The 44,554-nt window shown below is 63.1% G+C and carries 41 protein-coding genes (1 of these 41 cut by a window edge); 25 read left to right on the forward strand and 16 right to left on the reverse strand.

Features of this window, described 5'->3' with window-relative positions:
* The 6 genes from J6524_RS33205 to J6524_RS33230 all read left to right on the forward strand — a co-directional run.
* Nucleotides 1-1,925: the 3' portion of an indolepyruvate ferredoxin oxidoreductase family protein gene (locus J6524_RS33205; RefSeq protein WP_225678112.1), read on the forward strand. Its footprint begins 1,549 nt before the window's first position; the window shows 1,925 of its 3,474 coding nt (coding positions 1,550-3,474); the start codon falls outside the window, past its left edge; its stop codon occupies nt 1,923-1,925.
* A 142-nt stretch (nt 1,926-2,067) separates the two neighbouring features.
* Nucleotides 2,068-2,502, forward strand: coding sequence for a hypothetical protein (locus J6524_RS33210; protein ID WP_225678113.1), 435 nt, complete (start codon nt 2,068-2,070; stop codon nt 2,500-2,502).
* A gap of 184 nt (nt 2,503-2,686) precedes the next feature.
* Nucleotides 2,687-4,267 carry an alkaline phosphatase D family protein gene (locus tag J6524_RS33215; protein ID WP_225678114.1) on the forward strand — a complete coding sequence of 527 codons (1,581 nt, stop codon included), beginning with the start codon at nt 2,687-2,689 and terminating at the stop codon, nt 4,265-4,267.
* A gap of 192 nt (nt 4,268-4,459) precedes the next feature.
* Nucleotides 4,460-5,497: a Gfo/Idh/MocA family protein gene (locus tag J6524_RS33220; protein ID WP_225678115.1), complete on the forward strand. Its 1,038-nt coding sequence runs from the start codon at nt 4,460-4,462 to the stop codon at nt 5,495-5,497.
* A gap of 29 nt (nt 5,498-5,526) precedes the next feature.
* Nucleotides 5,527-6,510 (forward strand): Bug family tripartite tricarboxylate transporter substrate binding protein, encoded by a 984-nt coding sequence (locus J6524_RS33225; RefSeq protein ID WP_225678116.1) that lies wholly within the window; start codon nt 5,527-5,529, stop codon nt 6,508-6,510.
* A 507-nt stretch (nt 6,511-7,017) separates the two neighbouring features.
* Nucleotides 7,018-8,190, forward strand: a complete 1,173-nt coding sequence (locus J6524_RS33230) for a thiolase family protein (protein ID WP_225678117.1) — start codon at nt 7,018-7,020, stop codon at nt 8,188-8,190.
* 69 nt (nt 8,191-8,259) lie between these two features.
* On the opposite strand, the gene J6524_RS33235 is transcribed toward J6524_RS33230, so the two are convergent.
* Nucleotides 8,260-8,487, reverse strand: coding sequence for a hypothetical protein (locus tag J6524_RS33235; RefSeq protein WP_225678118.1), 228 nt, complete (start codon nt 8,485-8,487; stop codon nt 8,260-8,262).
* Between the two features lie 303 nt (nt 8,488-8,790).
* Between J6524_RS33235 and J6524_RS33240 the strand changes: the two genes are divergently transcribed.
* Nucleotides 8,791-10,071, forward strand: coding sequence for an amidohydrolase family protein (locus tag J6524_RS33240; protein WP_225678119.1), 1,281 nt, complete (start codon nt 8,791-8,793; stop codon nt 10,069-10,071).
* An 18-nt stretch (nt 10,072-10,089) separates the two neighbouring features.
* On the opposite strand, the gene J6524_RS33245 is transcribed toward J6524_RS33240, so the two are convergent.
* Nucleotides 10,090-11,787 (reverse strand): FAD-dependent oxidoreductase, encoded by a 1,698-nt coding sequence (locus tag J6524_RS33245; RefSeq protein ID WP_376712110.1) that lies wholly within the window; start codon nt 11,785-11,787, stop codon nt 10,090-10,092.
* 35 nt (nt 11,788-11,822) lie between these two features.
* Here J6524_RS33245 and J6524_RS33250 point away from each other — a divergent pair, with 35 nt between their 5' ends.
* The gene (locus J6524_RS33250; RefSeq protein ID WP_225678121.1) at nt 11,823-12,812 is read left to right on the forward strand and encodes a Bug family tripartite tricarboxylate transporter substrate binding protein; all 990 of its coding nucleotides are present in this window, start codon (nt 11,823-11,825) and stop codon (nt 12,810-12,812) included.
* Nucleotides 12,813-12,898: 86 nt separating this feature from the next.
* Here J6524_RS33250 and J6524_RS33255 read toward each other — a convergent pair whose 3' ends face one another.
* The 3 genes from J6524_RS33255 to J6524_RS33265 are packed head-to-tail and all read right to left on the reverse strand — an operon-like array spanning nt 12,899 to nt 15,262.
* Complete coding sequence (locus J6524_RS33255) at nt 12,899-13,777, reverse strand: DMT family transporter (protein ID WP_225678122.1); 879 nt, start codon at nt 13,775-13,777, stop codon at nt 12,899-12,901.
* A gap of 39 nt (nt 13,778-13,816) precedes the next feature.
* On the reverse strand, nt 13,817-15,061 hold the full coding sequence (locus J6524_RS33260) for an aminotransferase-like domain-containing protein (RefSeq protein ID WP_225678123.1): 1,245 nt from the start codon (nt 15,059-15,061) through the stop codon (nt 13,817-13,819).
* A 57-nt stretch (nt 15,062-15,118) separates the two neighbouring features.
* The gene (locus tag J6524_RS33265; RefSeq protein WP_225678124.1) at nt 15,119-15,262 is read right to left on the reverse strand and encodes a hypothetical protein; all 144 of its coding nucleotides are present in this window, start codon (nt 15,260-15,262) and stop codon (nt 15,119-15,121) included.
* Between the two features lie 106 nt (nt 15,263-15,368).
* Here J6524_RS33265 and J6524_RS33270 point away from each other — a divergent pair, with 106 nt between their 5' ends.
* The 4 genes from J6524_RS33270 (at nt 15,369) to J6524_RS33285 (ending at nt 20,913) form a co-directional block, all read left to right on the forward strand.
* Nucleotides 15,369-17,096 carry a cation:proton antiporter gene (locus J6524_RS33270; RefSeq protein ID WP_225678125.1) on the forward strand — a complete coding sequence of 576 codons (1,728 nt, stop codon included), beginning with the start codon at nt 15,369-15,371 and terminating at the stop codon, nt 17,094-17,096.
* 242 nt (nt 17,097-17,338) lie between these two features.
* On the forward strand, nt 17,339-18,412 hold the full coding sequence (ribB, locus tag J6524_RS33275) for a 3,4-dihydroxy-2-butanone-4-phosphate synthase (protein ID WP_225678126.1): 1,074 nt from the start codon (nt 17,339-17,341) through the stop codon (nt 18,410-18,412).
* 195 nt (nt 18,413-18,607) lie between these two features.
* Complete coding sequence (locus tag J6524_RS33280) at nt 18,608-19,822, forward strand: acyl-CoA dehydrogenase (protein ID WP_225678127.1); 1,215 nt, start codon at nt 18,608-18,610, stop codon at nt 19,820-19,822.
* Nucleotides 19,823-19,995: 173 nt separating this feature from the next.
* Nucleotides 19,996-20,913 carry an MBL fold metallo-hydrolase gene (locus tag J6524_RS33285; RefSeq protein WP_225678128.1) on the forward strand — a complete coding sequence of 306 codons (918 nt, stop codon included), beginning with the start codon at nt 19,996-19,998 and terminating at the stop codon, nt 20,911-20,913.
* Nucleotides 20,914-20,987: 74 nt separating this feature from the next.
* On the opposite strand, the gene J6524_RS33290 is transcribed toward J6524_RS33285, so the two are convergent.
* A complete protein-coding gene (locus tag J6524_RS33290; RefSeq protein ID WP_225678129.1) occupies nt 20,988-21,839 on the reverse strand; it encodes a DUF1499 domain-containing protein in 852 nt (283 codons plus the stop codon).
* Between the two features lie 458 nt (nt 21,840-22,297).
* On the opposite strand from J6524_RS33290, the gene J6524_RS33295 reads away from it, so the two are divergent.
* Complete coding sequence (locus J6524_RS33295) at nt 22,298-23,527, forward strand: SEL1-like repeat protein (RefSeq protein WP_225678130.1); 1,230 nt, start codon at nt 22,298-22,300, stop codon at nt 23,525-23,527.
* 97 nt (nt 23,528-23,624) lie between these two features.
* Here J6524_RS33295 and J6524_RS33300 read toward each other — a convergent pair whose 3' ends face one another.
* On the reverse strand, nt 23,625-24,521 hold the full coding sequence (locus J6524_RS33300; RefSeq protein ID WP_225678131.1) for a LysR family transcriptional regulator: 897 nt from the start codon (nt 24,519-24,521) through the stop codon (nt 23,625-23,627).
* 93 nt (nt 24,522-24,614) lie between these two features.
* Between J6524_RS33300 and J6524_RS33305 the strand changes: the two genes are divergently transcribed.
* Nucleotides 24,615-24,851 carry a hypothetical protein gene (locus J6524_RS33305; protein ID WP_225678132.1) on the forward strand — a complete coding sequence of 79 codons (237 nt, stop codon included), beginning with the start codon at nt 24,615-24,617 and terminating at the stop codon, nt 24,849-24,851.
* Between the two features lie 146 nt (nt 24,852-24,997).
* Here J6524_RS33305 and J6524_RS33310 read toward each other — a convergent pair whose 3' ends face one another.
* Nucleotides 24,998-26,626 carry a fatty-acid--CoA ligase gene (locus J6524_RS33310; protein ID WP_225678133.1) on the reverse strand — a complete coding sequence of 543 codons (1,629 nt, stop codon included), beginning with the start codon at nt 26,624-26,626 and terminating at the stop codon, nt 24,998-25,000.
* Between the two features lie 83 nt (nt 26,627-26,709).
* Between J6524_RS33310 and J6524_RS33315 the strand changes: the two genes are divergently transcribed.
* A complete protein-coding gene (locus tag J6524_RS33315; RefSeq protein WP_225678134.1) occupies nt 26,710-27,846 on the forward strand; it encodes an extensin family protein in 1,137 nt (378 codons plus the stop codon).
* Between the two features lie 28 nt (nt 27,847-27,874).
* Here the strand turns inward: J6524_RS33315 and J6524_RS33320 are convergent, their stop codons facing one another.
* Entirely contained in the window at nt 27,875-28,561 is a 687-nt protein-coding gene (locus tag J6524_RS33320) for a L,D-transpeptidase (RefSeq protein WP_225678135.1), read from the reverse strand.
* 400 nt (nt 28,562-28,961) lie between these two features.
* Here J6524_RS33320 and J6524_RS33325 point away from each other — a divergent pair, with 400 nt between their 5' ends.
* Together J6524_RS33325 and J6524_RS33330 are read left to right on the forward strand one after the other, a co-directional pair.
* Nucleotides 28,962-29,939 (forward strand): magnesium transporter CorA family protein, encoded by a 978-nt coding sequence (locus J6524_RS33325; protein ID WP_225678136.1) that lies wholly within the window; start codon nt 28,962-28,964, stop codon nt 29,937-29,939.
* A 128-nt stretch (nt 29,940-30,067) separates the two neighbouring features.
* A complete protein-coding gene (locus J6524_RS33330; protein ID WP_225678137.1) occupies nt 30,068-30,286 on the forward strand; it encodes a hypothetical protein in 219 nt (72 codons plus the stop codon).
* 131 nt (nt 30,287-30,417) lie between these two features.
* On the opposite strand, the gene J6524_RS33335 is transcribed toward J6524_RS33330, so the two are convergent.
* Together J6524_RS33335 and pdxH are read right to left on the reverse strand one after the other, a co-directional pair.
* Entirely contained in the window at nt 30,418-31,170 is a 753-nt protein-coding gene (locus J6524_RS33335; RefSeq protein ID WP_225678138.1) for an SDR family NAD(P)-dependent oxidoreductase, read from the reverse strand.
* A gap of 42 nt (nt 31,171-31,212) precedes the next feature.
* A complete protein-coding gene (gene pdxH, locus J6524_RS33340) occupies nt 31,213-31,854 on the reverse strand; it encodes a pyridoxamine 5'-phosphate oxidase (RefSeq protein ID WP_225678139.1) in 642 nt (213 codons plus the stop codon).
* A gap of 14 nt (nt 31,855-31,868) precedes the next feature.
* On the opposite strand from pdxH, the gene J6524_RS33345 reads away from it, so the two are divergent.
* Both J6524_RS33345 and J6524_RS33350 read left to right on the forward strand, forming a co-directional pair.
* Nucleotides 31,869-32,381, forward strand: coding sequence for an RT0821/Lpp0805 family surface protein (locus J6524_RS33345; RefSeq protein WP_249789742.1), 513 nt, complete (start codon nt 31,869-31,871; stop codon nt 32,379-32,381).
* A gap of 110 nt (nt 32,382-32,491) precedes the next feature.
* Nucleotides 32,492-33,445 carry a DnaJ C-terminal domain-containing protein gene (locus J6524_RS33350; protein ID WP_225678140.1) on the forward strand — a complete coding sequence of 318 codons (954 nt, stop codon included), beginning with the start codon at nt 32,492-32,494 and terminating at the stop codon, nt 33,443-33,445.
* A 295-nt stretch (nt 33,446-33,740) separates the two neighbouring features.
* Here J6524_RS33350 and J6524_RS33355 read toward each other — a convergent pair whose 3' ends face one another.
* Together J6524_RS33355 and J6524_RS33360 are read right to left on the reverse strand one after the other, a co-directional pair.
* Nucleotides 33,741-34,511 carry an anti-sigma factor family protein gene (locus J6524_RS33355; protein WP_225678141.1) on the reverse strand — a complete coding sequence of 257 codons (771 nt, stop codon included), beginning with the start codon at nt 34,509-34,511 and terminating at the stop codon, nt 33,741-33,743.
* A gap of 67 nt (nt 34,512-34,578) precedes the next feature.
* Entirely contained in the window at nt 34,579-35,067 is a 489-nt protein-coding gene (locus J6524_RS33360; RefSeq protein WP_225678157.1) for an RNA polymerase sigma factor, read from the reverse strand.
* A gap of 183 nt (nt 35,068-35,250) precedes the next feature.
* Between J6524_RS33360 and fabI the strand changes: the two genes are divergently transcribed.
* From fabI to aroC, 3 genes are all read left to right on the forward strand, one after another.
* Nucleotides 35,251-36,081: an enoyl-ACP reductase FabI gene (gene fabI / locus J6524_RS33365; protein ID WP_225678142.1), complete on the forward strand. Its 831-nt coding sequence runs from the start codon at nt 35,251-35,253 to the stop codon at nt 36,079-36,081.
* Between the two features lie 12 nt (nt 36,082-36,093).
* Nucleotides 36,094-36,693 (forward strand): histidine phosphatase family protein, encoded by a 600-nt coding sequence (locus J6524_RS33370; protein ID WP_225678143.1) that lies wholly within the window; start codon nt 36,094-36,096, stop codon nt 36,691-36,693.
* A 180-nt stretch (nt 36,694-36,873) separates the two neighbouring features.
* Nucleotides 36,874-37,962: a chorismate synthase gene (gene aroC / locus J6524_RS33375; protein WP_225678144.1), complete on the forward strand. Its 1,089-nt coding sequence runs from the start codon at nt 36,874-36,876 to the stop codon at nt 37,960-37,962.
* 13 nt (nt 37,963-37,975) lie between these two features.
* Here the strand turns inward: aroC and J6524_RS33380 are convergent, their stop codons facing one another.
* Nucleotides 37,976-39,670, reverse strand: a complete 1,695-nt coding sequence (locus tag J6524_RS33380) for a GMC family oxidoreductase (protein WP_225678145.1) — start codon at nt 39,668-39,670, stop codon at nt 37,976-37,978.
* A gap of 118 nt (nt 39,671-39,788) precedes the next feature.
* Between J6524_RS33380 and J6524_RS33385 the strand changes: the two genes are divergently transcribed.
* A complete protein-coding gene (locus J6524_RS33385) occupies nt 39,789-40,982 on the forward strand; it encodes an adenylate/guanylate cyclase domain-containing protein (RefSeq protein WP_225678146.1) in 1,194 nt (397 codons plus the stop codon).
* Between the two features lie 282 nt (nt 40,983-41,264).
* Here J6524_RS33385 and J6524_RS37765 read toward each other — a convergent pair whose 3' ends face one another.
* Both J6524_RS37765 and J6524_RS33395 read right to left on the reverse strand, forming a co-directional pair.
* Nucleotides 41,265-42,533, reverse strand: a complete 1,269-nt coding sequence (locus J6524_RS37765; protein WP_225678147.1) for a tetratricopeptide repeat protein — start codon at nt 42,531-42,533, stop codon at nt 41,265-41,267.
* The gene (locus J6524_RS33395) at nt 42,458-43,042 is read right to left on the reverse strand and encodes an adenylate/guanylate cyclase domain-containing protein (RefSeq protein ID WP_225678148.1); all 585 of its coding nucleotides are present in this window, start codon (nt 43,040-43,042) and stop codon (nt 42,458-42,460) included. The genes J6524_RS37765 and J6524_RS33395 overlap by 76 nt, the downstream gene beginning before the upstream one ends.
* 378 nt (nt 43,043-43,420) lie before the next feature.
* Between J6524_RS33395 and J6524_RS33400 the strand changes: the two genes are divergently transcribed.
* Nucleotides 43,421-44,155: a class I SAM-dependent methyltransferase gene (locus J6524_RS33400; protein WP_249789743.1), complete on the forward strand. Its 735-nt coding sequence runs from the start codon at nt 43,421-43,423 to the stop codon at nt 44,153-44,155.
* 177 nt (nt 44,156-44,332) lie between these two features.
* A partial coding sequence (locus J6524_RS33405) for a transposase (RefSeq protein WP_512699565.1) occupies nt 44,333-44,554 on the forward strand: 222 nt, incomplete at its 3' end.

Consider the following 44,554-nt stretch of genomic DNA (forward strand, 5'->3'; position numbering starts at 1 on the left):
CTGGCGTCAGCATCACCTACAAGATCCTCTACAACGACGCGGTGGCGATGACCGGCGGTCAGCCGGCCGAGGGCGGCCTCACGGTGTCGCAGATTGCGCATCAGGTCGCGGCGGAAGGCGCCAAGCGCCTCGCCATTGTTTCCGACGATCCCGACAAATACCCGGCGAATTATTTCCCCCCACGGGCGACCATCCATCACCGCCGCGAGCTCGACGCGGTGCAGAGGCAGCTACGCGAGGTCAAAGGTCTCACGGTGCTGATCTACGATCAGACCTGCGCGGCGGAAAAGCGCCGTCGCCGCAAGCGCGGGCTCTATCCCGATCCGCCGAAGCGCATCTTTATCAACGAGCGCGTCTGCGAGGGCTGCGGCGACTGCTCGCAGGTCTCGAACTGCGTCTCTGTGCAGCCGCTGGAAACCGAGTTCGGCCGCAAGCGGCGGATCGACCAGTCGAACTGCAACAAGGACTTTTCCTGCATCGAGGGCTTTTGCCCAAGCTTTGTCACCGTGCACGGCGGCAGGCTCCGCAAGGCCGACCGCGCCGCCGCCGATCCGTCGGCGCTGTTTGCCGACCTGCCGACCCCGGTCACACCGGCGCTCGACGGCGCCTACAACATCCTCATCACCGGCATCGGCGGCACCGGCGTCATTACCATCGGCGCGCTGCTCGGCATGGCCGCCCATGTCGACGGCAAGGCGTGCACGACGCTCGACTTCACCGGACTGTCGCAGAAGAACGGCGCGGTCATGAGCCATGTCCGCATCGCGCCTGCTGCCGACGATCTCTCGACCGTGCGCATCGCGCCAGGCGGCGCCAATCTCATCCTCGGCTGCGATATCGTGGTCGCCACCAGCATTCCGGCGCTGAGCCGGGCTGAGCGCGGCCTGACGCGGGCGATCGTCAATGCCGACCTGTTGCCGACCGCGAGCTTCGTCATCAATCCCGACATCGATTTCGAGGCTGATACGATGCGGGATTCGCTCAACGAAGCCGTAAGTGCCTCCGATCTCGATATCCTCGATGCGACGGGGCTTGCCACCGCGCTGATGGGCGACAGCATCGCCACCAACGCCTTCATGCTCGGCTTCGCGTTCCAGCGCGGCGCGATCCCGCTGTCGCTGGAGGCGATCATGAAGGCGATCGATCTCAACGGCGCGGCCATCGAGATGAACAAACTCGCGTTTTCCTGGGGCCGGCTCGCGGCCCACGACCTGCAGCGCGTCGTCAGCGCGGCGCGCTTTAAGAGTTCTGGCGCGGCGCCAACCAAGCGGACGCTCGATGAGAGCATCGCCTTCCGCGCCAAATTCCTGGCCGACTACCAGGACGAGGCCTATTCCAAGCGCTACCTCACTGAGGTCGAGCGCGTCCGTGCGGCGGAAGCCAAGGCTGCGCCGGGCTCGCATGAATTGACCGAGGCCTTCGCTAAGGGCCTGTTCAAGCTGATGGCCTATAAGGATGAATATGAAGTCGCCCGGCTTTATTCCGACGGCGAGTTCGCGAGGGCGCTGAGAGAACAGTTTGACGGTCAGCCTGGCGTGAAGGTCAGCCTGGCGCCGCCCCTGCTGGCGAGGCGCGACGAGGTAACGGGGCATTTACAGAAGCGCGAGTTCGGTCCCTGGATCTTCCGCGCCTTCGATATCCTGACGCGCTTCAAGTTCCTGCGCGGCACCGCCTTCGACCCGTTCGGCTATACGGCCGAGCGGCGGATGGAGCGGGCGCTGGCGAGCGAATATTCCGCGATGATCTTCCGCCAGCTCGACAGGGCGAAGGCGCATGACTGGCTGCGCCTGGTCGCGCTGGCGAAATCCGCGGAACTCGTTCGCGGCTATGGCCACATAAAAGAAGCTAATGTCGCGAAATACCGCGCCGAATGTGCGCGGCTGGAAGCGGCGATCGGCCAGCCGGTGGCGCAGGCCGCCGAGTAGGGTTGTTCATCCGGCGCGTGAACTTTTTTCCGGCCGAGATCACGCACCGGCAACCCTGAGCGTGGAACCCGCTGGAATTGTGCTGGCGGCTTCCTAGATGACGGCTGTTCTTCAGTTTTTGGTTGATTTCAGGAGGCCAGCAATGGTCCTGAAAAGCGCTGTTGCAGCGGCACTTTGCGCGGGGCTCCTGATGTCGGGTAGCGCCGCGCTGGCTGACGAGTATCGTGCAGGTGAGCTGTTCAGCCTTGATCCTTCCAGTGCTCTGCTCTCGCCGAAGCGGCTCGGTCCGGAGACGCATTTCACCCCTGTCAGGATCGAGGCGAGAACCGACCGCAAGCCGGTGAAGACTGAGCGCGTGGTTGCGCCCAAGACTACTGAGCGCAAGGCTCGCGTTGTGCAGGAACGTGTGGAGAAGCCACGCAGTGTGGAGAAGCCACGCACCGTGGAGAAGCCGCGTGCTGCGGCCCGCGCCAAACTGGCCCGTCGTCACTCTAATCCGCTCGACGCGCAGGCGCGCGACACGCGGATCCAGACCTGGCCGTGCAACTCCGGCGGCATCTGCGACTGGCAGCAGTAAAGAACCGTAGGGTGGGTTAGCCGAAGGCGTAACCCACCAAGATGTTTCCACGAGGATATCAAAGTGGTGGGTTACGCTTCGCTAACCCACCCTACAGTTCACGTCATCCACCTGTCGTAAAACCTTCGGCCAGCATTCAAATTGCTCGGGCACACCTTCGTCGTGATTCGACGAGGGTGCTTCGATGCCGATTGCGATTCGCGCCGGGCAAAGCCTGAACCGGCGTCAATGGTTGGTCCGCTCTGCCGCAACATGTGCCGTCGCCGGTCTCGGCAGCATCACGAGACCCTACCTCAGCCGCGCCGCGGATCGGCCGCTCATCACGAGCGGCATTCAATCGGGCGATGTTTCGGCCAACTCTGCGGTGATCTGGGCACGCGCCGACCGCGCCGCCCGGATGCAGGTCGAGTGTTCGACGGTCGAGAATTTCAAGAGCATCGTTGGAAAGGCTAGCGCCAACGCACTGCCGGACAGCGACTTTACGTCAAAGGTGCTGATCGAGGGCCTGCCACCGGGGCAGGACATCTTCTATCGCGTGCGGTTTGAAGACATTGACGGGCAGGGGTTCGCTGGCGAGACGCAGGTCGGGCACTTCCGCACCGCGCCCGTGACGCGAAGCTCGGTCTCGTTTGCCTGGTCGGGCGATACGACGGGGCAGGGCTGGGGCATCGACGAAAGTCGTGGCGGCATGCGGACTTACCGCACCATGCTCGACAACCGTCCGGACTTCTTCATCCACTCTGGTGACCACATTTATGCGGACTGCCCGGTGGAGCGGGAGTTGAAGCTGCCCGATGGCGGGATCTGGCGAAACATCGTCACCGAAGAAAAGTCCGTCGTCGCGCAGACCCTCGCGCAATTCCGCGGCAACTACAAATACAACTGGCTCGACCAGAATTTTCGCGCCTTCCACGCTGCCGTCCCGCTGTTCGCGCAATGGGACGATCACGAGGTTACCAACGACTGGGCGCCGACCGGCACGGCCGACGAGGCCGGCTATGCCGAGGACGGCTCTTCGCTCCTGGTGGCCCGGGCGCGCCGCGCATTCCACGAGTTCATGCCGATGCGCGCGGTGCCGGCGCAGGAGGATGGCCGCATCTACCGCAAGATCGCCTACGGCCCGCTGCTCGACGTGTTCATGATCGATATGCGCAGCTACCGCGATTCCACCTTCAACAAGGGCGACGACCAGGGCGAGGCCTGCGTCCTCGGCGCGACGCAACTGGCCTGGCTGAAACGCGAACTGGTCGCATCCGACGCCACCTGGAAGGTGATCGCCGCCGACATGCCGATTGGCTTGATCAGCGAGGACGCCATCGCCCTCGGCGACGGCCCGCCTGAACGGCGCGAGCACGAGATTGCCAACTTGCTGTCGTTCATGAAGCGGGCCGGCATCCGCAATATTGTGTGGCTGACCGCGGACATGCACTACACTGCTGCGCACCATTACGACCCGAACCGCGCCGTCTTTCAGGATTTCGAGCCGTTCTGGGAATTCGTCTCCGGCCCGCTGCATGCCGGCACCTGGGCGCCGGCGCCGCTCGACAATACGTTCGGGCCGAAAGCGATGTTCCAGAAAGGCTGCAGCGGCGAGAATCTCGCCCCCTGCTACGGTATGCAGTTCTTCGGCCGCGTCGACATCGACGGCAAGACCGAAGTGATGACGGTGACTCTGAAGGATGTCGACAACCGCGACCTCTGGTCGGTCGACATCGAGCCGCGCCCGGATGCCCGGCCCGGCCAGATCATGGCGCAGCACATCTGACACCTTCGATCGAAAGACCGCCGGCGCAGAATCTCCGGCGAACCTTCCATGCTCGCGCCTCACAGTTTGGATAGGCTTCGCGGCCTTGCCGAGAGGTGTCGGCAAAAACAGCCTCAAGTTGCGTATTGTTCTTGAAGGAGGCGGTCCGGTGGCGCACAATTCGCCTGTCCCTTCCGACCGGAGCACCGGGCAATGGCTGGCGAGAGCAAGGTAATGAGTGCCGATCCGCTCCGCGTGGCCTGCATCGGGATGGGATGGTGGTCAGACGTCCTGGCCGATGCCATTCGGCGCTCGGGCAAGCTCGAGATCCGCAGCTGCTACAGCCGCTCCGATGAAAAGCGCAAAAATTTCGCAGCAAAATATCGCTGCCGTCCGGCCGCGAGCTTCGAGGCGATACTGGCCGATGCCGAGATCGAGGCAATCATCAACACGACGCCGAACGATGTGCATCTGGCGACAACCTGTGCTGCCGCGGCCGCGGGCAAGCACGTCTTTCTCGACAAGCCGATCGCCAACACCGTCTCGGACGGCCGCGCCATTACCGAGGCCTGCCGCAAGGCCGGCGTGATCCTCGCGCTCGGCTACCAGCGGCGGCGCGAGAGCCATTTCCGACATATCAGGCAGCAGATCGACGCCGGCCGGTTCGGCAAGCTCGTCAACGCCGAGGCGAACATCAGCCGCGATCGTCTCGGCAAGATCGATCTCACATCCTGGCGCTACCAGGCCGCGGGCATGCCGGGCGGCGTGATGCTGCAGATCGGCATCCACTATATCGACGTGCTCGCCTACCTGATCGGGCCGATCCATGCGGTGCGCGCGCAGTCGGTCCAGCTGGTCTTGCCCGGCGATAATCCAGATGTCGCGAGCCTGATCTTGCAGCATGAGAACGGCGCGCTGTCGACGCTGAACGCAAGCTACGCCTCGGCGTCCGAGTACTACCTGATGAATGTCTACGGCAAGGACATGACGGCGTTCTACGATCTGCACAATGGGCTGCGGCTGCTCAAACGCGGCGAAAGCCGGCCCGAAGCGGTGCCCTGCACAAGCAACGATACGCTGGTCGAACAGCTTGAGGAGTTCGCCGAGGCGGCGCGCGGGCAGGGCCAGCACGAAGTCGGCGGCGAGGAGGCGACGCGATCGCTCGCGGTGGTGCGCGCCGGCATTCTCTCGGCCCGCGCGGGACGTTCGGTCGAGGTTGCGGAAATATTGAACGGCGACGGAAGTTTGTAGTCGTGCGGCAGCATGGACAGGAGCGCGCTATGAAACCTTGCACTTGTGTCTGGAAGGCTTGCCTCGTTGCGATGCTGTTCGTTGGCATCGCAGGCTCGGCGCGCGCGCAGGATTATCCCTCCCGAGCCATCACGGTGGTGGTGCCGTTTCCTCCCGGAGGCGCCAGCGACGTAGTTGCGCGCATCGTCACCAACCAGATGTCGAAGATCCTCGGGCAATCCATCGTGATCGAGAACGTCAGTGGCGCCGGCGGCACGGTCGGCAGCGCGCGTGTCGCGTCCGCCGCGCCCGACGGCTATACCCTGCTTGCCGCGGCGATGGGCTCGCATGTCGCAGCGCCAGTGCTCACGCCGAACCTCAAATACGATCCAGTTACCGACTTCGTACCGATCGGCATCACCGCTCATTCCCCCGCAGTCGTTATCGCGCGGAAGGATTTCCCGGCAAAGGACCTGAAGGAATTTGTCGCAGCACTGCGGCAACGCGGGGATGCGGTCAAGCAGGCGCATGGCGGTGTCGGCGCCTCCTCGCACATGGCCTGCCTTCTGTTCACGGCGGAAATCGGCGCGAAGCCGGCGCTCGTCGCCTATCGTGGTTCAGGCCCCGCATTGAATGATCTGGTCGGGGGGCACGTCGACTTCATGTGCGAACAGTCGGTCAGTGTCGCGGAGTCGGCACTCGCCGGTTCGGTCAAGCCCTTCGCCGTCGCGGCTGCGAAACGGCTCGAAACGTTGCCGAATGTTCCGACCGCCAGAGAGGCCGGCATAAACTACGAGATGAGCGTCTGGGCAGGATTGTTTGCGCCGAAGGGTGTTTCGCACGAAATCATCGGCAGGCTTTCCAACGCGCTCGATCAGGCGCTTGATGAGGCCGTCGTGCGCGAGCGGATTGCCCAGCTCGGCGGTTCCATACCGGCAAAGGACGAACGCAACCCGGCTGCGTTCGATCGGTTTGTACGATCCGAGATCGCGCGCTGGGCGCCCATTCTTGCTGCGACCGGAACAGGGAAATGAGGCGTGCAACGCGGGTGCAAAGGTGCGGACCGGACGAAACGCGCAAGCCTCGTGTTGCGGACCTCCGGGCAGGGAGCCAGATGAAATTGGCTCAGGGCGTTACCGCGAGATAGCCGCCGACAACGATCAGCACCGAGAGCGCAATAATCACTCCGAGCACCGCGGTGATGATCGCGGGCAGTTCATGAGTGTCCAGCTATTGTCGCAACGCCCTTACCATCGCACTCCCGAACCGGTTCTGGTTGGCTATCCCTTGCACGCCAGCGATCTCAATAGCGGTCAATTTCGCTTAGTGAAATAGCCGGGCCTTTCGTCGCGCGCTGGCGCATTGGCTTCCTGCAGGCCGAGGGTTACCTGCGGCCTTGCCCAATGACAGGCGTTGTGCAAAGCCCGCCCTTGAGCCGGCTTTTGCGGATCATTCTTTTCCGTCGGCCGGAATTCGGGTTTTCGCTACACACGGGCGCGGCTCCAGTCCATACTGGAGCGCATCACAGGGAGGTCTTTCAAATGCGTGAAGCTGTCATCGTTTCCTATGCACGTACGGGGCTGGCGAAGGCCGGCCGCGGCGGATTCAACATCACACCGCCGATGACCCTGGCGGCCCACGCGATCAAGCACGCCGTCGACCGTGCCGGCGTCGACAAGGAATATGTCGAGGACTGCTACCTCGGCAATTGCGCGCATGGCGCGCCCAATATCGGCCGTCAGGCCGCGCTGCTCGCAGGCCTGCCGAAGTCGACGGCCGGCGTCTCCGTGAACCGCTTCTGCTCGTCGGGCCTGCAGACCATTGCGATGGCCGCCAACTCGATCCGCTCTGATGGCGCCGATTGCATCGTGGCCGGCGGCGTCGAAAGCATCTCGATCCCCGGCGGCGGCTCGCCGAAGGAATCAATCGATCCCGACCTGCTCAAGACCGCGCCCGACATCTTCATGGCGATGATCGACACCGCCGACATCGTCGCTGAGCGCTACAAGGTCAGCCGCGAATACCAGGATGAATATTCGCTGGAGTCGCAGCGCCGCATGGCGGCCGCCCAGCAGGCCAACAAGTTCAAGGACGAAATCGTCCCGATGAAGACCAAGATGAAGGTGGTCGACAAGCAGACCAAGGCGGAGTCGATCGTCGACTATGTCGTCGATCGCGACGAATGCAACCGGCCCGACACCACCATGGAAGGCCTTTCCAAGCTCGAGCCCGTAAAGGGGCCCGGCAAATACGTCACCGCCGGCAACGCCAGCCAGCTCTCGGACGGCGCGGCGGCCGTGGTGCTGATGGAAGCCAAGGATGCCGAGAAGCGCGGCCTCAACCCGATGGGCCGCTTCGTCGCCTGGGCGTCGGCGGGCTGCGAGCCGGACGAGATGGGCATCGGCCCGATCTACGCCGTGCCGAAGCTGCTCAAGCGTCATGGCCTGAAGATCGACGACATCGATCTCTGGGAGCTCAACGAAGCCTTCGCCAGCCAGTGCCTCTATTCCCGCGACAAGCTCGGCATCGATCCCGAGAAGTACAATGTCAATGGCGGCTCGATCGCGATCGGCCATCCCTTCGGCATGACCGGTGCGCGTCTCACTGGCCACCTCCTGCAGGAAGGCCGCCGGCGCAAAGCCAAGTGGGGCGTCGTCACGATGTGCATCGGCGGCGGCCAGGGCGGCGCAGGTCTGTTCGAAATCTACAGCTGAGCCTTCGAAGCCAGCGTGCAATAAAGAAAATGGCTCCGCGAGGAGCCATTTTCATTTCAGGCGTCGGCCTCAGTAGCGATACTTCTTGATGACCACAGTCCTGTCGCGATGGCCATGCCGCCATCCGCGATGCCAGCCGCGGTCGCGCCGGAATTCAGCACGTGCGCCGTAGTGGGGATGGTGGTGATGGTGATGATAGCCGCGCTTCTTGATCACGACAGTCTCGGCGCTTGCAATCGACGGCGCCGCGATCGCGAGCGCGCCAAGTGCAGCGACGATGTATGCAAGTCTCTTCATTCCAATTCTCCTCCAATCAAGCTGACATAAAACATCACGTCCGATGGAACGTTCCCGAGGAACTTGAAGAGAATTCTGAACGCTTGTTCAGGTGCGCGCGTCGCGCGCTTCCACCATCGAACTTTTGAGTGAGAACTCGCCGCCAGCAAATCGGTCAGGCCGCTTGGCACAGGCGGCGTCGGTCTGCCCACTCGAAGATCGTCGGCGGCATTTCCGCTCCTGCGTGGGCGATGCACGCCCTGCTTGCAGAACGCCCGCGCCGGGAGCATCATCCCGCAAAATAATATCAGGGGGAGCGCTGCGATGACCGGGTTTTCACGCCGTGATTTTCTGGGCCTGACGGGGACGGCCGCCATTGCTGCCATATCCGGCCGCGCCAACGCCGCGATGGCGCCGAACGACAAGTTCGACCTCGTGATCAAGGGCGGCGACGTGCTCGATCCCAGTCAATCACTCAAAGGCAAGCGCGATATCGGCATTCGCTGGGGCGTCATCGAGGCGGTGGAGAATGAAATTCCGGCCGCGCGTGCCGCGAAAACCATCGACGCCTCGGGCAAATTGGTCACGCCGGGACTGATCGATCTGCACTCTCACGTCTATCCCTATGGCTCGGCGATCGGCATTCCCGCCGACGAATTGGTGCAGGTGCAGGCCACCACAACGGTGGTGTCGGCGGGCGATGCCGGCGTCAATAATCTCGCCGCGCTGCGGCGCTACATCGTGGCGCAGTCGCGGGCGCGGATTTATGCCTTCGTCCACATCGCCAATAACGGCCTGTCCGGATTCCCGATTCCCGAGCTCTACAACATCGACTATGCGCAGCTGGATGCCTGCGCGATGGCGCTGGCCGAAAATCCGGACTTCCTGCTCGGCGTGAAGGTCCGGATGTCGGAGAACGTTATCGCCAAGCATGGTCTCGAGCCGCTGAAGCGTTCGATCAAGGCCTGCGAAATGTGCGGCTGGCCGGCCAAGCTGATGGTGCATATCGGCGGCGTCGAGACCAAGGAGCTGATGTCGGAAATTCTCAACCTGATGCGGCCCGGCGACGTGCTCACCCATGCCTATTCCGGGGCACCCAACATCGGCGGCGTCTTCACCAACATCGTGCAGGACGGCAAGCTGTTGCCGGCGGCGCTATCAGCCAAGCAGCGCGGCGTGATGTTCGACGTCGGCCATGGCGGCGGCAGTTTCGACTTCACGGTCGCGGAGGTCGCGCTGCCCGGCGGCTGCACGCCCGACACGATCTCCTCCGATATCCACGTCTTCTCCGGTAATTCGCCTGGAATGCCTTACCTGCCGAACGTCATGAGCAAGTTCGTCACGCTCGGCCTTTCGCTGGAGCAGGTGGTGGCGGCAGCGACGATTACGCCGGCCAAGATCATCAACCGTGCGCCCAAGATCGGCACGCTGCAGATCGGTGCACCGGGCGATGTCGCGATCATGGAGCTGATCGAGGGGCAGACCTCGTTCGTCGACACCCGCAACAACAAGCGCGAGGGCAAGCTGCTGCTCAAGCCGGTGCAGACCGTGATCAACGGCGTGCCGTTCGGCCGGCCCTATCAGGCGCCGTTCGCGGTGCGCTGAGGGATCGCGCTGCTTGTCTCAGATGGCCCGGCCGAGCAGCTTGTTCACGAGCGGGGCCGGATCATCCGGGATGACGTCGCCGCGCCAGGCGACGTGCTGATCGGTGCGCGCGAGGATGAGTTTTCGGCCGCCGGGTGGCTGCGCCTCGTCGCGGGGCACATCAACGATTGCGAACGGAGCGCCGCTGCCGCGCATCGCATCGGCGAGCGGCGCGACCGCGACGTCCGGATCGTAGCGCAACAGCGTGTAGCCCCGCCCTAGCGCATCATAGACCGGCCGTCCGTCGGCAAGTTTCGCGAACGGAAGGCGGCAGCCCGGCGTCGAGGAAGGCGTAAAGTCCGCCATCGTAAAACCCGGCTGCTCGGCGCCGTCATAGGCGATGATCGGCGAGTGATCGTAGAAATAGCCGAAGTTGAGCCCGGCGCAGCAATATTGCTGCACGTTCAGGTCATAGGCCGCCTGTCCCACTTGCTTGCGGACGGCATCGCCTTCAGGCCCCGGCTGCTCGATTTCCTCCGGAACGGTGCGGCGCTGGCTGAGCACCTTGCCGGCCATTTCCATCGCAAAGCGTGACACCTGCTCGGTGATCGGCTGGCGCTCCGCCTCATAGGCATCGAGTATCTTGATGTCGGCCCAGCCTTCCAGATAGGCGGCGAGCAGCCATGCGAGGTTGGTTGCATCGGCGATCCCGGCATTCATGCCGTAGCCGGCATAGGGCATCCACAGATGCGCCGCGTCGCCACAGATAAAGGCGCGCCCCTTGCGAAAGCGGTCGGCGACCAGGCGGCGGCCGACCCAATCCTCCTTGCTCAGAATCTCATATTCGAAATCGGGACCGACACCGAGAATGGCGCGGATCGAGGCGTCGCGATCGACCGTCTCGAAAGTTTCGTCTTCGCGGTTGAGATGATTATGGATCAGCCATTTCTCCCGGCCGTCAATCGCGACCACGGTGCCGCAGCGCCGCGGATTGAGTGACAGCGTCATCCAGGCGGGATGGTCCATCATGCCGAGCAGGGCAGGCGCGCGGATGTAGGTTGATTGCACGCGCTGGATGATCGGCGTTCCCTGCAGGTTGGCGTCGATCGCCTTGCGAACCAGCGAGCGCGCCCCATCGCAGCCGACGATGAACTCGGCATGAATCTGGAAGGCCCTTCCGCTATCGAGATTTCTGACGGTCGCGACGATGCCGTCGTTCTCCTCGCGGAAATTCTCGAACGCGGTGCGGTTCAGAATCTGGAGCCCGTCGATCGCTGCGGCGTGGGCGAACAGCACCGGTTCCATGTAGATCTGGTTGATGCGGTGCGGCGGCTCGGCAGTCGGCCAGTCGGTATCCGGTCCACCGGTGGCGGTATAGCGATCGCGCCGGCAGGGAATGAAGATGCGCGAGAGCTCGATGCCCGTTGCCGTGGTGCGGTAGGAGCAATCATTCGGATAATCGGCCGGCAATCCGGTGTCGCGCAGCTTCTGTGCCACACCTAACCTGCGAAAGATTTCCATCGAACGTGCCGAGACATGGTTGCACTTCACGCTCGGCGGCTCGCCGGCGGACCGCGTTTCAACCACGGTGACGGATATGCCGCGCTGCGCGAGGTCCATTGCGAGCGTCAGTCCCACCGGACCGGCGCCAACCACGAGAACGCGGGTTTTCAAATTGTCGCTCACTGCCTTGTCGCCTGCTGGCTTGTCACTTGCTGCGTTGGAACGTTCATGCATAACTGCTGGCCATAAAAATCATCGGGGAGACGCCAATGTTTCGGTCGATGCGGCAGGGCATAGCCTTGAGCCTTGTTGTTGTGTTCTCGCTGCTGTCGCCGTCTGCGGCCAGCATAGCAAACGCATATCCCGACCAGCCGATCAAGATCATCGTGTCGTTCCCGCCCGGCGGCAGCGCCGATATCGTGATCCGCGCCCTGCAGCCGGTGCTGGCGGAGGATCTGCGCCAGTCGATCGTGATCGAAAACCGGGCTGGGGCGGGCGGAAATATCGGCATTGGCGCCGTAGCGCAGGCTGCGCCTGACGGCTACACGATCGGCGTTGCCGCCGCGGGCGTGCTGACGGTCAATCCCCATCTCAACCGTGCGGCGATGACGTTCGATCCGATCAAGGATCTCGTGCCGGTTACCTTGCTGGCGGAAATCCCGTTCGTGCTGGTTGCGTCGCAAAAATCTGAAGTGACGTCGGTCGCGGACCTCATTGCGCGGGCCAAGGCCCAGCCGCAAGGTCTGTCGATCGGTCATGGCGGCAACGGCACGGCTATGCACCTGACCTCGGCGCTATTTGCGCAAAAGGCCGACGTCAAAGTTCAACTGATCGCCTATCGCGGCACCGCGCCGGCTACCACCGACGTTCTTGCCGGCCATATTCCGTTGGCCGTGCTGGACATCCCGGCGTCCCAGCAACTGATCCGGGAAGGCAAGCTGAAGGCGCTCGGAGTCTCCGCCGCCAGGCGCGTCGCCTTTCTGCCTGACGTTGCGCCGCTGGCGGAGCAGGGCCTGAGCGGATTCGAATCCGTCGGCTGGTTCGGGATTGTCGCGCCCGCCGGCACGCCGCCAGACATCGTTGGGAAACTGAATGCGGCTTTCGTCAAGGCGCTGAGCGATCCTGCGGCGATCGAGAAGATCCGCGTGCTCGGCGCCGAGCCCGCGCCGACGTCACCCGACGCTTTCGCCCGATTCATCCAGAGCGAAAGCGCAAAATGGGGCAAGCTGATCGCCGAGGCCGGAATCAAGAGCGAATAAGGCGGGCGCGCCAGCTGGCGACGTGGCCGAGGCCATTTGATCCTGATGAATGCGGCCACCCCTTCGCTTGGGCGCTGTTCTGGCCATCAGGCCAGCTGCTTCCGTGCGCGGTTGTCGCCAATGATATCGGCGATCACGGCGGCCATTACCAGCGCGCCGCCGATGAGTGCCCGCGGGCCTGGCGTCTCGTGAAATGCAAGCCAGACCCAGAACGGCATTAGCGGCGTTTCCAGCGTCGAGATCAGCGCGGCCTGACCTGATGGCAACAGCCGCAACGCGAGGAAAAACAGCGTCAGGCCTAGCGCGACCTGAAAGAAGCCGAACATCGCGAGAATGACGAGATCGTGGCCGGTGACCGCCGCTAACCCCTGGGCAAAGGGAAGGCTGACGATGCTGCCCAGGATGTTGGAAACGGCTGCTGCGGCGACCATCGACCTTCTCTTGTAGCGCCTCACCGCGACCGTCATGACGGCGATGGCGAGAGTGGTGAGGCAGGCCAGCGCGATGCCGAGAACATCGGAATCGATACGGGCAGTGCCGACGATAATCACGACGCCGAAGAGCGCTGTTAGAATGGCCAGAACGGTTCGTAGCGCGATCGCTTCCCGCAGCCATATCCACGCGATGGCGGCTGTGACCAGCGGGCCCGTTGCAATGATGACGGCGACGTTGGAAACGTTCGTCAATTGCAACGACGGAATGAAGGCCACCATCGCCAGCGTCGAAAGCGATGCGACCAGCCAGCCGCTTACGCCCATCTCGACGAAATCGCGGAGCCCGGCGCGGCCTTGCAGCAGCAGATTGATCGCAATGATCATCGCGCCGCCGAACAAGCCCCGCCAGAACAGGATGGTCCAGGAATCATAGGGAAGCAGCCGTGTAAAGAAAGGTGCGGTGCTCCAGGCGATGGACGCGCCCACCACGAGCGCGATCCCGATGCGATGTTGCGAGTGTGTCCCGGTCATCTCTGGATTGATCTCCGCGCACGACCGGGTTTTGGACGCTTAGCCCCGCGCCCGCTTCTCCACATTGGCAATCCGTGCCGGCACGCCGAATTCCTTGCGGCAGACTTCGGCGAGCACGGCGACGCCCTCGCGGATCTGTTCCTGCGAGGGGCTGGCGAAGCACAGCCGCAAACGGCTGCCGGCATAGGTTTTGTCGGTCGACCATTCCGGCCCGGGATTGATGGCGACGCCGGCGGCGAGCGCGGCCTGATAGAGTTTCAGCGTATCGACATTGTCGGGAAGCTTCACCCACAGGAAGATGCCGCCCTCGGGCGCCTCGAATTCGGCTGATGTGCCGAACTGCTCGTTGAGCGCCTCCATCAGCGTGTCAAGCTTGGCGCGCAGGCCGCGCGTCAGCTTCGGCACATGGGTTGCAAAATGCGGCGCGCAATATTCCGCCAGCACCATCTGTTCCAGCGCGCCGCTTCCGGCGTCGGTCTTCAGCGCCAGCATCCGCGACATCATTTCCCAGGGCGCGACGATGAAGCCGACCCGCAGGGCAGGGGCGATTGATTTGGAGAACGAGCCGATGTGGATGACGCCGCCATGTTGGCTCATCGCATAAATCGCGGGCGGGCGCTGGCCGCTCCAGACAAGATCGGCATAGCAATCGTCCTCGAAGATCGGCACGCCGTATTCCCGCGACAGCTTCAGCATCTCCGCGCGGCGCGTCTCCGGCAGAATGGTGCCGGTCGGGTTCTGCACGGTCGGGATGGTGTAGATGTATTTCGGCGTGATGCCGCGCCGCTTGTGATCGGCAAGAACAGCCGCCAGCGCGTCTATCCGCATGCCCTGATGGTCGAGGGGAATGCCGACCGCATTGACGCCGAGCCGCGTCAGCCTTGTCAACGCACCCTGATAGGTTTCCTGCTCGACCAGCACGGTGTCGCCGCGCGCCAGCAGGGTCTGGTTGACGAGATCGAGCGCCTGCAGCGAACCCGAAACGATCAGGAGGTCGTCGGCGGTGCAGGCGATACCGGCGTCGCGCTTCAGCTTGGTGGTGAGGAATTCGCGCAGCGGGCGATAGCCCTGCGGACCGCTGGCGAGCCCATAGGTCGCCAGCGTCTTGCCCTCGCGCCGCAGCACGGCGTTGACCGCCTCGATCAGGCCGTCCACCGGAACTTGCTCGGGATCGTTGTTGCCGCCGACAAAACTGTATTTGGCGAGCCCCGTCCACCGCGCTGCCGGCGCCGGCAATCCAGCGGGCAGGAGGGCCGAAAAGTCGAAGGGGGTTGCAGTGGACATGGATAATCACTCCCGTTTTGTTTTTGGTTGAGAAGGCGCTCGCGGCCTTCCGGCAGGCTAGTTCTTGATGATCTTGATCGGCCGCCGCTCGCTGATGAAGGCATAATGTCCGGCGGTGGCCACCACCGTGAGCGACGTGGCGAAGTTCTGCTCGATGGCCCCGGTCTGCGCCACGGCGTCCGGGCAATCAAGGATCGACATTACGGCCAGAATCGCGAAAAGAAGGCCTCTTCCACGGCTGTGACACATTGCTTGTTTGCCCCCTGCGCGGGTACTTCTAGGTTGGGGCAGGGGGAAATCCGGAACCATGCACGAACTTATTCGCGATATCACCTTATGCATCCTGTTCGCCTGGGTGCTCGGCCTGCTGGCGCATTTCTCCCGGCAGCCGCTGATCCTGGCCTACCTTATCGCCGGGTTCGTGATAGGTCCATTCGGCATGCGCTGGGTCGAGTCCCAGGAATCGATCACCGTCATCTCCGAGCTTGGCCTGATCTTCATGCTGTTCATGATCGGGCTGGAAATCGACCTGAAGAAGATCGTGCGCGCCGGCAAGGTCATCCTGTTCGCCGCGGGCGGGCAGTTGATCGGCGGTGTGGTGCTGGGAATCCTGTTCTTTATCGCGATCGGCTTGTCGATGGGCAGCGGCCATTTCGACGCGCTGTATCTGTGCGTCGCCTGCGCGCTGTCGAGCACGGTGATCATCGTCAAGGTGCTGTACGAGAAGCGCGAGCTCGATACGCTGCCGGGCCGGATCACGCTCGGCGTGCTGGTGCTGCAGGATATCTTTGCCATCCTGTTCCTGGCGGTGCAGCCGAGCCTCGATAATCTGCAGGTGAGCGTGATCCTGCTGTCGATCGTGCGGGTCGGCGTGCTGGTCGGCGTTGCGCTCGTGCTCAGCCGTTACGTGCTGCCGTGGCTGTTCCACCAGATCGCGCGCCGGCCGGAACTGGTCCTGCTCGGCGCGCTGGCCTGGTGCTTCCTGATCGGCGAGATCGCGGAGAGACTGCACCTGTCGCGCGAGATGGGCTCGCTGGTCGCCGGCGTTTCGCTGTCGACGTTCCCCTATGCGCTCGACGTCACCGCCAAGGTGACGACGCTGCGCGACTTCTTCATCACGCTGTTCTTCGTCTCGCTCGGCATGACCATTCCGATTCCCAGCGCATCGGTGATCGGGCTGGCGCTGGCGATCGCGGCCTTCACCGTCGTCAGCCGCGTGGTCACGACGTTCACGCCGCTCTATCTGATGAAGCAGGGCCTGCGGGCGAGCCTGTTGCCGGCGATCAACCTGGCGCAGATCTCGGAATTCTCGCTGGTTGTGATCCAAACCGGCGTGCTCGCACACCATATCAGCCCGGAGACATCGAGCGCGGCGTCGTTCGCCTTCGTGGTGCTGGCGGTGCTGAGCACCTTCGTCATGGGCCGCAGCGACCAGGTGACGCGCGGCCTGATCGGCCTTCTGAAGGGAATTGGGTTGCGCGATCTCGATCACAAGCATGAAGCCGAACGCGGTCACGAGGGCGGGCATGGGGAGGCGCGCCGGATCGTCATCCTCGGCTTCTTTCGCGCCGCCAGCGCGCTGGTCGCCGAGATCGAGCGCCGCAATCCGGCGGTGCTCGAGCAGATCACGGTGATCGACTTCAACCCGCTGGTGTTCCGCACCCTGACCGACCGCGGCATGCACGTGGTCTATGGCGACATCAGCAATGTTGATACGCTGGTGCATGCCGGCGTCGGCAAGGCCGAGCTGATTATCCTCAGCATCCCGGACTCGCTGCTTAAGGGCGCCGACAATGAAAAGCTGGTCCGGCACGTGCGCTCGCTCAACCCGACTGCCAAGATCGTCGCGACCGCGGAGATACTGGCTGATGTCAACGACCTCTACGAGGCCGGGGCCGATTACGTGACGGTAACCAGGCTCAGCGACGCCCACGAGCTCTACAAGGTCATCGAGGCCGCCCAGGCCGGGCTTTTGGAAGACAAGCGCGCCGAGACCGACGCGCTGCTCAGCGAGCGCCGCGAGGTGCTGCCGTAGCGGAAAAAGAGGGCGGTACAGGCTGACTTCGCCGGCAGCTCGACATATCTACGGCTGATCGGGACGGTCAATGCCATCGGGCGGAATCGTAAGCGATTTTGCTCGTTCCAAGGCCTGTGGCATGGCCACTCGCTGCACCCGCCGGCTGAGGTTCTGCCCTGCGTATTGACGCTGGCGCTGGCCATGAAGTCCGGCTAATGCACTTTCTGCACTTGAGCGGGATATGACGAGATTTTGGGAAAATGGCCGATACGATCCAGGAAGTTCTGCAAGCCTTTGCCAAGGGTGAGCTCGTTGTCGTCACCGACGATGACGATCGCGAGGGCGAGGGCGATCTGATCGTCGCGGCCTCGCTCTGCACCGCGGAGAAGATGGCATTCATAATCCGCCATACCTCCGGCATTGTCTGTGCGCCGATCACCACCGACGATGCCCGCCGGCTGCGGCTCGATCCGATGGTGGCGCACAACGAGTCCAACCACACCACCGCCTTCACCGTCTCGATCGACTACAAGCCGGATGGCGGCACCGGCATTTCGGCGGAGGAGCGCGCCTCCTGCTGCCGCGCGCTCGCCAATCCCAACGCCGGCGCCAATGATTTCGCCCGGCCGGGCCACATCTTCCCGCTGATCGCCCGCGATGGCGGCGTGCTCTTGCGCTCCGGCCACACCGAGGCGGCCGTCGATCTTTGCAAGCTCTCCGGGCTGCCGCCGGTCGGCGTCATCTCCGAGTTGATGAACGACGACGGCACCGTGATGAAGGGCGAGCAGGTGGCGCGCTTTGCCGCCAAGCACAAGCTCAAGCACGTCACGATCGCTGACATGATCGCCTACCGCCAGGCGCGCGAGAAGCTGATCGAGCGCGTTGCGACCTTCACTACCGATAGCCCGATCGGACCGCTGCAGGGCTATGCCTATCGTTCGCCGTTCGACGAAATTGCGCATGCCGCCTTCGTCTATAACGGCGTCGGCGACGGCAAGAACGTGCTGACGCGGCTGCACAAGCCCAACATCGTCAAGGATCTCTTCACCGGCCAGGCGCGCATGCAAATCGTGCTGGACCATTTCAAGAAGGCCGGTCGCGGCGTGCTAGTCTATCTGCGCGATGGCGCGGCCGGGGTTCCCGTCGAACCGGTCGGCGAACCAAAAACCGCGGAAGCCGATCGCCACCGGCAATGGCGCGAAGTTGGCGTCGGTGCCCAGATATTGCGCGATCTCGGCATCACCTCGATCATCAATCTCACCTCGTCGGTGCACGATTACAAGGGACTATCCGGTTTCGGCATCGAGATCGTCTCCAACGAAAAGTTGGAGTGATAGGGACGAGTCATTCCGGGCGATGCGTAGCATCGAACCCGGAATCTCGAGATTTGCGGTGCGCAATTGCGCACCTGAGGTCTGGTGCTTGCGCACCATCCCGGAATGACGAGTACCCAATCCATTTGCGCTTCCGCCGATAGCGCATTAATTTGGCGGCAATTACATGAGGACAGTGATGCGAAAGGGATTTTCATGAGCGTGCGCCCTCAAGCCAAGGACAAGCCGGCTGCGGCTTCCTTTCAGTGGGACGATCCGTTCCTGCTCGACGACCAGCTCACCGAAGATGAGCGCATGATCCGCGATACCGCGCGCGCCTATGCACAGGACAAGCTCCTGCCGCGCGTCATCAACGCGTATCTGGAAGAGAAGACCGACCGCGAGATCTTCAACGAGATGGGCGAGCTCGGCCTGATCGGCGTTACCCTGCCTGAAGAGTATGGCTGCGCCAATGCGAGCTATGTCGCCTACGGCCTGGTGGCGCGCGAGATCGAGCGCGTCGATTCCGGTTATCGCTCGATGAACTCGGTGCAGTCGTCGCTGGTGATGTACCCGATCTACGCCTATGGCGATGAGAACCAGCGCAAGAAATACCTGCCGAAGCTCGCGACCGGCGAGTGGGTCGGCTGCTTCGGCCTGACCGAGCCGGATGCCGGTTCTGACCCCGGCGGCATGAAGACCCGCGCCGAGAAGGTCTCGGACGGCTACAGGCTGACTGGCAGCAAGATGTGGATCTCCAACGCTCCGATCGCTGATGTGTTCGTGGTCTGGGCGAAATCCGCTGCGCATGACAACCAGATCCGCGGCTTCATTCTGGAAAAGGGCATGAAGGGCCTATCCGCCCCAAAGGTCGGCGGCAAGCTGTCCCTGCGTGCTTCCATCACCGGCGAGATCGTGATGGACGGCGTGGTGGTGCCGGAGAGCGCGCTGCTGCCCAACGTATCGGGCCTGAAGGGACCGTTCGGCTGCCTCAACCGCGCCCGCTACGGCATTTCCTGGGGCGCGATGGGCGCAGCCGAGGACTGCATGCATCGCGCGCGGCAATACACACTTGATCGCAAGCAGTTCAACCGGCCGCTCGCGGCGACGCAGCTCGTGCAGAAGAAGCTCGCGGACATGGAGACCGAAATCGCGCTCGGCCTGCAGGCCTCGCTCCGCGTCGGTCGCCTGATGGACGAAGGCAAGATGGCGCCGGAGATGATCTCGATCGTCAAGCGCAACAATTGCGGCAAGGCGCTCGACATCGCGCGTGTCGCCCGCGACATGCACGGCGGCAACGGCATCCAGATCGAGTATCACGTGATGCGCCACACCGCCAATTTGGAAACCGTGAACACCTATGAAGGCACTCACGACGTCCACGCCCTGATCCTGGGCCGGGCGATCACGGGCATTCAGGCGTTTTCGTAAAGTGTGTTGAGAGGATACTCCGACGTGGCCTCACTTTCCGCTGTCATCGCCCGCGAAAGCGGGCGATCCAGTACGCCGCGGCCTCTCGTTTCGGCTCGAACGTAGTGATTACTGGATACCCCGCCTTCGCGGGGTATGACGACGGTGGTTGTGGCGCGACAACAGGAACAACAATGGCCGATAACGACGACATCCCGTTCAACCGCGACTTTCCGCTGAAGCCCGGCATTGTCGACGAGCCGCGGCCCGGTGTGCGGCGCGTTCTCTGCAACAATCCGAGCCCGTTCACCTTTACCGGCACGGTCAGCTACATCGTAGGCAAGGGCAACGTCGCGATCATCGATCCCGGTCCCGATGATGAGGCGCACGCGAAGGCGCTGCTCGATGCCGTGCGCGGCGAGACGGTCACGCATATTCTCGTCACCCATACTCATCGCGACCATTCGCCGAACACCGCGCGGATCAAGGCGGCGACCGGCGCGCCTGTTTACGCCGAGGGGCCGCATCGCGCCTCGCGGCCGCGCTTCGAGAGCGAGAAACACAATCCGGAGTCCGGCGCAGACCGCGATTTCCGGCCCGATATCGAAGTCAAGAACGGCGACGTCATCGAGGGGAAGGGCTGGGCATTGGAGGCGGTCGCCACCCCCGGCCACACCGCCAATCACCTGGCGTTTGCGTGGCCTGAGCGAAAGATCAATTTCGTCGGCGATCACGTGATGGGCTGGTCGACCTCGATCGTGGCACCGCCGGACGGATCGATGATCGACTACATGGCCTCGCTCGCGCGATTGGAAGCGCGCGAGGAGGATCTGTATTTTTCAGGCCATGGCCCGGAAATTCCAGAAGGACCGCGTTACGTCCGCTTCCTGACCCGCCACCGCCAGGCCCGCGAAGCCTCGATCCTGCACCGGCTCGGCAAGGGCGAAGCCGACATTCCGACCATGGTGCGCGCGATCTATATCGGCATCGACCCGCGGCTGACCAATGCCGCCGGCTATTCCGTGCTGGCCCATCTGGAAGATCTGGTTGCGCGGGGGCTCGTGGCGACCGACGGCGATCCGGTGATCGGCGGAACGTATCGGCTGCCGTAGCGGCGAATAGCGAATGGCGAGTGGCGAATAGGGAAGGGCGGCCCTGCTATTCGCTACTCGCTACTCGCCATTCGCTACTTTTTCACATTCTTCGCCTGCGCCTTGGCCGGCGCCTGCGGCTTCTTCGGCGCTGCCGGCTTGGCGTTATCGACGGCTTCGTTGATGTCCTCGATCAGCTTGGAGATACGCGCAGCGTTGCTGCCGAGGTCGCTTTCGAAATAGCGCGAGGAAGAGCGAATATCGACGCGCGATTCATCGCCGTCGGGCGTGATCCGGATCGAGACGTCCTCGCGGAATCCCATGATCGGCGTTCGTGCCACTGCCTCGATGCGGCCGATGCGACGCGGCGGCTGCGGCGGCCGTTCGTCGATCACCAGCCATTTGCGCTTGTTGACCAGCGCCAGCGTCACCTCATAGGCCCGCTGCGGCGGTACTTCGAGCTCTACCGTCTCGATGTCGGGATAGGCGATCCGCTGCTGTTCGGCCGAATAGAGGCCGGCGTAAACCGCGGAGTTGACGCCTTCGCCGCCGCGCAGCCGTGCCAGCGCCTCGAAGCGCGGTGGATCGATCGGATCGGTGGTGATGTCGTGGATCGCCGGCAGCTTGCGGTATTGCAGGGCGAGGTAAGCCGGGTAAGCGAGCAGCAGGGCGTTGATCAGGAACGCCAGCAGGATCCGGCCCATGCCGCGCGAGCCGTTCTGCCAGATCGCGGCAAAGGCGGCGAGGCCGAGCAGGATGGAAAGCACGGCGCAACCGAGCGCGCCGAAGAAGGTCACCAGCGCCGGCTTCATCTCGAGAAAGTCGAAGCGCACGATGAGGATCGAGGCGATCGCCGCGACTACGGCGAAGATGGCGAGGTTGCGCGACCAGGTAGCGAGGCTGGACACGGGCTCCGACTGATAGGGAGCGGAAAACCTTCGGGCCATCGGTCAAAATCTACCGTGTTGGAGTCTGGCCGGCGGGTGGCCGGGTTGCAAACCCGCAGCTTGAGACCACGGCATGGCGCGAATTTCAAGGTTTTGCACGAAATACTCGTCGGCCAATCGTCATGCTTCAGCAACTTTACGGGTTAACTATCGCTGTAAATTGATTATTAGTTGTGAATTGAAGTTGGACTAACTTTCGTCTACCTCTCGCCGCCAGGTTGTCGTATTTGCCGCAACACGGGACTGTCCTGCACGGGACGCCGGCGAACGCCAACCAAATGGGGAAACGGCGGGTGTCAGCCGGAAGCGCTGCAGGATGATCTCAACTCCTGGTCCTTGTTGCGGGCGGAGTCGCAAATAAATTGCGGTTGCGCCCCCGGAGTTCTAAGATCGCATAGGGCGCAATCGGCATACGTCCGCGGGGCTAGCGGAAGGCCCCACGAGGGCGAGTGTTCAGTATGAGTAATGCAAAGCACGAAGGATATGTCGGCCCGAACGATCCGGCATACTATGCGCCGCGCGAGGTGAGGGAGCGGGGCAGTGGTGAGCAGCCTAACAACCCGATGCTCATGCAGAACGACGATGGCTGGCGTCCGCGAGTGACGACGGAAGGGCCGCCCTTACAACCATTCAGCAAGTCGCCACGCCGCCAGGATTCCGAAGTGTTCACCAAGGCCGTCGCCCAGGCGATGCAGGAGGCGAGGGACAACGTGCCCGTGGAAGCGCCATCCGTGCTCCGCGATCTATCGGGACGGCGCGCACTCCTTCAGCAGGTCATCCGCTTCTCGATCGCGGTGGCGATTGCCGCCAGCATCGCGATGCTTCTCGTCATGGCCATTCCGTCTTCGCAACGCCCTGCCAATCAGGATGCGTCGCTCTCGGCTGCCTGGCAGTCGGTGAAGTCGTCGGTGATTCCGGCGCCGCAGCCGCAACCGGCGAAGCGTACGCCGACCTTGGCCGTGCAGGATGGCAGCGGGTTCACCAACGATCCCGTGCCGCTCGGCATCCACGTCGGCTCTCCGCCGCCTGACGCCTACGTATCTATCAGTGGACTGGCTGCAGCCGCACGGCTGACGTCGGGCAGGCGGGTCGGTCCGGGCGAGTGGCGCGTATCGGCCACGGAGATATCAGGCGTTTCGGTCATTCCGCCGGACGGATTCACCGGCCAGATGCTGGTGACGGCAGAACTGCGTGACGGCACTGGCGCGGCGCTCACCGGCACGTCTACGCGGCTGAGCTGGGCGCCCGTGCCGGTCGCTGCGGCGCCGGTCGTCGCGCGGCCGGTCGTTGCCCCGCCGGTCGCAGCTTCCGCGCCGCCGCCCGTCGCCCCCGTTGCCATGGCCACCGCCGCACCGTCGGCGCCCGCCCTGCCCGCCGCGCCGCGGGCGGAGGTCGTGCGCAGCCTCGATCCCAAGGAAATCGCCGTCCTGCTCAAGCGCGGACAGGACCTGCTCGCCGCTGGCGATGTGCAGTCGGCGCGGCTGCTTCTGCTGCGCGGCGCAGAGGCGCGCGATGCGCGTGCGGCGCTGCTCGTCGGTACGACTTACGATCCGGTGCGGCTCAAGCAGATCGGCGCCGACGGTCCGCTCGCTGATGTTGCCCAGGCCCGCATGTGGTATCAGCGCGCAAAGGAATGGGGCGAGCCCGACGCGCAGCGACAGCTCGACGCGCTGGCGCTCTCGCGCTGATTCTCCGGGCGGGCGCGCTATGCGCGCCCGTCAATTGCACCGACGTTCCCGATCGTCTGGAAGCGGCCGTTGCCGTGAACGGTGGTGCTGTGCGCTGTCACCGCCCACCGTTCATTTGCGAGACCATGAATTCGGTGAAGGCCTTCACGCGCGGGGTGCGGTGACGGCCGGGCACGGTCACGACGTGAACCGGAAACGGCTCGCTCAGATGGCTGTCCTCTAGCAGCGGCACCAGCGCGCCTTCCCGCATCGCGCGCGCGACGACGAAATCAGCCAGTCGCGCAATGCCGAGCCCGGCCACCGCCGCATCGAGCAGCAGGTCGGCATTGTCGCTCGCAAGGTTGCCCGAGATGGCAAGCCGGTTGATGCCTTCGCTGGTGTGGAACGGCCATTGGTTGAACTGCCCAAAGTCGGTGATCGTCAGGCAATTGTGCTGCAGGAGATCGGCCGGCACGCGTGGTGAGCCGTGCTTCTCCAGATAGCGCGGGCTGGCGCAGATCAGGCGTCTGGCGTCATGGAGCTTGCGCGCCACAAGCGTGGAGTCGCCGAGCCATCCGGAGCGAATGGCCAGGTCCACCTGCTCGGCAACGAGATCGATTTGCTGGTCCGAAACGAGAAGCTCGACGGTGATGTCAGGATAGCGGGTGAGGAAGAGCGGCAGCGCGGGACCCAGGATCTGCTTGGCATAGGTCGTTCCGACGCTGATCCGCAGATGGCCGCGCGGCGCCTGGCTGGCCGCCGTGACTTCGGCTTCCGCGGCCTCGATCGATGCGAGGATTTCGCGGCTGCGGGCGACGAACAGTTCGCCTTCGGCGGTCAGGACCAGACGCCGCGTGGTGCGCGTCAGCAGGCGGACGCCGAGCCGGTCCTCGATCCGGGTCACGAGCTTGGAGAGCGCTGAAGGCGTGATCCCGAGATCGCCGGCCGCCGCGGCGAAGCTGCCGCGTTCGATCACCCGCACAAAGGCATTCATTTCGTCAGAGGCGCTATTCATGAACCAATTTCAGGAATGAAGTGAAAACATAGAAGATTATCAATCCTGTGGAAAGGAATAAGTTCGCAGCATCAGTTCGTGGAGACGAAAGCAATGTCAGCACAGGTGACATGGGGCGGTGGCCCGGAGCAGCCCGGCAGCGGCGATGGCGTCCTGCGCCACCCTAACGGCAGTATCGATATCAGGGCTTATGCAACCATCGCGCATCGCCAACGCGCTGCGGCGTTGGCATCTTCGCTCGTTTCGGCGGTGCGGATGGCACGTGAGGTCTGGGCAGCCATCACCCTGCCTCGCGCCCACCGACGAGCAGCCGGAAAACCGTGCCGCTGATGACGCGAAAGGGACGACGGCCTGCGTGCAAGGTAGTGCGTAAAGCTGCCGAAAATGCGGAAACGTTCAGTCGCCGACGTCGATCAAAGTTCACGCCGGCAGTTTTGTAGGCTGTCCCTCCCGGGCACGGAAGGGACAGCCTCAGTTCACGCCGCCGCGTTCGGGAAGCTATAGCTCTTGAACTGCTCGCGCAGCGCGGTCTTCAGGATCTTGCCGGTCGCGGTGTGGGGGATGCCGTCGACGAAAGCGACGTCGTCAGGCATCCACCATTTGGCGATCTTGCCTTCCATGAACTTCAGGATTTCTTCGCGCGTCGCCTTCTGGCCCTGCTTGAGCTGCACGATCAGAAGCGGACGCTCGTCCCATTTGGGGTGATAGACGCCGATGACGGCGGCTTCCGCGACCGCGGGATGGCCGACCGCGAGGTTTTCCAGATCGATCGACGAGATCCATTCGCCGCCGGACTTGATGACGTCCTTGGAGCGGTCGGTGATCCGCATGTAGCCGTGTGGATCGATCGTGGCGACGTCGCCGGTATCGAAGAAGCCTTCCTCGTCGAGGATGTCAGTATCAAGCTTGAAATAGGCCTTGGCGACGGCCGGGCCGGCGACCTTGAGGCGGCCGAACGTCTTGCCGTCCCACGGCAGCTCCTTGCCGGCATCGTCGGTGATCTTCATCTCGACGCCGAACGGCGGGTAGCCTTGCGTCTGCAGGATGTCGAGGCGCTCCTCGCCGGTGAGCTCGGCAAAGGGCGGCTTCAGCGCCGCCACCGTGCCGATCGGGCTCATCTCGGTCATGCCCCAGGCGTGGCGCACGCGAACGCCCATATCGACGAACGACTTGATCATTGAGCGCGGCATCGCCGAGCCGCCGCACACCACACTCTTGAGGTGGGGCAGCTTCAGATTATTGGCCGCCATGTGGTTGAGCAGCATCAGCCACACGGTCGGAACGCCGGCAGTATGCGTGACCTTCTCGGTCTCGAGCAGTTCGAAGACGGAGGCGCCGTCGAGCTTGGGGCCGGGCATCACGAGCTTGGTCCCCATGGAGGGTGCGGAGAACGCGATGCCCCAGCTGTTGGCATGGAACAACGGCACCACCGGCAGCATTGTCTCGGCGGCGCTGGTGCCGAGGGCATCGACATTGTTGGCCATCAGCCCGTGCAGCACGTTAGAGCGATGCGAATACAACACGCCCTTCGGATCACCTGTCGTGCCCGAGGTGTAGCACATCGCGGCCGCGGTATTTTCATCAAAGTCCTTCCACGTGAACTTGCCGTCGACCTCGCCGATCCAGTCTTCATAGGCGATCGCGTTCTTGAGCGTCGTCTGCGGCATGTGCGCCTTGTCGGTCAGCACGACGTAGCGCTCGACGCTCGGCAGGTTGTCGGCGAGCTTTTCCAGGATCGGCACGAAGGTGATGTCGGTCATCACCATGCGGTCCTCCGCATGGTTGATGATCCAGGCGATCTGGTCGGGGAAAAGTCGCGGATTGACGGTGTGGCAGATCGCGCCGATTCCCATAATGCCGTACCAGCATTCGAGGTGGCGCCAGGTGTTCCAGGCGATGGTGGCGACGCGATCACCGAGCTTGATGCCGTCGCGGTCGAGACGCTGCGATACTCTCAGCGCGCGTGCATGAATTTCGGCGTAATTGGTGCGATGAATGGGACCTTCGACGGACCGCGTGACGACCTCTTGCGTGCCGTGATACTTCGCCGCGTGTTCGATAATCCGATGGCAAAGCAAAGGCCAATCTTGCATCAAGCCGAGCATACGCACTTTCCTCCAATGGTTCGTTCTTTGCCGCGATCTGCCCTCTCTATGGGCGGATCGGCGGTTGGGTTCGTGGAATTGACATGAACTTTACCGCGCGGAAAGCAAGCCGAAAATGGGCTAATGGCGCCTTTGGCCGCATTGGAGCGGCAATGGTTACCGCTGCGGCGGCAGCGCTATTGATTGGCATGCCAGCCGAGCCGGCGTTGGCGGCGAAGGCCTCGCACGCCGCGCCCTGGGACAATCTGTTCAGGCATTTACAGCCGCGTCCGCGAGCAAAGGCGCGACACGCCGTCGTGCCGTTGCCGAAGCCGCGTCCCGCCGAAGCGCCATCTGACGAGGCTGAGCAGCCGCCCGAGAAGGAGCAGGCATCGCCTGAGAAGGACAAGGCCAAGGAGCAGGCGACGCCGGCGCCCCAGCCCACGCCGCAGCCATCGGCCTGCCGGCTGGCGTTGACGGACGAAGTCGCCATCGCTCCCAGCATCCCGGATATTCGTGGCACCAACGGCTGCGGCGGCGAGGATCTGGTGCGGCTGGAGGCGATCGTGCTGCCGGACAAGCGGCGTGTGTCAGTGAAGCCGGCAGCGATCCTGCGCTGTCCCATGGCTTCCGCGGTCGCCGACTGGATCCGCAACGACCTTGCGCCGCTGGCGGAGCGCCTCGGCAGCACCGTTTCCGACCTCGACAATTTCGATTCGTTCGAGTGCCGGGGCCGAAACCGCATCGTGGGCGCGAAACTCTCAGAACATGGCCGCGCGAACGCGCTCGACGTGCGCGGCTTCAAGCTCGCCGATGGCACCTCGATTTCGCTGACCGACCGGACCGTGCCGCGGAAATTGCGCGAGAGCGTGCTGCACTCCGCCTGCACGCGGTTTTCGACCGTGCTCGGTCCGGGCTCGGACTGGTACCACGAGGACCACATCCATCTCGACCTGATGGAACGGCGCGGCAATTACCGGATCTGCCAGTGGGACGTGTGGGACCCGCTGCCGCAGAAGGCCCCGTTATTGCCGGCCGAGCGGCCCGAGGAAGCGCCGCCGCGCGAGGTTGCCGCCAAACCGGAAGATGCCAAATCGGATGCCGGCAAGCACGACGCTGGCAAATCTGAAGCGGCTCATGATGCCGAGCCCGAGGCCGAAAAATCGAATGCCGAAAAGGACGAGCCGCCGCGTGAGGAAAAGCCTGCAAAGAAAAAGCGCCGGCAAAACCGGCGCTCTTGATCCTTGACTGCAGTGTAACCGACGTCGACTACTGGGCCATCGGGCCGCTGTTGCCGCCGCCCTGCAGCGCCATCTTGGAGTTGAACGGCGAGTCACCCTGCTTGGGCTCGAGCACAACGACTACGGTGCCGGTTTTCACGCGGCTATAGAGGTCGATGACGTCCTCGTTGGTCATACGGATGCAGCCTGACGAGATCGACGCGCCGATATATTCCGGCTGGTTGGTGCCGTGGATGCGGAACAGCGTGTCGCGGTTGCCCTGATAGAGGTAGAGCGCGCGGGCGCCGAGCGGATTATCTACGCCGCCGGGCACCGAAGCCGGCAGGCCTTCGATACGCTTGTGAATGTCGGCGGTTGGCGTCCACTTCGGCCATTCGGCCATGTTGCCGACCCGGGCGATGCCGGAGAAAGCCAGTGCTTCCTCGCCCACGGTCACGCCGTAGCGGATCGCCTTGCCGCCATCCTGCACCAGATAGAGGTAGTGGTTGTCGGAATCGACGACGATGGTGCCGGGCAGTTCCTTGCGGTGATAGTCGACAATGGCACGGCGGAACGGCTCAGGAGGCTTAACCGCAGCATACCGCGCTTTCGCGAGCTGGGCCTTGTCGTTCGGCTTGAGGTTGGCCTCAGGGGCGGCCTGATAAGTGGTTGCCGGCATACAGCCGGACAACGCAAGGCCAGCGGCGAGCAACCCCAACATTACTTTCAGCGACATGGCTACTTCCAATCGAAAGTCTGGCGTTCGCAGCGACAATCTTGCGCCAAAAACGCGACGATTCCATTAATCCCATTATCCGCAATTACCGGCCGATAAGCCAGCATTTGCAGCCCTGTTCGGCGCTGCGGAAGCCCAGCTGTGGCTTTTGTGCCGCAAGTTTTGCGGCCGTCGGTTGTTTTCTGGCCACAGGGGATGCCCCGAGCCTGATCGGGGCCCCGCCAGCGCCACCCCGCCGCCACAAATATGGATCGCCGGTTAATGCGCCGGTCATGAAGCGCTCGGCAGAATCGGATTTAGTATCCTTCGGTAGCCATGGCGCTTTGATGCGAAAGTCGTTACCGGCTCGCGTAGAGAAGCACGTAGAACAACGGGCCGCCGCCCAGTTTCGGAGTTGCCCATGTTTTCGGTCTTTGTTCCCTTCGGCTCCACACTCAAGAAGCTCCCCGCCGCGGATCCGGCGGCCCTTCCGGACAATGCAGTCTGGATCGACCTCTTGAACCCCACGTCGGAGGAGGATCGCGCGGTTGAGCGGCTGGCCGGGATCGCGGTCCCGACCCGGGAGGACATGCAGGAAATCGAGATTTCCAGCCGGCTCTATATCGAGAACAGCGCCCGCTACATGACCGCGACGCTGATGTGCAATTCCGACACCGACATGCCGAAGACCACGGCCGTGACATTCATCCTGGCCGGTCACCGCCTGGTCACCGTCCGTTACGATGAGCCGAAGCCGTTTGCCCTGATCGAGCACAAGCTGGCGCGCTCATGCATGCCGGGAATCTCGGGCGAGATGGTGCTGATGGAACTACTTGACGCGGTGATCGACCGCTGCGCCGATATCCTGGAACGCGCTGGCGCTGAGGTGGATCAGGTCTCGCACGACATCTTTGAGCCCGAAAGCGCGCGCCATGGTCATGCCAAGCGGTACTCGCAGATATTGATCGCGATTGGCCGCAAGGGGGACCTGGTCTCCAAGATCCGCGAAAGCCTGGTGTCGATCGGCCGCGTCGTGACCTTCCTGTCGGCGGTGGTGGAAGGCGTCAAATGGTCCAAGGACATGCGCGAGCAGCTCAAGACTATGCAGCGCGACGTCGCCTCGCTGACCGACCACGCGTCCTATCTTTCCAACAAGATCACCTTCACGCTCGACGCCATGCTTGGCGTCGTCAATCTCGAGCAGAACAACATCATCAAGCTGTTCTCGGTGATGGCCGTCGTCTTGATGCCGCCGACGCTGATCGCCTCGATCTACGGCATGAACTTCAAGGCGATGCCGGAACTCGAATGGGCGCACGGCTATCCGATGGCACTCTTCATGATGCTCATGGCAGCAGTGCTGCCATACCTGTTCTTCAGGTGGAAGAAGTGGTTGTAGAGCGCGGTTCCCTGCGGTTCCACACGTGCGAAGATCGGTTCAACTTCACCGCTAAAATTTGAGCAGTGGGCTGAACGAATGATCGAAACTTGTCTGCGATAAATCGCGTCTCAGGCCGCGAGGATCCCATGGTTGAGAAACTCATAAAGTCGCCGCGTAACGTCATCGAGCTGGCGCGCTATCAGCAGAGCCGCGCTGTTGGCAAGGCGCAGGCGTTCTCGACGCGGCTTTGCCGGCACTGCGGCGCGGCGCTGGCGGACGGCGAGAACGAAGACGAGTGTTCGAGCACGTTCAACATCGCGGCGGCCAATCTGCGCATGGCGCAACGAAAATTTCGCGCCGAGTGAGTGGCCGGCTTGCGAGGTGATGTAGGGTGGGCAAAGGCGCATCGCGCCGTGCCCACCGCGTCCTGCGCTGAAAAAAATGGTGGGCACGCTTCGCTTTGCCCACCCTACGACGATCTGGCGGTCGCATCGCCCTAAACATGCTGGCCGCCGTTGATGTGAATCTCTGCGCCGTTCACATACGAACTGGTTTCCGTGCACAGCACATAGATAATCTTGGCGACCTCGTCCGGCGTGCCGAGCCGGTGCATGGGAATCTGCTGCTCGACGATCTTCTCGGTGCCCGGCGACAGGATCGAGGTGTCGATCTCGCCCGGCGCGATCGCGTTGACGCGGACGCCGACGCGGCCGAAGTCGTAGGCCATCTCGCGCGTCAGCGAGGCGAGCGCCGCTTTCGACGTCGCGTAGGCGGCGCCCGCGAAAGGGTGCACGCGCGAGCCCGCGATCGAGGTGACGTTCACCACCGCGCCTCTGGCGTGCTTCAATTCCTCGATCAGGCCGCGCGCGATCATGATCGGCGCGAAGAAGTTGACGTGGAAGACGTGGCTCCAGGTCTCGATGTCAGTGTCCATGGTGCCGAGCCGCCCGCCGCCCGGCGCTTTCGGCGAGATCGCGGCGTTATTGACGAGCGCGTGCAGCTCATCGTTCTCAAGCCGTCTGCGGATCTCGCCAATCGCGCGAACGGTGTCGTCGTGGCTGCCGAGGTCGACCTCGATGTGATCCTCAGGGCCCGCGCCCCACGGGCAGACTTCCGGAAAGGCATGCCGCGAGCAGGTGATGACGCGCCAGCCGGCCGAGGAGAACCGGATCGCGGTGGCATGGCCGATGCCGCGGCTGGCACCGGTCAGAAGCAACGTGCGCCGTGGCGCATTGGATGGAGCGGGCATGCAGGTCTTTCAACTTTGAACGTCGTCGCGTGGCGTTTAGCGTCAGGGATAGAGCCGCACCTTACTCCATGCTTGTCCCGGCGCATCGCGGCGGAATTCGATGCGGTCGTGCAGGCGGAACGGGCGGTCGTGCCAGAATTCGATACGCGAGGGCGTGATGCGCCAGCCGCTCCAGCCCGGTGGGCGCGGCACTTCGCCGATGACATATTTGGCGGCGACCAGTGCGATCGCCTGCTCGAAGGCGAAGCGGCTTTCCAGCGGCTGCGACTGCTTGCTGGCCCAGGCGCCAATTTGTGCCTGCTTCGGCCGCGTGGCGAAATAGGCGTCGGCCTCCTCATCCGTCACCGGCGTCACGTTGCCGCGGATACGGACCTGACGGCGCAACGACTTCCAGTGAAATAGTAAAGCAGCCTTAGGATTTGCGGCGAGTTCGCGGCCTTTCTGGCTGGCGATGTGGCTGTAGAACACGAAACCATCCGCGTCATAGCCCTTCATCAGCACCATCCGGACATCCGGCAGCCCGTCAGCATCGACGGTCGCAAGCGCCATCGCATTGGGATCGTTCGGCTCGGACTTCACGGCTTCCGCAAACCACTCGGCGAACAGCGCAAACGGTTCCTCGGCCGCTGTAAAATCACCCGATGTTAACGGTGTCGGGTGTTTGATGGAGGTCGTGTCCGTCATGGCAGGAGTCCCAGTTGCGTACCCTCGCGTCCCAGCGCGCGTTGCAGCCCGGTTACGGGCACGCCCTATATAGGACATGGGGACGCGTTGGCCTATCCGCGATCGGGCCGGCGCGCGCGGCGATGACGTTGATTTTGATCGGCCTCGGCTCAGGCGGCTGCAGCCTGTCGCGCCCGGACGCCTTCGCCAAGATGAATGCCGCCGACCTTACGGGCGCGCTCGGCAAGCAGGCGGCAACGCCGATGCCGACCGAGAGCGATCTCGCCTTTGCCCGCACCGCCGCTTCCGATGTGCTCACCAAGGGCGACAAGGATTCCAGCCAGCCCTGGGAAAATCCGGAAACCGGCGCGCGCGGCTCCGTGACGCCGCTGTCCCAGGCCTACTCCTCGGAAGATGGCCGCACCTGCCGTGATTTTCTGGCAAGCTATGTCAACGGCCGTTCGGAAAGCTGGCTGCAGGGCGCAGCCTGCAAGGCTGGCCAGGGCCGGTGGGAAATTCACACTATCAAGCCGTGGACGAGGGGCTGAAGCAGCCCGTCCAGCCGTTGCAAAAATGCAACTGGCTACCCAGATGAAGCCAAAGCGGGCGAATTGGCCTAAACTTCGAGAACTGAATTTCCGTGAAGGAGACGTGACGGATGCGCGACCCCTATGAGGTCTTGGGGGTGCCGCGGGGCGCCAGCGCTGCGGCGATCAAGAGTGCCTATCGCAAGCTCGCCAAGAAACATCACCCTGATAACAACAAGAACGATCCGAAGGCGGCTGCGCGCTTTGCCGAGATCAATTCGGCCAACGAGATCATCGGCGACGAGGACAAGCGCAAGCAGTTCGACCGCGGCGAGATCGACGCCGAAGGCAAGCCGCGCTTCCAGGGCTTCCCGGGCGGTGGCCCGCGTGGCCGCGCCAGCGGGCCTGGCGGCTTTGAATACAGCTTCCGCACCGGCGGTGATCCCGGCGGCATGGGCGCGACAGGCTTCGAGGACATCCTCAACAGCATGTTCGGCGGGGCGGCCCGCGGCGCACGTCCCGGCGGCGGCAGGACTTTTGAATTCGACACCGGCGGGATCGGCCTCGATCTCGATCTGAACGTCTCGATGTCCGTGTCGCTGGAAGAGTCCGTCAAGGGCGGGGAGAAGCGTGTGCGCCTGCCCACTGGCAAGGAGCTCAACGTCAAGATTCCCGCAGGCGTCACCGCCGGCCAGCAGATCCGGCTGAAGGGACAAGGCGAAACCGCGCCGGGCCATCCGCCGGGTGACCTGCTGATCACGATCAGCATCGCGCCGCACCCGTTCTTCAAGGTCGACGGCAGCGATCTGCGCCTCGATTTGCCCATCACGCTCTATGAAGCCGTGCTGGGCGGCAAGGTGCGTGTCCCGACCCTCGGCAGCGCTGTCGAACTGTCGATCCCGAAAAACACCAGCGGCCGCACCTTCCGCCTCAAGGGCAAGGGCCTGCCCAAGCCGGGGGGAACCGGGGACCTGTTCGTCACCACCCGAATTATCTTGCCCGACGGGAACGACAGCGATCTTGAGGCATTGATGGAGCGGTGGCGCCATAGCCACCCCTACAACCCACGCAGCGATTTGGGCTGAGTTGGCCTGATTCGCGGCGGTGATTTTGTGTGGAACTGACAACGGGGTTCCGAGCCGGAGGTTCCCGATAAAGCGCGCTTCTTTCCAGGAAAATCAAAGGGTTCCCGGAAAAAGGGGCGGCCTCGAAAGGGGGACCAGCGCGGTACCAAACCCCGATCGAGGCCGCTTGCGCCGATCGGCGGATCGAGCGCCACTCATTTTCGCGTGATCACCCGGTGCATTAATGAGACCGGCTGGTGGTTTCATTCCAGATTATTGATGTCAGAATTGGGACAAGGGGAACCTGAGGTTCCTGTCACCCCTTCTTTTCCATCTGATCGTAGACCGCCTGGGCAACCTGGTTCAGACGCGTCCGGTCGGCGCCGGTAGAAACCACCGCGTAGATGATCCCGTCATCAGCCCAGAACAGGGTGCTTTCCCGGCCATCCGCTGCGAAGCGCATCTGCGTCGCCTCGGCGTCGGATTTTGCGGTGTAGATTGTGAAGCGTTCGCCCGAGGCGCTCTCATACATCATGAAGGACGCCGGCTTGCCGGAACTCGGCAGCAGCCGCCCGCCGACGAGTTTCAATCCGGCTCCGCTCAGTTCCGGCGCCCGGACCACCCAGCCGCAGCGCTTGGTCAACCACTGCTGCAGATGGCCGCGCTCGCTGCCAGGCACCTCGACGGGATGGCGGACTTCGACAACGTAGAGCCGGTGCGCGTCGATCGCATGTGCCGTGAAATTCTGGAGAACCGAGGGGGTGGCCGTGGCATCGCGCGCGAACCAACCGACGCCGCCGCCGACAATGAACGCCGCCAGCGTGGCCGCAACTGCGCCATACACCCACCTGCGCGGGGCGCGCACCAGCCGCTCGATCTCAAGCCGCTTCGGCACCGCTTCGTCGGCGATCGAATCGTACCTCGCATGCAGCACTTCCGCCATCGCGCGCCACGAGTGCACCCGCGCGGCATCATCGGGATGCGTCGCGAGCCACGCCTCGACATCGCTACGGCGTTCCGCCGGCAGCTCGCCGTCGACATAAGCATGCAGCTCGTCTTCGGTGACGGGGATGTTGCGATCGGTCATTGTCGTCGTCTCTATCTATTCCTAATCCAGCGCCTGTTCTCTGATCCGCCTGTACATCACGCTTTCATCATTTCACCCGCCGCAGCGCCGTGCGCTCGCCCTCTAAAGAAGCTTTGACATGCGCGCGTGCACGGGCAAGCCGGGACATTACGGTGCCGATCGGCACGCCCTGGATGTCGGCGACCTCCCGGTAGCTCAGCCCTTCCAGCATCACGAGCAGCAGCACCGAGCGCTGCTCTTCCACCAGCGTTGACAGCGCGCGGGCGATGTCGCGGCCCTCCGCCTCGGTGCCGCTGGCGTCCGGGTTGTTGTCCGACAGCGGCATGAATTGCGGCCGCCGCGCCAGCGAGCGCCGCCGGTTCTTGTTCAGATTGGTCAGGATCGTATAGAGCCAGCTCCTGACGTCACCGCCGAGAAACAGCCGTTCCGAACGGAGCGCGCGCACCAGGGTGTCCTGCACCAGATCGTCGGCGATGTCGGCATCGCGCGCGAGCGCGCGGGCATAGCGGCGGAGCGCCGGGATCATGGCTTCGACACTTTGACGAAACGCGCTCATCGGCACCAGTTGCAAGAGTTGTCGGGCGCGAACGCCTTATCTAGCATAACACCCAATCGCCGCGTCTATTCCGGCCATTGAGGCCTAGCCGAAACAGCGTTAATCGGAAAGCCGATTTAGGCTCGACCGCGGTGCAGTGCTGGTGTACCCCCAAGCCGCACAGGAAGCTCGATTGGAAACCGGATGTCGCAAAAATCAGGTCTGATGCAGGGCAAGCGCGGGGTGATCCTCGGCGTCGCCAACAACCGCTCGATCGCCTGGGGCATCGCCAAGGCATGCCACGATGCGGGTGCGGAAATCGCGCTCACCTGGCAGGGTGATGCGCTGAAGAAGCGGGTCGAGCCGCTGGCCAAGGAGCTGAACGGCCTCTTGCTCGGCCATTGCGACGTCACCGATGCGGCGACCATCGACGCGGTGTTCGACGTTCTGAAGGAGAAGTGGGGCAAGATCGACTTCGTGGTCCATGCCATCGCCTTCTCCGACAAGGACCAGCTCGACGGCCGCTATCTGGAGACGACGCAGGACAATTTCACCAAGAGCATGCTGATCTCCTGCTACTCGCTGACCGCGATCGCGCAGCGCGCCGAGAAGCTGATGACCGATGGCGGCTCGATCCTGACGCTGACCTATTACGGCGCCGAGAAGTGGATGCCGCATTACAACGTGATGGGGGTCGCGAAGGCGGCGCTGGAGGCCAGCGTGCGCTATCTCGCCGCCGACCTCGGCGAGAAGAGCATCCGCGTCAACGCGATCTCCGCTGGCCCCATCAAGACCCTCGCCGCCTCCGGGATCGGCGACTTCCGCTACATTCTGAAGTGGAACGAGTACAACGCGCCGCTGCGCCGCACCGTCAGCATCGAAGAAGTCGGCGACAGCGCGCTGTATCTTTTGTCGGACCTGTCGCGCGGCGTCACCGGCGAAGTGCATCACGTCGATTCCGGCTATCACGTCGTCGGCATGAAGCGGCCCGACGCGCCGGACATCTCGCTCTCGAATTCGGCGAGCAAGGAATAGCCTGACACTCCGATGCCCGCGCCCGTGATCTACTACATCCGCCACGGCGAGACGTCATGGAACGCGGAAGGCAGGCTCCAGGGCACGCGGGACATTGCGCTGAACGATCTCGGCCGGCGGCAGGCGGTCCATGCCGGCAACATCCTTGCCGATCTTCTCAAGCGCGACGGTCGCGACACCTCGGCGCTGCCGTTCGTCGCAAGCCCGCTCGGTCGTGCGCGGGCGACGATGGAATTGGTGCGCGGCGTCCTAAAACTTCCGCCGCAAGGATATGCCCTCGACGATCGCCTGCGTGAGATCGCATACGGCGTGTGGGAGGGCTCGACGCTGGCCGAGATGCAGGCGGCCGATCCCGTGCTGTATGGCAAGCGGCTGACCGCGAAGTGGACGATGGCGCCCGAAGGCGGGGAGACCTATGCCGAGGTGCAGCAGCGGATGCGCGACTGGTACGATTCTCTTAGCGCCGATACCGTCGCGGTGGCCCATGGCGGCACGGCGCGGGCGCTGATGGTGGCGCTCGGCATCGAGACGCCGCAGAGCGCCGCCGACCTTCTGATCGAGCAGGGCGCCGTCTATGTGTTCCGCGACGGGGGGCTTAAGAAGTATAGTTAAGGGCGACAACGCCGACATTCCGGGGCGCCCGAAGGGCGAACTAGGGTGCGCCCCTTGCGCACCCGAGAACCTCGAGATTCCCCGGTGTGCAATTGCACACCTGAGGTCTGGTCCTTCGGATCATCCCGGAATGACGGTCTACGCGTTTGACCGCCGTGCAGCCCCGCGTTAGGACACGCTATGTCCCACAACACCTTCGGCCACCTGTTCCGCGTCACGACCTTCGGCGAGAGCCATGGGGTCGCGATCGGCTGCGTCGTCGATGGCTGCCCGCCGCTGATCCCGCTGACGTCAGAAGACATCCAGCACGATCTCGATCGCCGCCGTCCCGGACAGTCGCGCTTCACCACCCAGCGCCAGGAGCCGGATGCGGTAAAGATCCTGTCCGGCGTGATGACGCATCCCGAGACCGGCGTGCAGGTGACGACGGGAACGCCGATCGCGCTATTGATCGAAAATACCGACCAGCGCTCCAAGGACTATTCCGAGATCAAGGACAAGTTTCGTCCCGGTCACGCCGACTTCACCTATGAGGCCAAGTACGGCCTGCGTGATTATCGCGGCGGCGGCCGCTCGTCGGCCCGCGAGACCGCGACCCGCGTCGCCGCCGGCGCCATCGCGCGAAAGATCCTGTCCGGCGTGAAGGTGCGCGGCGCGCTGGTCCAGATGGGGCCGCACAAGATCGACCGCGACAAATGGGACTGGGACGAGGTCGCGCGCAATCCGTTCTTCTGCCCCGACAAGGACAAGGCCGCGTTCTTCGAGCAGTATCTCGACGGCATCCGGAAGGCCGGCTCCTCAATCGGCGCCGTTATCGAAGTGGTGGCGGAAGGCGTGCCGGCGGGGTGGGGCGCGCCGATCTATGCCAAGCTCGACGGTGATCTCGCGGCGGCGATGATGAGCATCAATGCCGTGAAGGGTGTCGAGATCGGCGCGGGCTTTGCGGCTGCCGAATTGTCGGGCGAGGAAAACGCCGACGAGATGCGGACCGGCAACGAGGGCACGCGCTTTTTGTCGAACAATGCCGGCGGCGTGCTCGGCGGCATCTCGACGGGCCAGCCGGTGGTGGTGCGCTTTGCCGTGAAGCCGACCTCTTCGATCCTCTCGCCGCGCAAGACCGTCGACCGCTCGGGCGCCGACACCGATATCATGACCAAGGGCCGCCACGACCCCTGCGTCGGCATCCGCGCCGTGCCGGTGGGCGAGGCGATGATGGCATGCGTGCTGGCCGATCACTTCCTGCGCCATCGCGGTCAGGTGGGCGGGTAGGACGCGGCTTCCTTCACTGCATGGCATCCGCGATCTTTTCCGCCGCCATCAGGGTCGGGAAGTTGGTGTTGGCGCACGGCACCACCGGGAAGATCGAAGCGTCGACCACCCGCAGACCCTGCACGCCTTTGACCCGGCCTTGGGTGTCGACGACCGCCATCGGATCGTCCGGCCGGCCCATCCGGCATGAGCAGGAAGCATGCCAGACGCCGATCGCCGCCTTGCGCACGAAGGCTTCGAGCGCGTCGTCGTCGCTCATGACCTGATCGAACGTGAAGCCTTCGACGATGAAATTGTCGATCATGAAGTGACGCAGCGCCGCCGGCCCATCCATCAGCGTGGCGGCAATGGCGGTGAGGATCCTGTTCTTGGTGTTGACGACGCCGATCTTGCGCACGCGATCGGAATAAGAGGCCGGGAACGGCTTGTCAGTGACAGCCTTGAGCGGGGCGCTCATCTGCAGCGCCGCCATCTTGCGGAAGCCGCTCATCAGGCGGTCGAGATCGCGCCTGTCGGACAACAGGTTGAACTCGACAATCGGCTCTGTCCGCGGGTCGCGCGAAGCGAGTCTTACCTGCCCGGTTTCCGAGTAGGTCTTGTTGACGAAGGTGAGCAGCGAGGCGATCTGCTCGCCGACCGAATGCCAGGCCGACTTGGTGAGAACGGCGACGAACATGTCGCCGGCCGGTGTGCCTGGGAGCCCCGAGGAGTAGCGCAGTCCCATCTGGATGTGGCGTCTGGTGTGCTCGTTCATGCGTGCGCCACGACGAACGAAGGATGACAACGCGATCGATGGATGATCCATCAGACGCTGGCCCACGCCCGCGAGGCCCATCACGACCGGAATGCCCATTTCCTTCAGATGCCCGACCGGCCCAATGCCGGCGCGCAAGAGATGTGCGGGCGAGTGTATGGCACCACAGGAGAGGATGACCTCGCGCCCGCGGAACTCCTGTTCGCGGCCATCCACCAGCGCCTTTACGCCGACACATTGCGTGCCCTCGAACAGCAGCTCCTTGACCTCTGTGTCGGTCGATATCGTCAGGTTGGCGCGCTTGCGTGTCTCGCGGTCGAGATAGCCCATGGCGGCCGAGACACGTTGCTCGTCCTGATTGGAATGTGTCACCGGAAAATAGCCGTCGACGAACTCACCGTTCTGGTCGGGCAGGAACGCATAGCCGGCGAGCTTGCAGGCTTCGCCCATCGCTTGCGAATGGCGTGTCCAGTGCTGGTGCGGAATGCGGCGGACAGGGATACGGCCGTCCTTGCCATGGAACGGCCCGTCGAAATCGAGGTCACGCTCGACTTTCTTGAAATAGGGGAGCACCTCGTTCCAGTTCCAGCCCGCAGCTCCTCGGGCCTCCCACTCCTCGTAATCGGTCGGCGCGCCGCGGTTCGCCATCTGTCCGTTGATAGAAGAGCCGCCGCCCAACACGCGCGCCTGCTCATATTTTCGCAACGGCGGGCGGCTCTCGTCCGGGTTGTTGTGGCTGATGACCTGGGTCGTGACCTTGAGCTCGGTCCAATGGAAGCGCGGATCAAAATAAGCCAGTCCCGAGTAGCTGTCGCGGATCTCGGGCGGCTCGTTGCCCGGCGGCGTATCCTGGCCTGCTTCGCAGAGCAGGACTTTGTTAGCGCTTCTGGCGGAGAGCCTGTGGGCCATGACCGAGCCTGCTGATCCGCCGCCGACGATGATGAAGTCGTACACTTTGACGTTTCCCCTTATTTTTGCTGCGTAAAGCTAGCGCAGCTCCGTCGTTGGGTCACGTCGGCTGTCGTGGCAGCGCGCTTGACGTTTCACGAAGTTGCACGGCAAATATCACGTCATGAATGTCTCGGAACTGCAGAAGCTGAACGACTGGCTGGTCGACGGCGGCAGGCCGGCGACCAGCCCGAGCCGATTTATGGCCGAGTGCTGCGAGCGAATGGTCGCGGCCGGCCTGCCGCTGTGGCGCGTCGGCGTCTTCGTCCGCACGCTGCATCCCGAAATCTACGGGCGCAGTTTCATCTGGAAGCCGGGTGTCGAGGTCGAAGTCGGCAAGGTCCATCACGATATCCTGGAGTCGCCGGATTTTCACCGCAGCCCGCTGATCATCGTGTTCCAGCAGGGGGTGGAAGTTCGAGCCCGGGCCGATGATCCCCAAAGCGGGCGCTTTCCGATCATCGACGAACTTCGCGCCGAAGGCGTCACCGATTATGTCGCGCTGCCGCTGCCTTTTCTCGGCGGTACGGTGAACGCAACCAGTTGCACCACCAAACAGCCGGGTGGCTTCACGGACGAGCAGTTGGCGGCACTGCGCAGCCTCGCAAAGCCGCTCGCGCGCGTGGTCGAGATCTTTAGTTTGAACCGCATGGCGGCGAGCCTGCTCGACACCTATGTCGGCAACAGCGCCGGCGAGCGGATCATGGGTGGACAGATCAGGCGCGGCCACACCGAGACGATGAATGCCGCGATCTGGCTCTCCGATCTGCGCGGATTCACGGCTCTATCGGACCGGCTGCCGGCCGAGACCGTCGTCGACATTCTGAACCAGTATTTCGATTGCCAGGTCACGGCGATCAATAAGCATGGCGGCGACGTGCTGAAGTATATGGGCGACGGGCTGCTTGCGGTGTTTCCGATCGACGAATATGTCGGCGACGAGCAAGTAGTTTGCTCGCATGTGCTGGAGGCTGCCCACGAATCCCGCGCCAGCGTTGCCAGCCTGAACTATCCGGTCGGCGATACCGTCGAACGTTTTCGTTTCGGCCTCGCCCTGCATGTCGGACGAATTCTCTACGGCAATATCGGCGGCGGCAACCGGCTCGACTTCACCTGCATCGGGCCGGCGGTGAATCTCGCGGCCAGGCTGGAAAAGATCGCAAGTCAGACCAACCGAACGATTGTCGCGTCTGAAGGCTTTGCCGGCATCTGCCGGGGAAGGTGGAGCGATCTCGGCGAGTTTCCGGTCGCCGGTTTTTCCAAGACTGCGCGCGTCTATGGCCTGGCGGACGAGACGTCGGAGGCTCAGAGAGCCTGATTAGGTTCAGTCGATCGCCTGGAGTCCACCTCTCTCCGGCGCGGAGAGGACGGATTGCGCCTGGCGATGCGAAGCAGTGCAAGCCGGGCGAGGGGTGCGGCGCTCACTGAGACCGTAACCCGGTTCTGTGCGTCAAGTTCTAGGCCGTGTACTCATTTAGCGGCTGGGCGCCTGATGTCCGCTCAACCTTCGACAGCAGCGGAAAAACGGACATCTCCCGAGGTCGCAAGAGGGCCAGAAGCGGCCATTCCGGTTATCCCGTCTTCGGCAGCGTACCCGGGTTCATTCGGGCAATCCCGCCCTCCGAAGGCCCTCAATCAGCAGCTTCGAGTTCGATTGCCCACCCCGAGCGATGTACCCAGATATTGTAAAGGTGGGATCGGTCTCAAGCAGACGCGCCGCCGCCTTACGCGCCTCAGCGTCGCGTCCGAGATGGGCGAAGGCGGACGCGAGACAGCGGTAAGCTGTCGAAAAGAAGGGGTTCTGACTTAGGGCTTTCTTCCCTGCGGCGATGGCCTCGTCAAACCGACCAAGCTCGATGAAGGCATACCCCATCCCGGTAATCGACCGGTGCAGCAGCGGGTCTACCGGGCTCATGCGAATGGCGCGTTCGAAGCTCCGGATCGCTTCCTCCGGCAGCCCCGCAATCTTATAGACCCAGCCTCTGCAGTACCATGCGGCATATGAATTGGGGTTGAGCGCGACCGCCCGGTCTGCCATCTCGATCTCACTTTCACAATCACCGACCATGAACGCCGAGATGACGCTAGCCCTTGCTAATGTGTCCGGGTCACCATCGTCGACGCTTAATGCCAGGCGAAGAAGCCGAACTGCTTCCTTGCGCTCGAATTGAGGATCGATAGCGTAGCCCCAAATGACGCTTAGCATGTGACAGAGACCTGCCAGAGCCGCGACTGGGCCGAACCGAGGGTCTAGCTCCAAAGCGCGATGCGCCAGCCGTAGCGCCTCGGCCACCCCTTCGCGGCTCGCTACGTAATACTGCTGCATGGCTCGGAGATAACAATCATAGGCGGTGAGGTTCTCCGGTCGCCGCCGTGCCGCCATCGCAATTTCTGTTTGACGCAATCTTGGCTCAATGGCCGAGACAACGGCGATGGTTACTTCGTCCTGAAGAGCAAAAACGTCGGTTAGGTCACGCTCGAACCTGTCCGCCCAAATGTGCGCGTCCGTCACCGCATCAATCAACTGCCCTGTGATGCGAACTTTCCCAGACGCCTTGCGCACAGACCCCTCAAGGACGTAGCGCACGCCGAGCCTGCGTCCGACCTCCTTGATATCGACGGCTTTGCCTTTGAAGGTGAAACTCGAATTGCGAGCGATCACAAACAACCATTTGAACCGCGAAAGCGCGGTGATGATCTCCTCAACCATTCCGTCCGCAAAATAGTCCTGATCGGGATCGCCGGACATGTTCTCGAACGGCAGCACGGCGATCGACGGCTTGTCGGGGAGCGTCAGAGCTTGCGTGCTCCGACAGACGGCTCTATCGGCACTGCCGCAGAACCGCCCGCATTTATCCTCAACCGCCACGCGCGCATCGGCTCAGCAATGTTTTTTAGGTTCTGCGAGCCCATGTCCTCAAAGGCAACATCGACCTTGCCGCGGATTTGACGTTGCGCGTCGTCCGAGATGCAGACCCCGCCGGGCTCCGCGATCCCTTCAAGGCGGGCGGCGATGTTAACGCCGTCGCCAAAGATATCGTTTTCATCGACGATGATGTCACCGATGTGGATGCCAATGCGAAATTCGATCCGCTTGACCTGTGGCACCGTGGCATTTTGCTCAGCCATGCCGCGCTGGACCTCAATGGCGCAGCGCACCGCATCTACGACACTGCCGAACTCAGCCAGCACGCCATCGCCCGTGTGCTTGACGACCTTGCCACGATGTTCGCTGATCTTGGGATCAGCTAGTCCACGCAGACGCTCCCTCAGCCGGACGTGTGTCCCTTCCTCGTCCAAGCCGGTCAGGCGACTATATCCCGCCACATCAGCCGCAAGGATAGCTGCAAGCCGCCGTTCAACGCGATTGTCGGTCAAAACGGCCTCCCGAGATCGGTCGATCCGTCGGACATATCAAAGCATAGGCGTTGCCCTTGGGCTAGGGGCCAATGTCCGCTTCGGGTCAAAAGCGGAGATGGAGGCGAACGCGGACCGACGTCCGGTTCACCTGCGACAGCCGACGCGACGACCACTAAGTGCCACGAACGGACTTGTAAGAGTCCTCGAGGTTGACAATCCATGGGATTGGTAGGGGCTGGGCAAGCGGGGTGGGTGCCGCTCCACTTGTCCTGTTAGACCGGACTGTTATCGTGGCACGAGATCCGGCAAAAGGGGGAGCTCGTGGCCCTGTCCTCGACGTTCGTTTCCTCAAGCGGCGATGGGTATGAGCGACAAATGGGAAGGTGGAGCCGGCGCTTGGCGGCGCTCTTCCTAGATTTTTCCGGATGTTGCGACGGCGAATCTATTTTGGACGCCGGTTGCGGAACCGGCGCTCTGACGTCGGTCATCTTGAAGCGCACGAAGACTTCCCAAGTTACCGGGATCGATTTTTCAGGCGCCTATATTGATCACGCAAGGCGGGCAGCGTTGGAGAGCCGCGCCCAATTCGAAGTTGGCGATATTTGCGCACTGCCGTACGGCAATGCGTCCTTCGACCGTGTGCTGTCATTGCTGGTCCTGCACTTTGTCCCGGACACTTCCAAGGCTGTTGCCGAGTTGCGTCGCGTCGCTCGTCCTGGTGCGACCGTCGGTGCGGCCGTTTGGGATGCTCGCGGTGGCTTTGTGGCCGCTCGCATCTTCATGGATTCGGCTGCGGCCCTTTATCCGAGCGGCAATCAGATGCGAGCGCTCAGCAATACGAGGCCAATGACACGGCCCGGCGAATTGGCGGAAGCATGGCGAGCGGGCGGCCTCCTAGACGTGCGTGACACGATGCTTACGATTAGAATGGATTTCGCATCGTTTGACGATTATTGGAAACCCTATGAGGGCAAAGATGGTCCTGGTGCCCAGTACATGGCAAGTCTCGACACCCGGCAAAAGGACCGTCTACGCGATGTAGTTCGCGCGGCCTATCTTGATGGCGAACGTGATGGACCTCGATCATACGCGGCGACTGCGTGGGCAGTAAAAGGAATCGTACCCGCATAACGTCCGCTTCGGGTCAAAAGCGCCGTTCGGAAGATCGTTCGGCTGCTTCGGTTTTGCCCCGAAAAGCCGACGATCAAAGAGCCAGATCGGACTTCGCTTTCGGGCCCAGGCTGTGTGAAAACGCTCTGTTTGCTGTGATTCGCGCGATAAGATTCCCTGCGATTTGCGGGGCATCCGATGAAACGCTTTGTTGAAGGGTTAGATCGCGGGCAGAGCACCCTGTTTCCGGCGTCGCTCGATGACTATGTGACCAAGGATAATCCGGTGCGAGCGGTCGACGTGTTCGTCGACAGTCTTGATCTCGACAAGCTGGGGTTCATCGGTGTTCAGCCACTCGACACTGGCCGCCCCAGCTATCACCCCCGCACTATGCTCAAGCTCTACATCTACGGCTATCTT

Source organism: Bradyrhizobium hereditatis, from assembly GCF_020329435.1.
GTDB classification, from domain to species: domain Bacteria; phylum Pseudomonadota; class Alphaproteobacteria; order Rhizobiales; family Xanthobacteraceae; genus Bradyrhizobium; species Bradyrhizobium hereditatis.

Excerpts from the sequence above, each read along its gene's own strand:
- J6524_RS33360 (WP_225678157.1), bottom strand. The coding sequence starts at position 35,067 with ATGAGCGCGTTTCGTCAAAGTGTCGAAGCCATGATCCCGGCGCTCCGC.
- J6524_RS33210 (WP_225678113.1), top strand. The coding sequence starts at position 2,068 with ATGGTCCTGAAAAGCGCTGTTGCAGCGGCACTTTGCGCGGGGCTCCTG.
- J6524_RS33335 (WP_225678138.1), bottom strand. The coding sequence starts at position 31,170 with ATGCCCGCTCCATCCAATGCGCCACGGCGCACGTTGCTTCTGACCGGT.
- J6524_RS33255 (WP_225678122.1), bottom strand. The coding sequence starts at position 13,777 with ATGACCGGGACACACTCGCAACATCGCATCGGGATCGCGCTCGTGGTG.
- J6524_RS33320 (WP_225678135.1), bottom strand. The coding sequence starts at position 28,561 with ATGTCGCTGAAAGTAATGTTGGGGTTGCTCGCCGCTGGCCTTGCGTTG.
- J6524_RS33325 (WP_225678136.1), top strand. The coding sequence starts at position 28,962 with ATGTTTTCGGTCTTTGTTCCCTTCGGCTCCACACTCAAGAAGCTCCCC.
- aroC (WP_225678144.1), top strand. The coding sequence starts at position 36,874 with ATGTCCCACAACACCTTCGGCCACCTGTTCCGCGTCACGACCTTCGGC.
- ribB (WP_225678126.1), top strand. The coding sequence starts at position 17,339 with ATGGCCGATACGATCCAGGAAGTTCTGCAAGCCTTTGCCAAGGGTGAG.
- J6524_RS33290 (WP_225678129.1), bottom strand. The coding sequence starts at position 21,839 with ATGGCCCGAAGGTTTTCCGCTCCCTATCAGTCGGAGCCCGTGTCCAGC.
- J6524_RS33265 (WP_225678124.1), bottom strand. The coding sequence starts at position 15,262 with ATGTCGATCCTTGATTGCCCGGACGCCGTGGCGCAGACCGGGGCCATC.
- J6524_RS33305 (WP_225678132.1), top strand. The coding sequence starts at position 24,615 with ATGTCAGCACAGGTGACATGGGGCGGTGGCCCGGAGCAGCCCGGCAGC.
- J6524_RS33285 (WP_225678128.1), top strand. The coding sequence starts at position 19,996 with ATGGCCGATAACGACGACATCCCGTTCAACCGCGACTTTCCGCTGAAG.
- J6524_RS33385 (WP_225678146.1), top strand. The coding sequence starts at position 39,789 with ATGAATGTCTCGGAACTGCAGAAGCTGAACGACTGGCTGGTCGACGGC.
- J6524_RS33250 (WP_225678121.1), top strand. The coding sequence starts at position 11,823 with ATGTTTCGGTCGATGCGGCAGGGCATAGCCTTGAGCCTTGTTGTTGTG.
- pdxH (WP_225678139.1), bottom strand. The coding sequence starts at position 31,854 with ATGACGGACACGACCTCCATCAAACACCCGACACCGTTAACATCGGGT.
- J6524_RS33260 (WP_225678123.1), bottom strand. The coding sequence starts at position 15,061 with ATGTCCACTGCAACCCCCTTCGACTTTTCGGCCCTCCTGCCCGCTGGA.
- J6524_RS33225 (WP_225678116.1), top strand. The coding sequence starts at position 5,527 with ATGAAACCTTGCACTTGTGTCTGGAAGGCTTGCCTCGTTGCGATGCTG.
- J6524_RS33240 (WP_225678119.1), top strand. The coding sequence starts at position 8,791 with ATGACCGGGTTTTCACGCCGTGATTTTCTGGGCCTGACGGGGACGGCC.
- J6524_RS33270 (WP_225678125.1), top strand. The coding sequence starts at position 15,369 with ATGCACGAACTTATTCGCGATATCACCTTATGCATCCTGTTCGCCTGG.
- J6524_RS33310 (WP_225678133.1), bottom strand. The coding sequence starts at position 26,626 with ATGCTCGGCTTGATGCAAGATTGGCCTTTGCTTTGCCATCGGATTATC.
- J6524_RS33245 (WP_376712110.1), bottom strand. The coding sequence starts at position 11,787 with ATGCATGAACGTTCCAACGCAGCAAGTGACAAGCCAGCAGGCGACAAG.
- J6524_RS33280 (WP_225678127.1), top strand. The coding sequence starts at position 18,608 with ATGAGCGTGCGCCCTCAAGCCAAGGACAAGCCGGCTGCGGCTTCCTTT.
- J6524_RS33350 (WP_225678140.1), top strand. The coding sequence starts at position 32,492 with ATGCGCGACCCCTATGAGGTCTTGGGGGTGCCGCGGGGCGCCAGCGCT.
- J6524_RS33230 (WP_225678117.1), top strand. The coding sequence starts at position 7,018 with ATGCGTGAAGCTGTCATCGTTTCCTATGCACGTACGGGGCTGGCGAAG.
- J6524_RS33220 (WP_225678115.1), top strand. The coding sequence starts at position 4,460 with ATGGCTGGCGAGAGCAAGGTAATGAGTGCCGATCCGCTCCGCGTGGCC.
- J6524_RS33295 (WP_225678130.1), top strand. The coding sequence starts at position 22,298 with ATGAGTAATGCAAAGCACGAAGGATATGTCGGCCCGAACGATCCGGCA.
- fabI (WP_225678142.1), top strand. The coding sequence starts at position 35,251 with ATGTCGCAAAAATCAGGTCTGATGCAGGGCAAGCGCGGGGTGATCCTC.
- J6524_RS33355 (WP_225678141.1), bottom strand. The coding sequence starts at position 34,511 with ATGACCGATCGCAACATCCCCGTCACCGAAGACGAGCTGCATGCTTAT.
- J6524_RS33235 (WP_225678118.1), bottom strand. The coding sequence starts at position 8,487 with ATGAAGAGACTTGCATACATCGTCGCTGCACTTGGCGCGCTCGCGATC.
- J6524_RS33330 (WP_225678137.1), top strand. The coding sequence starts at position 30,068 with ATGGTTGAGAAACTCATAAAGTCGCCGCGTAACGTCATCGAGCTGGCG.
- J6524_RS33215 (WP_225678114.1), top strand. The coding sequence starts at position 2,687 with ATGCCGATTGCGATTCGCGCCGGGCAAAGCCTGAACCGGCGTCAATGG.
- J6524_RS33315 (WP_225678134.1), top strand. The coding sequence starts at position 26,710 with ATGAACTTTACCGCGCGGAAAGCAAGCCGAAAATGGGCTAATGGCGCC.
- J6524_RS33370 (WP_225678143.1), top strand. The coding sequence starts at position 36,094 with ATGCCCGCGCCCGTGATCTACTACATCCGCCACGGCGAGACGTCATGG.
- J6524_RS33300 (WP_225678131.1), bottom strand. The coding sequence starts at position 24,521 with ATGAATAGCGCCTCTGACGAAATGAATGCCTTTGTGCGGGTGATCGAA.